Source organism: Affinirhizobium lemnae (assembly GCF_022968395.1).
In the GTDB taxonomy this organism is placed as follows: domain Bacteria; phylum Pseudomonadota; class Alphaproteobacteria; order Rhizobiales; family Rhizobiaceae; genus Neorhizobium; species Neorhizobium lemnae.
Genome location: NZ_JALJQZ010000017.1, coordinates 1 through 56288, shown reverse-complemented (window position 1 = coordinate 56288; position 56288 = coordinate 1). Strand labels below are relative to the sequence as shown.

Annotated in this window: 56 protein-coding genes and 1 pseudogene (1 of these 57 running past the window's edge); 32 read left to right on the top strand and 25 right to left on the bottom strand. The window is 57.4% G+C overall.

Features of this window, described 5'->3' with window-relative positions:
- The 3 genes from rpoD to MUU53_RS12530 form a co-directional block, all read right to left on the bottom strand.
- Positions 1-611, bottom strand: partial view of an RNA polymerase sigma factor RpoD gene (gene rpoD, locus MUU53_RS12540; RefSeq protein WP_062554043.1) — the beginning only. Its footprint begins 1441 nt before the window's first position; only the first 611 of its 2052 coding nucleotides appear in the window; it begins with the start codon at positions 609-611; its stop codon lies off the left edge, out of view.
- A 393-nt stretch (positions 612-1004) separates the two neighbouring features.
- Positions 1005-3041 (bottom strand): DNA primase, encoded by a 2037-nt coding sequence (dnaG, locus tag MUU53_RS12535; RefSeq protein ID WP_247261178.1) that lies wholly within the window; start codon positions 3039-3041, stop codon positions 1005-1007.
- A 447-nt stretch (positions 3042-3488) separates the two neighbouring features.
- Positions 3489-3938 (bottom strand): GatB/YqeY domain-containing protein, encoded by a 450-nt coding sequence (locus tag MUU53_RS12530; protein WP_156379170.1) that lies wholly within the window; start codon positions 3936-3938, stop codon positions 3489-3491.
- 322 nt (positions 3939-4260) lie between these two features.
- Here MUU53_RS12530 and carA point away from each other — a divergent pair, with 322 nt between their 5' ends.
- Positions 4261-5466 carry a glutamine-hydrolyzing carbamoyl-phosphate synthase small subunit gene (carA, locus tag MUU53_RS12525; RefSeq protein WP_247261177.1) on the top strand — a complete coding sequence of 402 codons (1206 nt, stop codon included), beginning with the start codon at positions 4261-4263 and terminating at the stop codon, positions 5464-5466.
- 70 nt (positions 5467-5536) lie between these two features.
- Here the strand turns inward: carA and MUU53_RS12520 are convergent, their stop codons facing one another.
- Together MUU53_RS12520 and MUU53_RS12515 are read right to left on the bottom strand one after the other, a co-directional pair.
- A complete protein-coding gene (locus MUU53_RS12520) occupies positions 5537-6925 on the bottom strand; it encodes an MATE family efflux transporter (protein ID WP_377307272.1) in 1389 nt (462 codons plus the stop codon).
- Positions 6926-7054: 129 nt separating this feature from the next.
- The gene (locus MUU53_RS12515) at positions 7055-7588 is read right to left on the bottom strand and encodes a DUF2306 domain-containing protein (RefSeq protein WP_247261175.1); all 534 of its coding nucleotides are present in this window, start codon (positions 7586-7588) and stop codon (positions 7055-7057) included.
- 90 nt (positions 7589-7678) lie between these two features.
- Between MUU53_RS12515 and MUU53_RS12510 the strand changes: the two genes are divergently transcribed.
- Positions 7679-8542 carry a LytTR family DNA-binding domain-containing protein gene (locus MUU53_RS12510; protein WP_247261174.1) on the top strand — a complete coding sequence of 288 codons (864 nt, stop codon included), beginning with the start codon at positions 7679-7681 and terminating at the stop codon, positions 8540-8542.
- Here MUU53_RS12510 and ypfJ read toward each other — a convergent pair.
- Positions 8537-9445, bottom strand: coding sequence for a KPN_02809 family neutral zinc metallopeptidase (gene ypfJ, locus MUU53_RS12505; protein ID WP_247261173.1), 909 nt, complete (start codon positions 9443-9445; stop codon positions 8537-8539). The two genes, MUU53_RS12510 and ypfJ, sit on opposite strands and share 6 nt — an antisense overlap.
- Positions 9446-9929: 484 nt before the next feature.
- Here ypfJ and carB point away from each other — a divergent pair, with 484 nt between their 5' ends.
- Positions 9930-13412, top strand: a complete 3483-nt coding sequence (gene carB / locus MUU53_RS12500; RefSeq protein ID WP_247261172.1) for a carbamoyl-phosphate synthase large subunit — start codon at positions 9930-9932, stop codon at positions 13410-13412.
- A 60-nt stretch (positions 13413-13472) separates the two neighbouring features.
- Here carB and MUU53_RS12495 read toward each other — a convergent pair whose 3' ends face one another.
- From MUU53_RS12495 to MUU53_RS12485, 3 genes are all read right to left on the bottom strand, one after another.
- Positions 13473-13895 carry a DUF1842 domain-containing protein gene (locus MUU53_RS12495; RefSeq protein ID WP_247261171.1) on the bottom strand — a complete coding sequence of 141 codons (423 nt, stop codon included), beginning with the start codon at positions 13893-13895 and terminating at the stop codon, positions 13473-13475.
- 620 nt (positions 13896-14515) lie between these two features.
- Positions 14516-15988, bottom strand: a complete 1473-nt coding sequence (locus tag MUU53_RS12490; protein WP_247261170.1) for a UdgX family uracil-DNA binding protein — start codon at positions 15986-15988, stop codon at positions 14516-14518.
- On the bottom strand, positions 15988-17220 hold the full coding sequence (locus tag MUU53_RS12485) for a putative DNA modification/repair radical SAM protein (protein WP_247261169.1): 1233 nt from the start codon (positions 17218-17220) through the stop codon (positions 15988-15990). Before MUU53_RS12485 ends, MUU53_RS12490 begins: the two co-directional genes overlap by 1 nt.
- Before the next feature lie 278 nt (positions 17221-17498).
- On the opposite strand from MUU53_RS12485, the gene greA reads away from it, so the two are divergent.
- The 3 genes from greA to MUU53_RS12470 are packed head-to-tail and all read left to right on the top strand — an operon-like array spanning position 17499 to position 19868.
- Positions 17499-17975: a transcription elongation factor GreA gene (gene greA, locus MUU53_RS12480; RefSeq protein WP_247261168.1), complete on the top strand. Its 477-nt coding sequence runs from the start codon at positions 17499-17501 to the stop codon at positions 17973-17975.
- 19 nt (positions 17976-17994) lie between these two features.
- On the top strand, positions 17995-19053 hold the full coding sequence (locus MUU53_RS12475; protein WP_247261167.1) for a glycosyltransferase family 4 protein: 1059 nt from the start codon (positions 17995-17997) through the stop codon (positions 19051-19053).
- Between the two features lie 5 nt (positions 19054-19058).
- Complete coding sequence (locus tag MUU53_RS12470; protein ID WP_247261166.1) at positions 19059-19868, top strand: glycosyltransferase family 25 protein; 810 nt, start codon at positions 19059-19061, stop codon at positions 19866-19868.
- Between the two features lie 2 nt (positions 19869-19870).
- Here the strand turns inward: MUU53_RS12470 and MUU53_RS12465 are convergent, their stop codons facing one another.
- Positions 19871-20338 carry an Lrp/AsnC family transcriptional regulator gene (locus MUU53_RS12465; RefSeq protein ID WP_062554025.1) on the bottom strand — a complete coding sequence of 156 codons (468 nt, stop codon included), beginning with the start codon at positions 20336-20338 and terminating at the stop codon, positions 19871-19873.
- 250 nt (positions 20339-20588) lie between these two features.
- On the opposite strand from MUU53_RS12465, the gene trxB reads away from it, so the two are divergent.
- From trxB to MUU53_RS12445, 4 genes are all read left to right on the top strand, one after another.
- The gene (trxB, locus tag MUU53_RS12460; protein ID WP_247261165.1) at positions 20589-21563 is read left to right on the top strand and encodes a thioredoxin-disulfide reductase; all 975 of its coding nucleotides are present in this window, start codon (positions 20589-20591) and stop codon (positions 21561-21563) included.
- Between the two features lie 8 nt (positions 21564-21571).
- Positions 21572-22468 carry a LysR family transcriptional regulator VtlR gene (locus MUU53_RS12455; protein WP_343229111.1) on the top strand — a complete coding sequence of 299 codons (897 nt, stop codon included), beginning with the start codon at positions 21572-21574 and terminating at the stop codon, positions 22466-22468.
- Positions 22469-22989: 521 nt separating this feature from the next.
- Positions 22990-23286, top strand: coding sequence for an ArsR/SmtB family transcription factor (locus MUU53_RS12450; RefSeq protein WP_062554022.1), 297 nt, complete (start codon positions 22990-22992; stop codon positions 23284-23286).
- Between the two features lie 34 nt (positions 23287-23320).
- Positions 23321-24442: an alkene reductase gene (locus MUU53_RS12445; protein WP_247261163.1), complete on the top strand. Its 1122-nt coding sequence runs from the start codon at positions 23321-23323 to the stop codon at positions 24440-24442.
- A gap of 49 nt (positions 24443-24491) precedes the next feature.
- Here MUU53_RS12445 and MUU53_RS12440 read toward each other — a convergent pair whose 3' ends face one another.
- Positions 24492-24755, bottom strand: coding sequence for a DUF2188 domain-containing protein (locus MUU53_RS12440; protein ID WP_062554020.1), 264 nt, complete (start codon positions 24753-24755; stop codon positions 24492-24494).
- A gap of 229 nt (positions 24756-24984) precedes the next feature.
- On the opposite strand from MUU53_RS12440, the gene MUU53_RS12435 reads away from it, so the two are divergent.
- Together MUU53_RS12435 and MUU53_RS12430 are read left to right on the top strand one after the other, a co-directional pair.
- Entirely contained in the window at positions 24985-26058 is a 1074-nt protein-coding gene (locus tag MUU53_RS12435; RefSeq protein ID WP_377307275.1) for a calcium:cation antiporter, read from the top strand.
- A 228-nt stretch (positions 26059-26286) separates the two neighbouring features.
- Positions 26287-27477, top strand: coding sequence for a PQQ-dependent sugar dehydrogenase (locus MUU53_RS12430; RefSeq protein ID WP_247261206.1), 1191 nt, complete (start codon positions 26287-26289; stop codon positions 27475-27477).
- Positions 27478-27536: 59 nt separating this feature from the next.
- Here MUU53_RS12430 and MUU53_RS12425 read toward each other — a convergent pair whose 3' ends face one another.
- Positions 27537-28739 (bottom strand): pyridoxal phosphate-dependent aminotransferase, encoded by a 1203-nt coding sequence (locus MUU53_RS12425; RefSeq protein WP_247261161.1) that lies wholly within the window; start codon positions 28737-28739, stop codon positions 27537-27539.
- A 417-nt stretch (positions 28740-29156) separates the two neighbouring features.
- Here MUU53_RS12425 and MUU53_RS12420 point away from each other — a divergent pair, with 417 nt between their 5' ends.
- The 3 genes from MUU53_RS12420 to MUU53_RS12410 all read left to right on the top strand — a co-directional run bounded on the left by MUU53_RS12420 (position 29157) and on the right by MUU53_RS12410 (position 31186).
- Positions 29157-29492 carry a hypothetical protein gene (locus MUU53_RS12420; RefSeq protein ID WP_247261160.1) on the top strand — a complete coding sequence of 112 codons (336 nt, stop codon included), beginning with the start codon at positions 29157-29159 and terminating at the stop codon, positions 29490-29492.
- 151 nt (positions 29493-29643) lie between these two features.
- Positions 29644-30555 carry a DMT family transporter gene (locus MUU53_RS12415; RefSeq protein ID WP_247261159.1) on the top strand — a complete coding sequence of 304 codons (912 nt, stop codon included), beginning with the start codon at positions 29644-29646 and terminating at the stop codon, positions 30553-30555.
- Positions 30556-30970: 415 nt separating this feature from the next.
- A complete protein-coding gene (locus MUU53_RS12410) occupies positions 30971-31186 on the top strand; it encodes a cold-shock protein (RefSeq protein ID WP_006725577.1) in 216 nt (71 codons plus the stop codon).
- Between the two features lie 102 nt (positions 31187-31288).
- Here the strand turns inward: MUU53_RS12410 and MUU53_RS12405 are convergent, their stop codons facing one another.
- A complete protein-coding gene (locus tag MUU53_RS12405; RefSeq protein WP_247261158.1) occupies positions 31289-31936 on the bottom strand; it encodes an MBL fold metallo-hydrolase in 648 nt (215 codons plus the stop codon).
- A gap of 70 nt (positions 31937-32006) precedes the next feature.
- Positions 32007-32198 (bottom strand): hypothetical protein, encoded by a 192-nt coding sequence (locus MUU53_RS12400; RefSeq protein ID WP_247261157.1) that lies wholly within the window; start codon positions 32196-32198, stop codon positions 32007-32009.
- 328 nt (positions 32199-32526) lie between these two features.
- Between MUU53_RS12400 and MUU53_RS12395 the strand changes: the two genes are divergently transcribed.
- The 3 genes from MUU53_RS12395 to MUU53_RS12385 all read left to right on the top strand — a co-directional run bounded on the left by MUU53_RS12395 (position 32527) and on the right by MUU53_RS12385 (position 35154).
- Positions 32527-32994 carry a MarR family winged helix-turn-helix transcriptional regulator gene (locus MUU53_RS12395; protein WP_247261205.1) on the top strand — a complete coding sequence of 156 codons (468 nt, stop codon included), beginning with the start codon at positions 32527-32529 and terminating at the stop codon, positions 32992-32994.
- 2 nt (positions 32995-32996) lie between these two features.
- Complete coding sequence (locus MUU53_RS12390; protein ID WP_247261156.1) at positions 32997-33701, top strand: response regulator; 705 nt, start codon at positions 32997-32999, stop codon at positions 33699-33701.
- Between the two features lie 100 nt (positions 33702-33801).
- Complete coding sequence (locus MUU53_RS12385) at positions 33802-35154, top strand: ATP-binding protein (RefSeq protein ID WP_247261204.1); 1353 nt, start codon at positions 33802-33804, stop codon at positions 35152-35154.
- A gap of 13 nt (positions 35155-35167) precedes the next feature.
- Here the strand turns inward: MUU53_RS12385 and MUU53_RS12380 are convergent, their stop codons facing one another.
- From MUU53_RS12380 to MUU53_RS12365, 4 genes are all read right to left on the bottom strand, one after another.
- The gene (locus MUU53_RS12380; RefSeq protein WP_247261155.1) at positions 35168-35506 is read right to left on the bottom strand and encodes a tRNA-binding protein; all 339 of its coding nucleotides are present in this window, start codon (positions 35504-35506) and stop codon (positions 35168-35170) included.
- A gap of 3 nt (positions 35507-35509) precedes the next feature.
- A complete protein-coding gene (gene proC, locus MUU53_RS12375) occupies positions 35510-36328 on the bottom strand; it encodes a pyrroline-5-carboxylate reductase (protein WP_247261154.1) in 819 nt (272 codons plus the stop codon).
- The gene (locus MUU53_RS12370; RefSeq protein ID WP_247261153.1) at positions 36328-36828 is read right to left on the bottom strand and encodes a type III secretion system chaperone family protein; all 501 of its coding nucleotides are present in this window, start codon (positions 36826-36828) and stop codon (positions 36328-36330) included. The genes proC and MUU53_RS12370 overlap by 1 nt, the downstream gene beginning before the upstream one ends.
- Before the next feature lie 417 nt (positions 36829-37245).
- The gene (locus MUU53_RS12365; RefSeq protein WP_247261152.1) at positions 37246-37503 is read right to left on the bottom strand and encodes an accessory factor UbiK family protein; all 258 of its coding nucleotides are present in this window, start codon (positions 37501-37503) and stop codon (positions 37246-37248) included.
- A gap of 223 nt (positions 37504-37726) precedes the next feature.
- Here MUU53_RS12365 and lgt point away from each other — a divergent pair, with 223 nt between their 5' ends.
- From lgt to MUU53_RS12335, 6 genes are all read left to right on the top strand, one after another.
- Positions 37727-38569, top strand: coding sequence for a prolipoprotein diacylglyceryl transferase (gene lgt, locus MUU53_RS12360; RefSeq protein ID WP_247261151.1), 843 nt, complete (start codon positions 37727-37729; stop codon positions 38567-38569).
- Positions 38570-38587: 18 nt separating this feature from the next.
- Positions 38588-39691 (top strand): class I SAM-dependent methyltransferase, encoded by a 1104-nt coding sequence (locus tag MUU53_RS12355; RefSeq protein WP_247261150.1) that lies wholly within the window; start codon positions 38588-38590, stop codon positions 39689-39691.
- 225 nt (positions 39692-39916) lie between these two features.
- The gene (gene pgeF, locus MUU53_RS12350; RefSeq protein WP_247261203.1) at positions 39917-40708 is read left to right on the top strand and encodes a peptidoglycan editing factor PgeF; all 792 of its coding nucleotides are present in this window, start codon (positions 39917-39919) and stop codon (positions 40706-40708) included.
- 1 nt (position 40709) lies between these two features.
- Positions 40710-41864 carry a M24 family metallopeptidase gene (locus tag MUU53_RS12345; protein WP_247261149.1) on the top strand — a complete coding sequence of 385 codons (1155 nt, stop codon included), beginning with the start codon at positions 40710-40712 and terminating at the stop codon, positions 41862-41864.
- Positions 41865-41934: 70 nt separating this feature from the next.
- Entirely contained in the window at positions 41935-42672 is a 738-nt protein-coding gene (locus MUU53_RS12340; protein ID WP_247261148.1) for a hypothetical protein, read from the top strand.
- Positions 42673-42808: 136 nt separating this feature from the next.
- A complete protein-coding gene (locus MUU53_RS12335) occupies positions 42809-43741 on the top strand; it encodes a ribose-phosphate pyrophosphokinase (RefSeq protein WP_247261147.1) in 933 nt (310 codons plus the stop codon).
- Between the two features lie 76 nt (positions 43742-43817).
- Here the strand turns inward: MUU53_RS12335 and MUU53_RS23235 are convergent, their stop codons facing one another.
- Positions 43818-43946, bottom strand: coding sequence for a hypothetical protein (locus MUU53_RS23235; RefSeq protein ID WP_281435115.1), 129 nt, complete (start codon positions 43944-43946; stop codon positions 43818-43820).
- Between the two features lie 259 nt (positions 43947-44205).
- Between MUU53_RS23235 and MUU53_RS12330 the strand changes: the two genes are divergently transcribed.
- From MUU53_RS12330 to pth, 4 genes are all read left to right on the top strand, one after another.
- Positions 44206-44808, top strand: a complete 603-nt coding sequence (locus MUU53_RS12330; RefSeq protein WP_247261146.1) for a 50S ribosomal protein L25/general stress protein Ctc — start codon at positions 44206-44208, stop codon at positions 44806-44808.
- A gap of 253 nt (positions 44809-45061) precedes the next feature.
- Entirely contained in the window at positions 45062-47437 is a 2376-nt protein-coding gene (locus tag MUU53_RS12325; RefSeq protein ID WP_247261145.1) for a putative bifunctional diguanylate cyclase/phosphodiesterase, read from the top strand.
- Between the two features lie 36 nt (positions 47438-47473).
- The gene (locus tag MUU53_RS12320; protein ID WP_247261144.1) at positions 47474-48202 is read left to right on the top strand and encodes a substrate-binding periplasmic protein; all 729 of its coding nucleotides are present in this window, start codon (positions 47474-47476) and stop codon (positions 48200-48202) included.
- 109 nt (positions 48203-48311) lie between these two features.
- Entirely contained in the window at positions 48312-49043 is a 732-nt protein-coding gene (pth, locus tag MUU53_RS12315) for an aminoacyl-tRNA hydrolase (RefSeq protein ID WP_247261143.1), read from the top strand.
- A 4-nt stretch (positions 49044-49047) separates the two neighbouring features.
- Here the strand turns inward: pth and clpS are convergent, their stop codons facing one another.
- Complete coding sequence (gene clpS / locus MUU53_RS12310) at positions 49048-49356, bottom strand: ATP-dependent Clp protease adapter ClpS (RefSeq protein ID WP_247261142.1); 309 nt, start codon at positions 49354-49356, stop codon at positions 49048-49050.
- A 247-nt stretch (positions 49357-49603) separates the two neighbouring features.
- Here clpS and ychF point away from each other — a divergent pair, with 247 nt between their 5' ends.
- Entirely contained in the window at positions 49604-50707 is a 1104-nt protein-coding gene (gene ychF / locus MUU53_RS12305; RefSeq protein WP_137136088.1) for a redox-regulated ATPase YchF, read from the top strand.
- 71 nt (positions 50708-50778) lie between these two features.
- Here ychF and MUU53_RS12300 read toward each other — a convergent pair whose 3' ends face one another.
- Positions 50779-51387 (bottom strand): LysE/ArgO family amino acid transporter, encoded by a 609-nt coding sequence (locus MUU53_RS12300; RefSeq protein ID WP_247261141.1) that lies wholly within the window; start codon positions 51385-51387, stop codon positions 50779-50781.
- A 93-nt stretch (positions 51388-51480) separates the two neighbouring features.
- Between MUU53_RS12300 and MUU53_RS12295 the strand changes: the two genes are divergently transcribed.
- Positions 51481-52386 (top strand): LysR family transcriptional regulator ArgP, encoded by a 906-nt coding sequence (locus tag MUU53_RS12295; RefSeq protein WP_247261140.1) that lies wholly within the window; start codon positions 51481-51483, stop codon positions 52384-52386.
- Between the two features lie 2 nt (positions 52387-52388).
- Here the strand turns inward: MUU53_RS12295 and MUU53_RS12290 are convergent, their stop codons facing one another.
- Positions 52389-53468, bottom strand: coding sequence for a hypothetical protein (locus MUU53_RS12290; protein WP_247261139.1), 1080 nt, complete (start codon positions 53466-53468; stop codon positions 52389-52391).
- A 326-nt stretch (positions 53469-53794) separates the two neighbouring features.
- Here MUU53_RS12290 and MUU53_RS12285 point away from each other — a divergent pair, with 326 nt between their 5' ends.
- The gene (locus MUU53_RS12285; RefSeq protein WP_247261138.1) at positions 53795-54265 is read left to right on the top strand and encodes a MaoC family dehydratase; all 471 of its coding nucleotides are present in this window, start codon (positions 53795-53797) and stop codon (positions 54263-54265) included.
- Positions 54262-54729, top strand: coding sequence for a MaoC family dehydratase (locus MUU53_RS12280; protein ID WP_247261137.1), 468 nt, complete (start codon positions 54262-54264; stop codon positions 54727-54729). The genes MUU53_RS12285 and MUU53_RS12280 overlap by 4 nt, the downstream gene beginning before the upstream one ends.
- An 11-nt stretch (positions 54730-54740) precedes the next feature.
- Here MUU53_RS12280 and MUU53_RS12275 read toward each other — a convergent pair whose 3' ends face one another.
- From MUU53_RS12275 to MUU53_RS12265, 3 genes and pseudogenes are all read right to left on the bottom strand, one after another.
- Positions 54741-55355: a LysE family translocator gene (locus MUU53_RS12275; protein WP_247261136.1), complete on the bottom strand. Its 615-nt coding sequence runs from the start codon at positions 55353-55355 to the stop codon at positions 54741-54743.
- A 56-nt stretch (positions 55356-55411) separates the two neighbouring features.
- Positions 55412-55954 carry an adenine phosphoribosyltransferase gene (locus tag MUU53_RS12270; protein WP_247261135.1) on the bottom strand — a complete coding sequence of 181 codons (543 nt, stop codon included), beginning with the start codon at positions 55952-55954 and terminating at the stop codon, positions 55412-55414.
- 115 nt (positions 55955-56069) lie between these two features.
- Positions 56070-56207: pseudogene (locus MUU53_RS12265) on the bottom strand (transposase); the annotation flags it as partial.
- Positions 56208-56288 lie beyond the last annotated feature (81 nt).

The following is a 56288-nucleotide window of genomic DNA, read 5'->3' as shown; positions in this document are numbered from 1 at the left end:
TTGGCTTCCGGACCGGAATAGGTGGTTTCCAGATCGATGATTTCGCGAAGCAGCGTCGTGCCTTCGTTCAGCTCGTCACGCCAGATGATGAGCGCCTGGAAGGTCAGCGGGCTTTCGCACAGACCCGCGATCATGGTTTCGCGGCCGGCCTCGATGCGCTTGGCGATGGCAATTTCGCCCTCGCGCGACAGAAGCTCGACAGACCCCATTTCACGCAGATACATGCGCACCGGATCGTCGGTACGGTCTGTCGGCTCGCGCTTCTTGGTCGCAGCAACAGCCGTGCCGGTCGTGGTGGTCAGTTCGCCACCTTCGCTTTCGGCCTCATCGTCGCTGCTGTCTTCCTCGGCTTCCTTTTCCTCGGCGTCATCGTCTTCCACAACGTTGATGCCCATGTCGGACAGCATTGCCATCGTGTCTTCGATCTGCTCGGAGGTCACTTCTTCCGAAGGAAGCACCGCGTTCAGCTCGTCCATGGTCACATAGCCGCGCTTCTTCGCGAGCTTGATCATTTTCTTGACCGCGTCATCCGAAAGGTCGAGAAGCGGACCGTCGCTTGCGCCGTCGCGTTCGTTTTCAGCTTCTTCGTTTTCTTTGACTTTTGTTGCCATGTATTTCGTCTTTCCTTGGACGTCATTCGCAGCGCTTCGGCTTCGCCGCCACGACCCTGTAAAACAGCGTCGCGAATCGCACCAGAACACGTACCGGGTGGACAATTAATTCCCGATTAACCAAGGCGGAAGTCAGCCACAAAACAAAACCTGGTTATCGCTAAGGCGAAGGACCATGATCGTATGTCGGTGTGCTTCACTCCGCCTATGAATGTCTAGGACGGTGATTCCCACAAATTTCCCTCCCGTCAAGCCTTTATGCGGCCAACACAGCGATTAAAGTGGAAAAACGCAAACCACCGTGCTTCCTCACACCACATCACGGTTGTCGCTTAAGTGGTGATGATTTTCCGTTTGGCAAGATACCCAAACGTACCAAGAACCGATCAGACCTCAATTTCCATGACTAACCGCTGCGCCTTTCACGCGGCCTGACATGACACCGAAACCGTCGATGATGGCCTCCTGGTTTTCCATGCGCGTGATTTCGAGCTGAACTTCCGAAAGCGCCCGCAACAAAGGCTCGATATTGTTTTCATCACCGGCTTCGGTCGCGATCGCAATTTCGCGCTCGAGTCCCATTTTTTCGAAACGTAGGGCCTTAGTCCTCTTATGTAGCGAAAGCGCCTGCCGATACCCTTCTCGCGCATCTTCAATGGCGGCCTGTTCGGTTGCAATCCAGAGACGCGCATTGCGCACCTGCTGATCCAGCGCCGCCACCAGTTGCTCTAGACCCTGTGCGCTCAGTTTTTCCAAAAGATAGTCCCGCGATAGATGCGGACCAGCCGTAGCTGCAACCGGGAGCATGGCCGACCAGAAACGCTGGAGATCGCGATTATCGAAGTCGATGGCGGCGATCTCGTCATATTCCTCCAGCAGCAATTGCGGGTGGTTGACGATGGTGATCGCCAGAACGACCTCGCGCAGTGCCGGAAGCTCTTGATACCCACGAACGACACCCGTCCGCGCCAAACGATCCGACACGCTCATGCTACGGCTCGAACCTGCCGCCGGCCCCTTGCTGCCGAAGCCTCCGGCAGCACCACCACCTGGTCGTCGGCCCTGCCCCCGCTGCGCCTGCCCACCATAGGCCTGTCCTCCAAACCCTTGTCCAGCACCGTATTGTGGGCGAAAAAACGAGTTTAGCCGCTCGCGAACATCCTGCTGGTAGAGGCGGCGCACGCTTTCGTCCGCAATCACCGAGACGATCTGCTTCAAGCGCGCCTCGAGCTCGGCCTTCTTTTCCGGAGTCTCGAAACCGCCACCCGCCGTCTCGCGCGACCAGATCATCTCGGAGAGCGGCTTGGCCTGCGCCATGACACGGTCGAACGGCTCCCGACCCTCATGCCGCACGAGATCATCGGGATCCTTGCCATCGGGCAGAAGCGCAAAACGCACCGAGCGGCCGGGTTTCAAGTGCGGAAGCGCCAGATCGGCGGCACGATGGGCAGCGCGAACACCGGCACCGTCGCCATCGAAGCAGAGAACAGGCTCCGATGTCATGCGCCAAAGCAGCTCAAGCTGGTTTTCCGTCAGCGCGGTGCCGAGCGGTGCCACCGCATTTTCAACGCCCGCCTGATGCAGCGCGATGACATCCATATAGCCTTCGACAGCGATGATGGTGCCCTGCTCCGCCTGTCCGCGGGCACCGATCTGCGACGCCCTGCGGGCCCGCGTGAAATTGTAGAGCACATTGCCCTTGTGGAAGAGTTCTGTCTCATTGGAGTTCAGATATTTCGCAGGCGCATCCGGCGACATGGCCCGCCCGCCAAAGGCGATCACCTTCTCGCGGGACGAGAGAATGGGAAACATGACGCGGTCACGAAACCGGTCGTAGGAAACGGCAATACCCTCGCCATGCACCACCAGGCCGCAAGCCTCGATCTGCTCCTTCGGAATGCCTTTGCTCGCCAAATGCTCCTTCAGCGCGTTGCGGCTGTCGGGAGCATAGCCGAGGCGGAACGTATCAATAGTCTTCGCACTCAAGCCACGGTCACGCAGATAGGCCCGTGCCTTGGCTCCCACCGCACTCTGAAGCTGATCCTGGAAAAAACGGGTCGCCATTTCCATAACATCGATCAGGGTCGCGCGCTCTTTCTCGCGCTTTTCCGCCTGTACATCCGGCTGCGGCATGGCAATGCCCGCCAGATCGGCGATGGTCTGTACCGATTCGACGAAACTCATGCCCTCGATTTCCTGCAGAAACCGAAAATGGTCACCAGAAACACCGCAGCCGAAACAATGGTAGCGCCCCTTGCGATCCTCGCAGTGGAAGCTCGGGCTCTTTTCACCATGAAATGGGCAGCACGCCCAGAAGTCACCGCGAGAGACATTCGTCTTCTTGCGGTCCCATGTGACGCGGCGCGCAATCACCGTCGAGATCGGCACCCGGTCGCGTATCTCGTCTAGGAAAGTGTTGGAAAAGCGCATTGGACCCTCAAGCTTATTCAACCATGTAGTACGTGCCCGGCCAATGCGCCATCATCATCGACAGCAGCCCCCACTATCCACAGCTCCAAACAAGATAACCTCTTACTTCTCGCCCGGCTTGTGACCAAACTAAGGCGCATGTTGCGGAGCAAAAATTATAATTTTGTAATTTGATTGTTTGCAGCTGGGGGCGTTTTCTACCAATGCCTTCTCGACGTCCCACTCTCCATCGGGAAGGTTGACAGAAAAGGCGCAGATGCAGCCCCCCGCTCGCGCCTTCAGCAACAGCTCTTCCCTGGAGCGCGTTGCAAATGTCCAGGCATAGAGAGGCAGGACCATCCCTAAGTCCTGCCTCGCTTGCCTCTGATACAAAATGACCTCCAAACGAAAGGGCTGGATCCTCTTCCCCGGATCCAGCCCTTTCGTATAGGTTAAATCGAGATCGGCTTACTTCAAAAGTTCTTTGACCAGCCCGGATGCCTTTGCAAAATCCATCTGTCCGGCATAGCGCTCTTTCAGAACGCCAATGACCTTGCCCATGTCGCGCAGACCCTGAGCCCCAATCTCTGCAATCACCGCCTCGCAGGCAGCACGCACGGCCTCGTCTGACATCTGTTCGGGCATGAAGGAACGAATGATTTCGATTTCCTCCCGCTCCTGCGCAGCAAGTTCGGCGCGACCGCCCTCGTCATAGATCTTGGCCGATTCTTCGCGCTGCTTGATCATCTTCTGCAGGATCTGCAGGATCTCATCGTCAGTTACCGGGTCCTTGCCTACGCCGCGATGGGCGATGTCGCGATCCTTGACCGCGGTCTGGATCAGGCGGACGGTGGAAAGGCGACGACTATCCTTGGCCTTCAAGGCTTCCTTCATCGCATTGGAAAGTGTGTCGCGCATCATCTTCTTCTTATCTCCTTGTAAAGGCGTCCGCGCATTTCGTTTTGCTGAAGCACGACGCCTTTGGTGGGCGCTCTCTTAAACCACCCGGCGATGCGGATCAATTCGGAGGTTGGAATACTTGCATCTACCCTGTTCAAATGACAGATTACCTTGAGAACTCGGATTGACCATCGCAAACACTTTCACTATTTTCCCGCACCTGCACGAGAATTGTATCCAAAGCCAGGCGCGACCTTCCGTGCGCCATTTTTCGCGACCATAGATGGCCCTATGGCTCTGCCGCGCTGAGTGGCCGGGCAACGGGCGGAGACAAACTGTTATGACCAACACTGCACCCTGGACCTCTCGCAAGCCAACGGCTGTCCTTGTCCTCGCGGATGGTACGGTAATCGAAGGCGTCGGTATTGGCGCCACGGGCAAGGTGACGGCAGAAGTCTGCTTCAACACTGCGCTCACCGGCTATCAGGAAATCCTGACAGACCCGTCCTATCTCGGACAGATCGTCACCTTCACCTTCCCGCACATCGGCAATATCGGCACCAACGACGAAGACGTGGAAGACCTGACGCCAGCAGCACGCCGCGGCGCAGTGGGTACCATCTTCAAGGCAGACATCACTGAGCCATCGAACTACCGTGCGGCGAAGCACCTGAACGACTGGCTGGCAAGTCGCGGCATCATCGGCCTTTCGGGTATCGACACCCGTGCGCTGACTGCCTGGATCCGCGAGCATGGCGCACCGAACGCGGTTATCGCCCATGACCCGAACGGCGTGTTCGACATCGAAGCGCTAAAGGCGGAAGCCCGCGCGTGGAGCGGTCTGGTGGATCTCGACCTCGCCAAGGAAGCCACATCAGGTCAGTCTTCGCAGTGGACCGAAAAGCCATGGGTCTGGAATGAAGGCTATGACAACCTCAAGGCAGACGACGCGAAGTATCACATCGTCTGCGTCGACTATGGTGTGAAGCGCAACATTCTGCGCCTCTTCACCGGCTTGGATTGCAAGGTAACCGTCGTTCCTGCCAACACGTCTGCCGAAGACATCATGGCGCTGAACCCCGATGGCGTGTTCCTGTCAAACGGTCCGGGAGATCCGGCGGCAACTGGCAAGTATGCGGTACCGGTCATCCAGCATATCATCAAGACGGAAACACCGACATTCGGCATTTGCCTTGGCCACCAGATGCTGGGTCTGGCGCTTGGCGCAAAGACCGAGAAAATGCACCAGGGTCACCATGGCGCCAACCATCCGGTCAAGGATCACACCACCGGCAAGGTTGAGATCGTTTCCATGAACCACGGCTTTGCAATCGACTCGAAGTCGCTGCCGGAAGGTGTGGAGGAGACTCATATTTCCCTGTTCGATGGCAGCAATTGCGGCCTGCGCCTGGCAGGTAAGCCCGTCTTTTCGGTCCAGCATCACCCGGAAGCCTCACCCGGACCGCAGGACAGCCACTACCTGTTCCGCCGCTTCATCAACCTGGTGCGTGAGCGCAAGGGTGAGGCTGCACTGGCCGAGCGCTGATCCACATCAGACGCGTTGGAATAAAAAAATGGCCCGCTTCGTGCGGGCCATTTGCGTAAGACCAGGCCTTTCAGCCCCGTTCCCTGACAAGAAGCCAGAAACGCACGCACAGCATGACGGCTGCTGCCGTTAGGCCCATCACAAACCCGATCCAGACGCCCGGCCCGCGCCATTCCAGAGGGAAAGCAAAGACCCAGGCAAATACGAAACCGATGGGCCAATAGGCGATCAGGGCGAGCACCATTGGCACCTGCGTATCCTTCAAGCCGCGCAGAAGCCCCGCAGCAACTGCCTGAAGTCCGTCGAACAACTGAAATGCGCCGGCCAGCATGATGAGCGGCACCGCAAGCTCCAGAACGCGCTGGGCGTCCGGCAGGCTCGTATCCAGGAACAACCGGCCCAGCGAAGCCGGAGCTACTGCAAACAGTGTGCTTCCAACGATCGAAAAGCCCAGGCCCACCACCAGCACCGTTACCGCCGCGCGATTGACGCCGATAGGGTCGCCGCGGCCATAGGCAAGGCCCACACGCACAGTGGCAACCTGCGCCAGACCCAGCGGCACCATGAAGGCGATAGACGCCAGTTGCAGGGCAATGCCGTGCGCCGCCAGTTCCAGCTTTCCAAGCATACCCATCAGCAGCGACGCAGCCGTAAACAGGCCCGCTTCGGCAAGAATGGTGAAGCCAATGGGCAAACCTACCGCAAAGATCTCTCGAAAGGCGCTCCAGTCTGGACGCCAGAACCGCACGAAAATCTCATAGGCGCGCATTTCCTTGCGGCTCTGAATATAGGCCACCAGCAACGCAAACCCCAAAAGGTTGGCGCTCAGCGAGGCGATCGCAGCACCGTTGAGCCCAAGTTTCGGCATGCCGAGATTACCGAAGATGAGGCCGTAGTCGACCACCGCATTGAAGGCGAACATGCCGAGCGTGACGTAAAGCACGATACCCGCGCGCTGCAAGGCACTGGCAAAGGAGCGCAGCACCATCACCAGCAGCGCCGGAAACATGCCCCACTGGAGAATGCGAAGATAGGATTGCGCCAGTTCAGCAACGTCAGGCGCCTGCCCCAGAGTCAGCAAAATCGCCTTGGAGAAGAACAGGATTGGTGCGGTAACGATGCCATAGGCTATCACCACCCACATTCCCATCCGCACCGAACGGCGTGCCTGCTTCTGGTCCCCTCGCCCGACAGCCTGCGCTACAAGCGGAATTACAGCGTTTGAAAAACCGCTGCCGAAAATGAAGACAACGAAGAACATCTGGCTGGCAAGCACCACGGCCGCCAGTTCGGTCGTCCCCAGCCAGCCGACCATCACCACATCCGTCGTATTGATCGCCATCTGCGCCAATTGTGCGCCGACAAACGGAACGCCAAGCCCGATTGTCGACTTCACATGGGAGCCCCACGAGTTATCAGACATCGATGAGGACTGCGCTGGCGCAAGAACGGTGGACATGACCATGCTCCGGAAACGAAAAAAGGCCGCTGCACGGAAAATGGGCAGTCGGCCATGAACGGACTTAGATCACACCCTCCAGAGTAGCAACCCTTTTGCCTAATAAAGTAGAAGAATTGAATGAAGCCATCAACCGGATTGATGGGTCGCCTGGATCGGATCGACAGCCGCAGCAGCTCGAATTCTTCGGTTCTGTTGTAGGTAGAAAACCAGCAACGGGAGAGCGACCACGAAGATCAGCAGGACCAACTGCAGGGACGATCTATCCTTGATGACAACTGCATGCATCAATCGATGAGGAATAAGCGTGAACCCGCCTGCCACGACGATGCCCCAGAAATAGAGCTGACGAACGGTCGCGGCATGCGCGCGGATGTTTCCCGCACGCGCAGTCCGGTAAACGCGCCAGCTGCTGACAATCACCATGACTGACAGTAGATGAATTGGAGAAAAGCCCCAGATCATATCAAGGCTATGGATAAAGAAACTGGAGCCCGCCGTAACGAGCATCAGAAACAGCCAGATCTTGCCGAACAGCCTGTGAAGCGGAGTTCCTCGTCCCTTCCAGATGAGAAGGAAAGCACCAAGCACCGCGGCGGGTAAAACAGCGGCCACATGGATTTGGACGGCAAGTGGTGCTTCAAGAAGAGGGGCAAGCATCATGACGGCGGTTCTCCGGTTGAATTCGTCCCCGAGATTGGCGAAAACCTGGGTGCAGCCAACTGGATTGGCGTTAATGTGAGGGTAAAGTTCGTGAGAAGCGTCTATTTGCAATCCACGCTTCGCGAATTGCAGAGGTTTTTCGGCTCGTCGCGCTTCTGGGCGACAATGGTGATTGTCAGTATTGTGTTCACGGTTGTCGGGCCGTTCGGCACCGGCGCATCGATGCCCTTCCTTCGCCGCCTGGCGTTCTGGCTTTTCCTGCAGGCGACAGCCTTTTCGCTCGCGAGCTTCGTCATCGTGCTGGCACTGACGATCTTGGGGCGCAGCGGCAGACACCGGCTCCCCATCATGATGATCGGCGCGATCATCGCAGCCTTGCCCATTGGCCTTGCGGTGGAAGTTTTGCAGGCGGGGTTTACGGGGCAGTCCATTTCTGTCGGGAGCACGATCGAGCAGATCAAGATTTCGCTCTTGCTAAGCCCCCTGCTCTGCGCCCTGACCTATCTGACGATGAGCCCGCCCGCTTCTGAGAGGCACCCCGATGAGCAGATAGATTTGCAGCACAAGAGCAAACCTCCCGCTGTCTCTCAGCCGGAGCCGTCGTCGCAATCCAGTGCAGAGCATCCTGCCGATCCGGCAATCCTGTCGCGGCTGAAACCCCAAAACCGTGGCAGGTTGCTGAGGCTCGCTGTGCAGGACCACTACACTGAAGTGGTAACATCACGCGGCAAGGAACTGGTCCTGTTGCGCTTCAGCGACGCGCTGAACGAAACCGCGCCGGTGGCGGGCCAGCGCATTCACCGCTCGCATTGGATGGCAGACGAACATGTCTCACATCTGAAACGCGCAAACGGCAGACTTCTGGTCGTAACGAAAGCTGGCGAAGAGCTCCCCGTCAGCAGACCCAATGAGGCAGAGATCCGCCTGAAGTTTTCTGACCGGCAACCATCATAGCTGCTGGTAGCTCGGCGTGAACGTATCGCAAGCCTGCATGTTGCCGCTCGTAAAGCCCTTGCGGAACCATTTGACGCGCTGCGCCGAAGTTCCGTGATTGAAGCTATCCGGAATCACATAACCCTGCGAGCGGCGCTGCAATGTGTCGTCACCGATCTTCTGCGCGGCGTTGAGCGCCTCCTCAAGATCGCCCGTTTCCAGAATACCCTTCTGGTCGGTGTACTTACCCCATACGCCTGCAAAACAATCTGCCTGAAGTTCCACGCGCACAGACATGCGGTTGGCATCCAACTCGCTCATGGACTTGCGCATCTGGTTGAATTTGGGAAGGACACCGATCAGGTTCTGGACGTGGTGACCAACTTCATGAGCGATGACATAGGCTTCGGCAAAGTCGCCAGGAGCCCCGAACTGGTGCGACAACTGGTTGAAAAACGACGTATCGAGGTAGATCTTACGGTCGCCCGGACAATAGAACGGGCCGGTTGCTGCCGACGCAAGTCCACAGGCAGATTCGACCCGTCCCGGAAAGAGCACAAGCTTCGGCTCCTCATACTGGCCACCACGCTGCTGGAAAACCCGCGTCCAGGTATCTTCGGTTTCCGCCAAAACAGTCGAAACGAACGCTTTCATTTCGTCATTCTGCGGCGTGCGCTGAGCCTGCTGCTGACTGGATGCACCACCGCCAAGATCGATATCGCCACCGGATAGAAGCGTGAGCGGATTGATGCCGAGAATGAAGCAGACGATCACGATGAAGATCAGCCCGCCAATCCCGATGCCACCGCCGCGAGTGCCGCCACCGATTGGAATTCGAAAGCCCGGACCGGAACGGAAACCGCCGCCGCCATCCGCGCGGCGATCTTCGATATTGTCCGATTGCCGTCTGCCACGCCATTCCATCGCTGCACCCTCTGCCGTTGCTGCACGCCGCGTGCACGATAATGGGGAATCTCAACCATCGTTCCATGGGATGCAAGCGGGAATACGCGCGGACCTCTTCCAAGAATCACCGGCAGCGGCGGAATGCCCAGCAATTGCAAGCTGAAGCTAAACTAGACTGCAGCAAGGCTTATCGCCAGAAATCTGAGTCATCTATGACCCGGATGAAGACAGAGAGCGCAGATTGTTCATTCTCGTGGCGGCTTGATATAGGTTGTCCTCATGCGACGACATACGTTTATTCCAGTAAAGAACTGACAACGAGATAGAGACCCCCAGTCCTTATTGGCAGAGACAAGTGCGGAAACTAAATTTTGGGGGTTCCTTCCGCGCGAACATTTCCCTATAAGCCGCTTCTAGCCTGAAAAGACCCATCCATTGCGCCCGGCCGGTGAAGCCTCACCCTGGCCGGTTTTTCGCGCAACATGTTTATGGAATTGAGCCCATGCCGAAGCGCCAAGATATTAAGTCAATCCTCATCATCGGAGCAGGACCGATTGTCATCGGTCAGGCCTGCGAGTTCGACTATTCAGGCACTCAGGCCTGCAAGGCGCTGAAGGAAGAAGGCTACCGGGTCATTCTGGTCAACTCCAACCCGGCAACGATCATGACCGATCCGGGCTTGGCAGACGCGACTTATGTTGAGCCCATCACGCCGGAAGTTGTAGCCAAGATCATCGCCAAGGAACGTCCGGACGCGCTGCTGCCGACAATGGGCGGACAAACCGCGCTCAACACCGCGCTTTCTTTGAAGCGAATGGGTGTTCTGGACCGCTATAATGTCGAAATGATCGGCGCGAAGCCGGAGGCCATCGACAAGGCCGAAGACCGTGCTCTCTTCCGTGAGGCGATGGCGAAGATCGGGCTGGAAACGCCTCGCTCCATGCTGGCGAACGCAACAGAAATCAAGGATGCCGACCGCAAGAAGCACGAGGCTGAGCGCGCAAAGCTGCGCGAAACACTGTCCGGTGATGCTCTGGACAAGGCGCTGGACGAGCTGGAAAACAAGTGGAACCTTGGCGAGACAGACCGCAAGCAGCGTTACATGAGCCATGCCATGGCCATCGCTGCGCAGGCGCTGGATGTCGTGGGCCTGCCTGCCATCATCCGTCCTTCCTTCACCATGGGCGGCACCGGCGGTGGCATTGCCTACAACCGCTCCGAATTCTTCGAGATCATCAATTCCGGTCTGGACGCCTCTCCGACCACGGAAGTGCTGATTGAAGAATCGGTTCTAGGCTGGAAGGAATATGAGATGGAAGTCATCCGCGACCGCGCGGATAACTGCATCATCATCTGCTCTATCGAAAACATTGATCCGATGGGCGTTCACACGGGTGACTCCATCACTGTCGCTCCGGCGCTGACACTGACGGACAAGGAATACCAGATCATGCGTAACGCATCGATCGCGGTACTGCGCGAAATAGGCGTGGAAACTGGCGGCTCGAACGTTCAGTTTGCCGTGAACCCTAAGGATGGCCGCCTGGTCGTCATCGAAATGAACCCGCGCGTGTCTCGCTCCTCCGCGCTCGCTTCCAAGGCAACCGGCTTCCCGATTGCCAAGGTCGCGGCCAAGCTCGCCATCGGCTACACCCTGGATGAGTTGGAGAACGATATCACCGGTGGCGCCACACCCGCCTCCTTCGAACCATCCATCGACTACGTCGTCACCAAGATCCCGCGCTTTGCCTTCGAGAAGTTCCCGGGTGCAGAGCCGACGCTCACCACCGCCATGAAGTCGGTCGGTGAAGTCATGGCCATTGGCCGCACCTTTGCCGAATCTCTGCAGAAAGCCCTGCGCGGCCTGGAAACCGGCCTGACGGGTCTCGATGAAATCGAAATTCCGGGCCTGGGCCAGGGTGATGACAAGAACGCCATCCGCGCCGCCATCGGTACCCCGACGCCGGACCGCCTGCGCATGGTGGTTCAGGCGCTTCGTCTCGGCATGTCGGAAGCTGAAGTTCACGAAGGCTGCAAGATCGACCCGTGGTTCATCGCCCAGTTCAAGGCTATTGTGGATATGGAAGCGCGCGTGCGCGAACACGGCCTGCCGCAGGACGCTGACAACCTGCGCATGCTGAAGGCCATGGGCTTCTCCGATGCCCGCCTCGCCTCGCTCACATCGACCAAGCCGAAGGATGTCGCGGTCCTGCGCAACAGCCTGAATGTGCGCCCGGCCTTCAAGCGCATCGATACCTGCGCTGCCGAATTCGCCTCACCGACCGCCTATATGTATTCGACCTATGAGACACCGTTCGTCGGCGTCGCCCGCTCGGAAGCAGAAATATCCGACGCCAAGAAGGTCGTAATCCTCGGCGGCGGTCCAAACCGTATCGGCCAGGGCATCGAGTTCGATTACTGCTGCTGCCATGCGGCCTTCGCGCTGAAGGATGCAGGCTTCGAAGCCATCATGATCAACTGCAACCCGGAAACCGTTTCCACCGACTACGATACCTCCGACCGCCTCTATTTCGAGCCGCTGACAGCCGAAGACGTGATCGAGATTCTTCGTGCAGAACAGGAAAAGGGTGAAGTCGTCGGCGTCATCGTCCAGTTTGGCGGCCAGACACCTCTGAAGCTGGCCGAAGCCCTCGAAAAGAACGGTATCCCGATTCTTGGCACAGCGCCGGACATGATCGACCTTGCGGAAGATCGCGACCGCTTCCAGAAACTCCTGATGAAGCTGGATCTCGCCCAGCCGAACAACGGCATTGCCTACTCGGTGGAACAGGCGCGTCTCGTCGCGTCCGAAATCGGCTTCCCGCTGGTTGTCCGGCCGTCCTACGTTCTGGGTGGCCGCGCCATGCAGATCATCCACAACGAGACCATGCTCCAGGCCTATCTTCTGGACACGGTGCCGGAACTGGTGCCGGAAGACATCAAGCAGCGCTATCCGAACGACAAGACGGGCCAGATCAACACGCTTCTCGGCAAGAACCCTCTGCTGTTCGATAGCTATCTGACCAACGCCATCGAAGTCGACGTGGATGCGCTGTGCGACGGTGAAAACGTGTTTGTCTCCGGCATCATGGAGCATATCGAGGAAGCCGGCATCCACTCCGGCGACAGCGCCTGCTCGTTGCCATCCCGATCCTTCTCGCCAGAATTACTGGACGAACTGGAGCGCCAGACGACCGCTCTTGCAAAGGCTCTGAATGTCGGCGGTCTTATGAACGTTCAGTACGCGATCAAGGACGGCACGATCTACGTTCTGGAAGTCAATCCACGCGCCTCGCGCACCGTGCCCTTCGTCGCCAAGACCATCGGCGCGCCGATCGCCAAGATCGCCGCCCGCATCATGGCCGGTGAAAAGCTGGATGCGGCCATTGGCGCCTACGGTTCAAAGCCGGATCCGCGCAACCTGAAGCACATTGCCGTCAAGGAAGCAGTGTTCCCGTTTGCCCGCTTCCCGGGTGTCGATACGCTGCTCGGCCCGGAAATGCGCTCCACTGGAGAGGTCATCGGCCTCGATCGCAGCTTTCCGCTCGCCTTCGCCAAGAGCCAGTTGGGTGCTGGCGTAGAACTCCCGCGTGAAGGCTCTGTCTTCGTCTCGGTCCGCGATGACGACAAGACTCGCGTCCTGCCAGCTATCAAACTGCTGGTCGAAATCGGCTTCAAGGTTCTGGCAACCGGCGGCACGCAGCGCTTCCTCGCTGAGAACGGCATTGAAGCTGTGAAGGTGAACAAGGTTCTGGAAGGTCGTCCGCATATCGAGGATGCGATCCGCAACCGTCAGGTTCAACTGGTCATCAACACGACCGATAGCAACAAGGCGATCTCCGACTCCAAGTCGCTTCGTCGTGCTGCTCTGATGCAGAAGGTGCCTTATTACACCACAATGGCTGGTGCCCTGGCTGCGGCAGAAGCAATCGAGGCTCTGAAGAAGGGCCAGTTGGAAGTGGCTCCGTTGCAAAGCTACTTCTGATCAAAGATCAGAGCCCAACCGGATAAGGACTGGCGGCCCCGATGGGCCGCCAGATCTATTTCAGGCAAGCTTGTGGATCGGCTCGCGCACAACGTGCCATTTGCCGGTCAAGTCCTTGCGGTACTGATACTCTATCGTACCCTTGGAGAAATCCGGCTCGAGCAGGATGATCGCCTTGAAGTTCAAGGGAATGGCAGGTCCAACGCCCCCGTCCTTCGGCCAAACGATTTCCGGATAACCTGTCAGGTCGATGCGGACCTTGGAGCCGGGACCAATGACCGTCTCATAGATCAAGTCGCCTAGGACATGCGAACGTACATCCAGAGGCGGATTCGTGGCTTGTTTGACTTCGGCAAAGCCAGTCACCTTGCCGGTTGGAGTATAGACGCCAAGCGTAAGCGCCACCGTAGGAGCGCCGGGCGCACCTGTGCTCTGCAATTTAAGTTGGAAAAGGCCCGCTTCTATTGGATGAATTTCAGTCATAATATAGCTCCTTCAAAAATACGCTGACAGCAAATCTCAGATCTCCGCCATCGCACTACCATTGGTAGAAAAACAAAAAATAAAAGCAACTATAAATATTCATGGGTCAAATCTTGCTAGGTAGAATTTGTTTAATCAGTAATACATCTTTAAATTGTAAAAAATCGAGCAGGTGATCGATTACCGAGCACCGCAGGGTTTCCACTAATTCTGAGCGGAGATCTTGTAAGGATTGGCTAAAGTGTTTCCCATGATCCACCTTGTAGTGGAGCGCAGATTTCAAGGCTCTCCTCGTCACATACAACTAGAGCGCTTCAGGGCTAAATGGACAGAGTTCTGTTTGGGAGGGCGGGAGCAGATGCGAGGAGAAGGGCGCGTGTCGTAGCCTCAGCATAGGGCCAAGCCCTGCGACAAAGCAGATGACCCGCCATCTCAAACCCGGAGGGCCGGATCATTTTCAGCCATTATCTGCGGCTTTTGTCTCAATCGTACCTTGCGGGTATGCCCTTCGCCAAAGCCTTGATCCTGACTGAAACCGATCACGGCAGAACGATTCCATTGAGCCCTGAAACGCTCTAAGGAGCACAGACGTTTCCACGTGGCCCATACCATCAATCATTTCACCGTATCGCTGGAGATTCTTGCGCCAGCCGCCGGACAGCCGCCATATCCAACCGGAACTTCTCGAATTCCGCTGACTTCCTAGCTTCGTCGGGAATGCGTAGCAAATAGGATGGATGAACAGTCACAAACAACGTGCAACCGCTACTCATCGCGATGGACATGCCGCGCACATCCTGAAGCTTTTCCTTGTGATCGGTCAAAGCGTAATAGGCCGTCGCACCCATAGCCACCACCAGAGACGGCTTGATCAGTTCCACCTCTTTGGTCAACCACCACCGGCAAGCCTGTATCTCACCCTGGTTCGGCTTCTGGTGAATACGGCGCTTTCCCTGCGGTTCGTATTTGAAATGCTTCACCGCGTTGGTGACGTAAAACTCACGCCTATCCAACCCGACCTCATTGACCACCGTGTCGAAAACCTTGCCAGCCGGACCAACGAAGGGACGGCCAGCCAGATCCTCCTGATCCCCCGGCTGTTCACCGACGAACATGACCCTGGCCGATTGCGAGCCTTCGCCAAACACAGTCTGGGTTGCCCGACAATGCAGTTCGCAACGGGTACAGTGACGGGCATCCTGACGCAGAGCTTCCAGTGTCCCCTCTGGAAATGATGGCTCATTCAGTTCGCCGGCAGCCATGCGGTCCTGAAGCCGCTGGTGAAACGCAGGCGGCTGGGAGGCAGCACGTTCGGCCATCTCCCGCACCTTGGCTTCGGCATTGGCAATGAGGTCGGGAATAAGGTCCGCCTCCGGCAGGTTCTTCCAGTATTTCTTCGGCATCTCCGCCGTCATTGCCTTCACCTTCAGCCGCGCGGGATTGAAGATATTGGCATAGTAGATACGCCAGAGATCATCGGCGTCGTCGCGGATTTCCGGCTTCTCGGCGGGTTCGTCGGAGACGGTCAGCTCCTCGCCGTCCCAGGCGGCAGAGCCCTTCGGTGTTGCAATGACCCAGTCCATATCGAAGAAGCGGCGTTTGAAGAACGGTGCCATCCGCGCCACGATGTAATGATCCGGCTCGAACCAGGCAAAAAACGCCCGCCGCCGCTCCATCGGATCGCGAGAGGGAACCTCCTTGAAGCGCACGAAGGCTTTCATCTTGTGGCTGTCGCGGCGGACAGATTTCTCCAGCTTGCGCGCAGCAATGACATCCGGGTCTGAAACGATACCGATCAGATGACGCTCTGATCGAATGCGCCAGAGCAACCGATACAGCAGGGCAAAGCGGTCCGGATTCGAATGACAGATGACCGTCTGCGCCAGATCGAGAAACGCCGGCGGTACACTGGGTGCAGCCGCTGTTGGCGACGGAACCGGCAATTCGCTCTCGCCGAAACCCAGACCGCTCTCGACCGATGAGCCGCTTTCCCACACCACATCGGCCGGGGTCACATCACACATTAGAAGAACACGCGCCGCGTAGCGCCATTCCGTAAAGTCGCCACATCCATTGAGACAGATCTTCAGCATCAGAATAGCGTCAATTGCTCAGGCTGCGGCGAGAACATCTGTCGCAAATCACTGCGATCGATCATCCGGTGCGGCGTCCAGCCATCAGCCACAATGAAGGGCTGCACCTTGCGCAAGGACACACCGAGACGACCGAGATCTTCGATCCTGAGCCGACGGAAACGCCGCGACGACAGGATGGATCTGACCGTCTTGGTACCGAAGCCCGGCACCCGGAGAAGCATCTCCTTCGGGGCCTTGTTGATATCTACGGGGAAGCAATCCCGATGCGCAAGCGCCCATGCCAGCTTGGGATCCAGTTCCAGATCGAGGTTTCCGTCTGCGGTTGCAGATGTGATTTCGCCGATATCAAAGCCGTAGAAACGATAAAGCCAGTCCGCTTGGTAAAGACGATGCTCTCGCACGAGCGGCGGCTTGATGAGCGGCAACTTGGAGGATGCATCCGGTATCGGACTAAACGCCGAATAATAAACCCGCTTCAGACCGTAACTTCCGTACAGCCGTGCGCTCGTCCCGAGAATGGTCGCGTCATTGGCTCCATCAGCGCCAACAATCATCTGCGTACTCTGCCCGGCCGGTACGAACTTCTTCCGACGCTTGGTCTTTAATGTCGGCTCGGATGCATCCTCGATCTTCAACCGAAGATCACCCATGGCGCGACGGATACCCTCGGGCTTCTTTTCCGGTGCGAACTGGCTGATGCCTTTGTCCGTGGGCAATTCGATATTGATCGACAAACGGTCGGCATAAAGCCCAGCCTCCTCGATCAATGCCGCAGACGCTTCCGGGATCGTCTTCAGGTGAATATAGCCGCGAAAATTGTGAACCGTGCGCAAATCCCGCGCGATTTTGACCATTTCCTCCATCGTGTGGTCAGACGAGCGGATAATGCCGGAGGAAAGAAACAAGCCCTCGATGTAATTCCGGCGATAGAACTCCATGGTCAGCCAAACCACCTCTTCCGGCGTAAAGCGCGCACGCTCTACATTTGAGGACGACCGATTGATGCAGTAGGCGCAATCATAAATGCAGAAGTTCGTCAGCAGTATTTTCAGAAGCGAAATACAGCGGCCATCGGGCGCATAGGCGTGGCAAATGCCAGACCCTTCTGTCGACCCCAATCCTCCAGACGAGATTGAATCGCGCCGCGTAGTACCGCTAGACGCGCAGGACGCATCATACTTCGCTGCATCGGAAAGGATAGCCAAACGTTCTTTCAGCGACTTTTTCATCACGGATGTTCACTAAAAGTTCTTGTCGATGGAGTCAACGATCCTTTTCGGAGTTGGTTACAAAATAGGCGCTTTCGCTTTCGATCGGATTATCGGGCGAGCCGACCATCCCCTGTTCGGCAGCAGAAAAAACCCTGTCTCGAATTTGCTGGCTTTCCGCTTCGCGATTCTGCTATGATGACGCTAGAAGAGTTTTCACATGGTTCCGAAGCACCGCTCCGGAACCTGTTTCTTTTTGTGTCTGCCAGTTGTGGGCATAAGACTGAGGAAAATGAGAAATGGTTGAAAAGGTACCGATGACGCCGTCTGGCTTCACCAAGCTGCAGGAAGAGCTGCGCTGGCGCCAGCAGGAGGAACGTCCCCGCATTATCGAAGCCATTGCGGAGGCACGCGCCCACGGCGATCTTTCGGAAAACGCTGAATATCATGCCGCCAAGGAAGCCCAAAGCCTTAACGAGGGCCGCATTACGGAACTCGAAGACCTGACGGCGCGCGCGGAAGTCATTGACCTGACCAAGATGTCGGGTTCAAAGATCAAGTTCGGTGCCAAGGTCAAACTCGTTGATGAAGACTCTGACGAAGAGAAGACCTACCAGATCGTTGGCGATCAGGAAGCTGACGTCAAGGAAGGTCGCATCTCCATTTCTTCGCCCATCGCCCGCGCCCTGATCGGCAAAGAGGTCGGCGATTCGATCGAGGTCAACGCGCCGGGTGGCTCGAAGGCTTACGAGATCCTCTCCGTCTCCTGGGGTTGATAGAAGGCGCAAAGCACTCGTGCCCTCACCTCTTTCTCAGGTTGAGATCATTGCCCCGCACTTCAAGCGAAGATTGTCGGGCGTCACCTCGACCGTCATCCAGCTTGTCCCGGTCCAGAATGCACTCGGCCAGAAGGTCATCACCTTCGGGCCGGGACTTCCTTCTTCTTTGCCTTCCATGAAGGCATGGCAAGCACCTCAGCTTTGGAAGCCGCCTTCAGGCCAGACCTGCCGCGTGTGGCACGCTCGTCGGAACATCGAAATGCTGCCCGGCATCATCCTGCGGGATGTGTTTCGAATGCCGCTCAGACTTCTGTTCACTTCGGCCTCGCAACGGCATCATAGCGGCTGGACGAAGTGGTTGATCTCGCGCATGGATGGCGTCATCGCCGTCTGCCAGAAAACAGCCTCATACCTTGAGCGCGAGAGCACGGTGATCCTTCACGGCATTGATCTCGAGCGGTTTTCTCCGGCTGCGGACAAGGCTGCCGCAAAGTCTGCTGTCGGCCTTGATCCCGGTTTTCGCTACATCGGCTGCTTCGGTCGCGTCCGACATCAGAAGGGGACCGATCTTTTTGTAGATGCCTTGCTCCGCCTTCTGCCGTCTCACCCGGATTGGAAAGGCGTGATTGCCGGTCGCGCCACTGCCAAGCACATGGCTTTCGAGGAAGAACTGAAGCAAAAGGTCAAGGCTGCCGGGCTTTCAGACCGTATCCTGTTCGTCGGTGAACATACGAATATTCCCGACTGGTATCGCGCTCTAGACCTGTTCGTTGCACCGCAACGCTGGGAGGGTTTCGGCCTGACCCCGCTGGAAGCGATGGCAAGCGCTGTGCCTGTGATTGCATCCGATGTCGGCGCATTTCCGGAACTTGTCGTGGAGGGCCAGACCGGCCATATCGTTGGCCGCGGCTCCGTCGAAAATTTCGTGACGGCTCTTGGTCCTTACCTCGAAGACGATGAACGGCTGGCGCAGGCGAGCAGCAATTCTCTTGCCCATGCACGCCAGAATTTCTCCATAGAAGGAGAAGCGCGGGCAATCGGCGAAGTCTATGCTCGCCTCTTGGCGCGCGGTTGACCGTGATGCAGGTCTTCGTCATCAATCTGGATCGCGCCACAGACCGCATGCAGCGCATGCGGACGCTGCTGGACGGCCTTGGTCTCGCCTGGGCCCGAATTCCCGCCGTGGACGGCAAGGCGCTGGAACCCGAAGCCTTGCGCACGTGGTCGGCGGCAAGAGACGACGGAAGCCTGATCCTGACACCCGGCGAAGTGGGCATTCTGCTAAGCCAGAGACAGGCCTGGCAAAATACGGTTGAGCAAGACAAGCCGTGTGTCGTGCTGGAAGATGATGTCCATATCGCTGCCAGCGCGCGTCACTGGCTGGCGCATACGGATTGGCTGCCAGCGGATGCGGATATCGTCAAGTTCGAAACCACCCTGCGCCCTGTCTCGGTTGATCGGCAGGACATCAACGCGGGTTCCGGGCTACAGCTGGCGCGATTGAGATCAGGCCATCTTGGTCTGGCGGGTTACATCATCACGCCAAAAGCCGCACTCCGACTGCTGAAAGCCATCGGACAAAGCGCGCATGCGGTTGATCATCTGGTCTTCGATCCGGTCTCGCCTCTGTTTGACGAACTTGTGATCTATCAGACGCTTCCTGCCCTCTGCATCCAGGATCAGTTCCTGCCGAGCCATCAGGTGGGCCTTGGCGGAGAAATCGAGCGGGCCTGGGCAGTGGAGAAAAAGAAGCAGAAGCGAACGCTTCTTCAGAAACTCGACCGCGAAGTTCGACGTCTCGCATCCCAGGCGACGTTTGCGTGGCGCGGCAATCGGTTCAATCCGTCGAGCCGGGTACGTAATCTGCGGGTTCCGTTTGATCGGCCCTGAGATCAGATCTCGACCAGCCCCAGTTTCTTGACCTGCCGGATCGTCAGCATCGTGCGAACCGTGTCCACATGCTCGTTGGCGGCTAGAACCTCGATGACGAAATCCTGAAACTTCGTCAGATTTTCAGCTGTGCAACGCAGCAGAAAATCGCTGTCGCCGGACACCATCCATGCTTCGCGCACGATCGGCCAGCTTTCGGCCAGAGCAGCAAAGGCCTTCAGATTGGCTTCCGATTGATGCTTCAGGCCGATGAGGCAAAAGGCCACCAGATCGTATCCGAGCTTCGGCCCGTTCAGGATGGCGGCATAACCTTCAATGATCCCCATCTCCTCCAGCTTGCGAACGCGTCGCAGGCAAGGAGGCGCGGAAATGCCAACGCGCTCTGCCAATTCCACATTGGTCATGCGGCCATCACGCTGCAATTCACGCAAGATCTTGATGTCAGTGGTGTCGAGTTCGACTCGCAGCACGCGGAATTCCTCTGATATGTTTTCCAGTGGTATTAGCCATTGCTGCCCTGAACGCAAGAAATTCACGCCAATGTGCACTGAAAGACGCACCTAATATTGTGCAGAACGCAAGGCTGGCCTGCCTCTGATGCAAAGCTGCCCTTGAACTGGAACATGGTTCAATCATAAATGGGAGCGAGTTAACATAATCGATGGATTGCTTCTGCGCGAACAGCGCTCGTTCCCCTGCAATCCCTGAAGGATAGAAATCATGTCTGCCCGTCATACGCAGGTCCTGATCATCGGCTCCGGCCCCGCAGGATACACTGCAGCCATCTACGCCGCCCGCGCCATGCTGAAGCCCGTTCTCATCGCCGGCATGGAACAGGGTGGCCAGTTGATGATCACCACCGATGTGGAAAATTATCCAGGCTTTGCTGACCCCATCCAGGGTCCGTGGCTGATGGAACAGATGCTTAAGCAGGCGCACCATGTCGGCACGGAAATCGTGAACGATCTGGTGACGAAGGTTGAGCTGTCGCAGCAACCGTTCGTTATCAGCACCGATTCCGGCCAGACCTGGACGGCCGACACGCTGGTGATCGCAACCGGTGCCAAGGCGAAGTGGCTGGGCATCGAGAGCGAACAGCATTTCCAGGGCTTTGGCGTCTCGGCCTGCGCAACCTGCGACGGCTTCTTCTATCGCAACCGGGATGTCATCGTGGTCGGAGGCGGAAATTCCGCCGTCGAAGAGGCACTGTACCTGTCCAACATCGCGAAGTCTGTCACCGTCGTTCACCGCCGGGATAGCTTCCGCTCAGAAAAGATATTACAGGAGCGCCTGTTCCAGCGCCCCAATGTCAATGTTCTCTGGAATTCGGAGATTGCGGAAATCATTGGCGAGCCCGCCAAGCCGCCGATGCCGCCATCGGTCACCGGTGCCCGGATCCGCGACACCAGAACCGGAGCGATAACCGAGATGCCGATCCATGGTGTTTTCGTCGCCATCGGCCACGCTCCGGCAACGGAACTGTTCAAGGATCAGTTGAAGCTGAAATCTAACGGCTATCTCTGGACGGCGCCGGACTCGACAGCGACCAGCATTCCCGGCGTCTTCGCCGCGGGCGACGTGACAGACGACACATTCCGCCAAGCCATTACCGCCGCCGGCATGGGCTGCATGGCAGCTCTTGAAGCAGAGCGGTTCCTTGCCGGCATCCAACCTATGGCTCAGGCTGCGGAGTAAATATGGGCGTGCCACTCGATTGGGATAAATTGCGCATCTTCCACGCGGCAGCGGAGGCCGGTTCTTTCACGCATGCGGCGGATAAGTTGCACCTATCCCAGTCGGCCATCAGCCGTCAGGTCAGCGCGCTGGAACAGGATGTGGGCGTCAAGCTCTTCCACCGCCATGCGCGCGGCCTGATCCTGACGGAACAGGGCGAACTCCTCTACAGAACGGCACACGATGTCTTGCTCAAGCTGGAATCCGTCAAGGTTCAGCTGACCGAGACAACGGAAAAGCCAAGTGGCAAATTACGTGTCACCACAACCGTCGGCCTTGGCCAGGGCTGGCTGACCGACAAGGTGCAGGAGTTCCTGCAGCTTTACCCAGAAATGTCTATACAGCTCATCCTCGATAACGAGGAGCTGGATGTGAACATGCGCCACGCCGATTGCGCCATCCGTCTGCGTCAGCCGCAGCAATCGGACCTCATTCAGCGCAAGCTCTTTACCGTGCACATGCATGTCTATGCGGCACCCTCCTACATCAATCGTTTTGGAGAGCCCCAGACTATCGAGGATCTGGATACGCACCGCATCATCACATTTGGTGAACCGGCGCCCAACTACCTGCTGGACGTGAACTGGCTCGAATATGCCGGGCGCTCGTCTGACAATCCTCGACTGCCGCATCTGCAGATCAACAGCCAGACATCGATCAAGCGCGCGTGCCTGCTCGGCATCGGCATCGCGGTGCTGCCAGATTACATCGTCGGTCGCGACCCGGGCCTCATCCAGCTTGCCATCAACGCGGATATCCCGTCATTCGATACCTATTTCTGCTACCCGGACGAGATGAAGAACGCTGCCAAGCTGAAGGTCTTTCGTGACTTCATTGTTGCCAAGGCCCGCAACTGGAGCTTCTGATACGAGCAGGGTAAAAATGCTCGCCGAGCGAACGATCTGGAAAAGCTGATACAGCATTGCAGTTCAAGCATGGCTGCCCTGCACAAAAAAGCATTGTTCTCTGCTCATGAAAGCACCATATCGCCCTCAGCTGATGCACATGGCGGCTTTTCCTCCCAGTTCCGCCGCAGCAGCTGTTCCCCTCTGGAGGTTTATATACCTTCACACTTACAAGGGCCCTGGAGCGATCCGGCGGCCCTCTTTTTTTAAGCTTCCATTGCCCTTGTTGAACAAAATTCTTGCCCCGGACGATCCCAGCCCCTTGTTGAAGCTGGTGACAGCTTCCATATCTAGTTTAGCTGTCCCGGCGGCAATCCTGTCGCCCTCAGCTGTTCCCCTCTGGAGGTTTGGTAAACCTTCATCCTCACGGGCCCGAAGAAATTCGAGGCCCTTTTTTTTGCCAACCTCCTTTAAATCGTAAAATAACGATCTACATATCGGTCAGAAACGATTTATCCGGTCAGAAAACAGGAGGGCTGAGAATGGACAAGACAGAAATTCTGAAAGCGCTCTCCCACCCTGCCCGTGTCGAGTTTCTGGAATGGATGCGCGAACCGGAGGCACATTTCTCCTCCCAGGCTCATCCCTTGGATATGGGCATCTGCGCCAAACAGTTTGAAATGCGCTGCGGCCTGTCCCAATCCACCGTATCCGCCCATCTGGCCATGCTCGAGAAAGCCGGCCTCGTGAAAACGAACAAGGTGGGCCAGTGGACCTTTTATCATCGTGATGAGGACAGAATTCGGTCCTTCATCGATCACCTGAAGACCTCGCTCTGAGGCAACCTCACCTTTTCAATCTATGAGGATTATCATGCCTACACTGTTCGACAGCGTGAAGTTTGGCGATATCGAGCTTCGCAATCGCATCGTCATGGCGCCCCTGACCCGCAATCGCTCCCCGAAGGCGGTCCCGAACGACCTGAATGTTGTCTATTACGAACAACGCGCGACCGCTGGCCTGATCGTATCGGAAGGAACTGCCATTACGCATCAGGGTCAGGGTTACGCCGATGTCCCGGGGCTCTACAAGCCGGAAGCCCTGGCTGGCTGGAAGAAGGTTACTGATGCCGTCCACTCGCGTGGTGGCAAGATCGTTGTGCAGCTTTGGCATGTCGGCCGCATTTCCCACGTCTCGCTGCAGCCAAACGGTGCGGCACCTGTCGCACCCTCTGCAATCACTGCGAAGTCGAAGACCTACATTCTGAACGAGGACGGCAGCGGCGGTTTTGCGGAAACCTCGCAACCCCGTGCGCTGGAACTCTCCGAACTGCCGGGTATCGTGGATGATTTCCGCAAGGCAGCACGCAATGCGGTCGATACCGGTTTCGACGGCGTCGAAATTCACGCAGCCAATGGCTACCTGCTTGATCAGTTCATAAAGGATGGCGCCAACCAGCGTACCGATGCCTATGGCGGCTCCATCGAGAACCGTATCCGGCTGGCCCTTGAAGTGGTCGATGCCGTGGCATCAGAGATTGGCGCGGGCAAGACGGGCATTCGCTTGTCGCCAACGACACCGGCAAACGATGTCAGTGATAGCGATCCGCAAGCTGTGTTCAATGCCGTTGTCAAGGAACTGGCCAAGCGCGATCTGTCATTCGTCCATGTGATTGAAGGCGCAACGGGCGGCCCGCGTGACCACCAATACGCAGGCACATCCTTCGACTACGCCGCCTTCAAGGCAGCGTATGTAGAAGCTGGCGGCAAAGGTGCCTGGATGGTCAACAACGGCTATGACGCCGAGACTGCCGCCAAGGCGATCGAGACCGGCCATGCGGATCTCGTCTCCTTCGGCAAGCCGTTCATCGCCAATCCGGACCTCGTTCGCCGCATCAAGGACGGCGCTGCCTGGAACGATGTGAACCCGCAGACGCTGTATGGCGGCGGCGCCGAGGGCTACACCGATTACCCAACGCTGGAAGCAGCTGAATAAGACGCTTTAGGGAGGCCCGCTCCGGCGGGCCTCACCGTCCCTCAAAGCATCAATGCGTTGGGCGAGCTTCGACAGAATCTTCAACTTCCGCCTCCGGCCTGTCTCCGCCATCGCTATGCTCCACGTGCCAGATGCCCTTGGCATCCTGCCAGCTGATCTCCTCCGAATCCCCGCCGACCTGCTGCTCGGCCGCAACAATCTTGGCAGCCTGCAAGGCATCGGAATGCGTGGCAAAGGTCTCGGAATAGACGTCACCCTGGCGATAGGCCCAGCCACCGTCATGCTGCACCACCTGATAGACGACTTTGGTCATGATTTTCTCCTGATCGAGTTCGTTTTGGGTTGCACATGCCGGAAATCGAAAAGTGGCACTTCCGGTTCCGGAAGAATGCGATAGGCAGAAAATTTATGCCATTTGAGCAGGCTGAATAAACGCTAGTCTGCTCGCTTGATGGTTCTGCGCACTGCCATAGATAATGCTCCCATCACGCCGGAGCATTGTCAGCATGCCATCTCTTCTCAGCCGCGAAAAGTTTCTTGTTCTGGCAGCGCTGGTCGTAGTGTCAGGCTTTTTCGTGGAGCATTCAATTCAGGAGATGGGCAAACTGGCGGCCATGATCGCCGCAGTCGCGCTGATCGGCGTCATCGTGCTTGCCTCCACCCGCGTGGCGCATTCGGCAGAAATTTTGGCGCACAAGGTGGGCGACCCCTATGGCACAATGATCCTGACGCTCTCGGCGGTCGCCGTCGAGGTCATCATCCTGGCAATCCTGATGAACAATTCCGCATCGCCGACCCTGGTGCGAGATACGATCTACGCAGCAGTGATGCTGGACATCAACGGAATTCTGGGCCTCGCCGCACTGCTTGGTGGGCTGCGCCATGGCGAACAACCCTATAATGACAATTCCGGCAAGACCTATGGCGTGATGATCCTGACCGCCATGGGCATTTCGATGATCGTGCCCGAATTCATCCCGGCAGATCGCTGGCACTATTATTCCGCCTTCACCATCTGCGCCATGATTGCGCTCTATGCCCTCTTTCTGCGTATGCAGGTGGGTCCGCACAGCTATTTCTTCAGCTACAGCTATCCACGACAAACGAAGCCGAAACCAGCGACAGGCAACGCATCACACTCTGAGCCGGAAGAGCCCTCTCAATCTTCCGCCTCCGCCATCGGCGTCATCCTTGCAGGGGTCGTTATCATCGGCGTCCTTGCCGAATTCATGTCCGCGTTCCTGGATCTGGGCCTGAAAGGCAGTGGCGCGCCGCCTGCCTTGATGGCGGTCATCGTGGCTTCGATATCGGCAGCACCCGAGATTCTCACCGCCTTGCGCGCAGCGCTCAGAAACCGCATGCAGGCCACCGTCAACATCGCCATGGGTGCGTCACTCTCAACGGTGATCCTGACGGTGCCGGTCATGGAGGGCATTGCCCTCTACAGTGGTCAGCCCTTCGTCATGGCAATGACGCCCGTGCAAACGGTCATGGTCACCATCACGCTGATTGCCGCAGCGATCAACCTCAATGACGGCGAAACAAACGCCATCGAAGGCATGACGCATTTCGTCCTTTTCGCCACCTTCGTCATGCTGACGGTTCTGGGACTTTGAGAGTGATTTGAAGATGTTACGGGCAAGTCCGGAATCCGATCCGGAGCGACCTGAATCAGAACATGAAGAAATGTTTCCGATAAAACAAACTTGAACGCTTCGTGTAGAGCAAAAGGCGAGACCCGACCCTAGATCAGATCAAACGTCGCGGAAGCGGCAGTCCATTGAATGATTTGGGAGAACATGATGAACCGCTTCAACGTCCTGGCCGCAGCCACCTTCCTCGGCATGGCGGCACTCGCGCCGATGTCCGCGCAGGCGCAGACCGCAACGACGAAACCTGCCGAGACCAAACCGGCCAATGCGCCGGACCAGAAGCCGGCCTTCGCCGGTCAGACGCGCGCACCGCAGCCCGCACAGATGGTGACGGTCAAAAAGGAAGTGGTGGCGCAGGGTCTGCCACATCTCTGGGCCATGGAGTTTCTGCCCGACGGCCGGATGCTGGTAACCGCAAAGCAGGGCAAGATGCACATCATCTCGAAGGACGGGAAGCCCGGTCCGGCCATTGATGGCGTCCCGAAAGTTCTGGCAAGCGGCCAGGGCGGCTTGCTGGATGTCGCGCTTGCGCCAGATTTCGCCTCATCCGGCATGATCTTCTTCTCGTTCTCCGAAGAGCGGGAAGATGGCAATGGCACATCCGTCGCCTCCGCCAAACTCGTACCCGACGCGAATGGCGGCGCGAAACTGGAAAACGTCAACGTCATTTTCCGCCAGACGCCAAGCTATGACGGCAACAAGCATTTTGGCTCTCGCCTCGCCTTCGGGGCCAAAAACGAACTCTATGTGACGGTCGGTGAGCGCTCGGACCCGGAACCTCGCGTTCAGGCGCAGGAACTGTCCAGCGGTCTCGGCAAGATCTTCCGTATCACGATGGATGGCAAACCATTTGATGGCAATCCGTTCGTGAACCAAAAGGACGCGCTGCCGGAAATCTGGTCGCTTGGTCACCGTAATCTTCAGTCCGCCACTGTCGATGACAAGGGCCGCCTCTGGACTGTCGAGCACGGCCCTCGTGGCGGAGATGAATTGAACCTGCCGGAAGCAGGCAAGAACTACGGATGGCCGGAAGTGACCTACGGCGTGGAATACAGCGGGAGCCCGGTCGGTAAAGGGGTGACGCAAATGGCGAAGACCGAGCAGCCGGTCTATTATTGGGATCCGGTCATCGCGCCCTCCGGCATGGCTTTCTACAATGGCAATGCCATTCCTGAATGGAAAGGCGCCTTCCTCGTCGGCGGACTTGTGAGCCAAGGCGTCGTCGTCCTTCACATGGACGGTGACAAGGTGAAATCCGAGGAGCGCGTCCCGCTGGACGCGCGCATTCGTGACGTCAAGGTTGGCCCCGATGGCGCCGTCTACGCCGTTACCGAACGGCGCGGTGGTGGTGCATCAACCATCATCAAGCTGACGAAGGCTTGACCCAGACAAGAAAGGGCCCGCCGACAAGGCGAGCCCTTTCTGTCTTGAGACAACAAGGCTTACTTGCAGTTATTGCAGAAGCGCTGGATGCGGCGGCAGGCTTCTTCCAGCAGATCCTCAGACGTTGCGTAGGAGATACGGAAGTTTGGGCCAAGACCGAAGGCAGAGCCGTGGACAACTGCTACGCCTTCTGTTTCCAGAAGTTCGGTTACGAAATCTTCATCCGTTTCCAGAACCTTGCCCGAAGGCGCGGTCTTGCCGATAAGGCCCGCGCAGGACGGATAGACGTAGAAGGCGCCCTCCGGCGTCGGGCAGGAAATGCCCTGGGCCTGGTTCAACATCGATACGACGAGATCGCGGCGCGCTTCGAAGATCTTCTTATTCTGAGCGACGAAATCCTGCGGACCGTTCAGCGCCTCGACAGCCGCCCACTGGGCGATGGACGCCGCACCGGAGGTCTGCTGGCCCTGGATCATATCCATGGCCTTGATCAGCTCCAGCGGACCAGCTGCGTAACCGATACGCCAGCCGGTCATCGCGTAGGCCTTGGAAACACCGTTCATGGTGAGCGTGCGGTCATAGAGTTTCGGCTCCACTTCCACCGGCGTCACGAACTTGAAATCGCCAAAGGTCAAATGTTCGTACATGTCGTCCGTCAGGATCCAGACATGCGGATGCTTGACCAGAACGTCGGTCAAGGCCTTGAGCTCGTCGTGACTGTAGGCAGCGCCCGATGGGTTGGATGGCGAATTGAAGACGAACCACTTGGTCTTCAGCGTGATCGCCTTTTCCAGGTCTTCCGCCTTCAGCTTGAAATTATCTTCCTGCTTCGTCTTCACGAAGACCGGAGTACCGCCGCAGATCGACACCATTTCCGGGTAGGAAACCCAGTAGGGAGCCGGGATGATGACTTCATCGCCTGCGTTCAACGTTGCCATGAAGGCGTTGAAAAGAATCTGCTTTCCACCCGTTCCGACTATCGTTTGGGCAGCGGTGTAATCGAGACCATTCTCGCGCTTGAACTTGGCAGCAATCGCCTCGCGCAGCTGCGGAATACCAGAGACCGGCGTATATTTGGTTTCGCCGCGATTAATGGCGTCGATGGCGGCTTTCTTGATATTATCCGGTGTGTCGAAATCCGGCTCGCCTGCCCCGAGACCGATGACATCGCGGCCTTTTGCTTTCAGCTCGCGCGCCTTCTGGGAAACGGCGATGGTGGCGGACGGCTTCACGCGGGAAAGTGCATCGGCAAGAAAGGCCATGATGGATAGATCCTAAGACTGTTGAAACGGCAAACCAGCTCAGTTTTGCCGGATGTTTCTATGAATAATGTTCGTGCCCGTTTCAAGCGGAAACGGTAATTTTTAAAATCTGATCGAATACTGAAAAGAACGGTACGACACGCCTAAACGGGCCGCGCCGAAGGCAGATCTTCGCCCGTCAGTTCAACCGCGTTAACCAATGTCTTGATTTCGCCACAATAAATGCCTGCGTCTGCCTCAATCCAGTCTTCGTGGCGTCTCTTTCACACGGCTTTTTCTCAAACGAAAGCATGTCGCGCAAAAGTGTGTAGCGGTTTTGCGATAACGACATGCGATAACACAAAGAGCTAAAGCGTCAGGAGCGAATCTGAAAGATCGCGAGACGCTTTAGGTCAAGCGCAGTGAAGGGAAGAGAAAATGTTTCTGGATGATGAGGAAGCGACAGTACGCATTCGTATCCGGCAAAGCTTCTCGACGCTTTGGGTTGCCGCAACGGCGCTTCTGGCTTGCGTTGTGATGATGCTGGCCATGATCGGCAATGCCCGCGCCGCGGACATGCGCAGCATAAGCGAGATCTTTACCCCACAACTGCTTCTCGGCGACACCGTTGACGTCGATACGCGTACGATTTTTTCGGCCATGATTATGGTTTTCTCTATCGCTGCGGCGGGACTGTGGCTCCGGATCTTCCGGATGCCCGTCTCCAATACATCTCTGGATCGGCTCGACGAGCAGACCAGCAAGTCACGATAGCCCGCTCTCTCTCGCTTGAACCTTATCCGCACTCCTGCTAAAGCCCGATATAACACAGGGCGCGCCGCAGACCGACAAAGCGGCATCCATATTCCTGGTCTATCTGATTGGTGAATATTCCGGCGCCTGACCTCCAGGTATCAGGCCCACAATGACCCGCATACAGGCAAATCTCGTTCTTCTACTCGCTGCAGCCATTTGGGGCGGCGGTTTCGTGGCCCAGGCGACGGCCATGGATGCGATAGGCCCGTTTTGGTTCGTGGGTCTGCGCTTCGCCATCGCCGCCCTCGCCTGCCTTCCCTTTGCGCTTCTTGAGCACCGCAAGCTTGGCAAACCTGCGCAAGGCCGCGACTTCGGCGCCTTCGCACTGGTCGGCTTCGCGCTGTTTGGCGGCGCGATAACCCAGCAGATCGGATTGCAGACGACAACGGTCACAAACTCCAGCTTCCTGACCGGACTTTATGTCGTCTTCGTACCGGTCATCTCGATCATTCTGTTTCGCAAAGCCCCTCACTGGATCATCTGGCCGGTCGCGCTGATGGCACTCGCCGGAATATTCCTTCTCAGCGGCGGGACACTGGCGCATATGACCGTTGGCGATCTATGGAGCATCGTCTGCGCTGCCTTCTGGGCCATGCAGATTGTTCTTGCCGGCCACTTCATCGCACGCTCACCGCGTCCGCTTGGGCTGTCAGCAATGCAATTTGCAACCTGCTCCGTTCTGGCGCTGTCAATGGCAATCGCACTCGAGCCGATTTCGCTTGCCGCCATCGAAGGCGCCTTGATCGAAATCCTGTATGTCGGACTGATATCCTCAGGCCTCGCCTTCGTGCTCCAGGTCATCGGGCAGCGCTATACGACTGCACCCCAGGCGGCCATTTTCCTATCCTCTGAAGCCTTGTTCGGCTCCTTTTTCGGCGCCCTTTTCCTCGGGGAAAAACTGCCTGCTATCGGTTATGTCGGCTGTGCCCTCATTTTTGCGGCCATGCTGATCGTGGAAGTTGTGCCAGAACTGCTAAAACGGCGACGGAACGGCAAAAGCATCGGCGCAGACTTCACTTAAGCCGAATCGCGTTGCACCTTTTTGAGACAAAACCAACTACTCAAGCCAGTTTTGACACAGGATCTCATCTTTTGGTTGCGGTAATTTCGCTGATTTTTCAGCATGAAGCGCAATAGTTCATGTGTTGCTAATTAGTTGCACAAAAGTTTTTCTTGCCAAGTAGCAAATTACACAGCACTCTGTGCATGTTCGGGCAATTTACGAGCATGGGAAGAGCTATAATAAGCGCTCCGGAAGCGCCAAAACTTCCGGGTAGGAGATAAGAAGAGTATCAGAAATGATATTTGATCGGATTTCCTGCGGTAACACAGGCCCCTTTCCTCCATTTTCGAAATGCCTGCCGCCAAGCCCCTCGTGGGCAATATCATGATGCTGTCCGCCGCTGAACACGGACAGAGGAAAAAGGACCTGATGCATGGCCGAGACTGGCACTGTAAAATTCTTTAATACGGACAAGGGCTTTGGTTTTATCAAGCCAGATAACGGCGGCGCCGATATCTTCGTCCACATCTCAGCTGTACAGGCTTCTGGCCTGTCCGGACTTACCGAAAACCAAAAAGTAAGCTTCGACACGGAACCGGATCGTCGCGGCAAGGGCCCGAAGGCAGTTAACCTGCAGATTTCTGGCTGATATCCGCTACGGATCTCTCTAGTTGAAGCCCGGCAGGAATGCCGGGTTTTTTTATGCCCGGTTGGTAGAATTCGGCGTCATTGAAGGCATCGGAGGATGGAGTCAAATCCCCTGAAGGAATGGATTGCTGCGGCGTTCGTCGCCAATTCGGCTACCCGGTCCGTGGCCACAGATGAAGCCGAAATCATCGCCCAGAGGCAGAACCTTGTCGCGGATCGATGCCAGCAGCTGATCATGGTTGCCGCCCGGGAGATCGGTACGCCCAATCGAACCGTTGAACAGTACATCTCCCATGACAATGAAGCGCATATCCTTGTTGACGAAAATGACATGGCCTGGCGCATGTCCCGGGCAGTGCAGCACATTGAAGGTGTGCGTGCCGAGCGTCACAATATCACCGTCCTCAAGGTAGCGGTCGGAAACCAGATTGCGGGCTGGCGCCTTGTAACCGAATTCCTGACCTCGAGCAGCAAGCCCGTCCAGGAGATACTGGTCGTCCTTGTGCGGACCAACAACCGGAGCCCCGGTCATTTCTCTCAACTCGTCAGCACCGCCCGCATGGTCGATATGGCCATGCGTGATCCAGATTTCCTTGATGGTGATGCCTTCCCGGCGAGCAGTTTCAGCAATGCGGTCCGCATTGCCACCCGGATCGACGACGACCCCTTCCTTCGTTTCCGTGTCGAAGATGATCGTACAATTCTGCTGGAAGGGTGTGACGGGAATAATGCCTGCCTGGAGCTGACCCATGATGCCTCACTGAAGGATGCTGACGAAAGGTTCCCTATAGCGCCCTTCGTCCTGGCCTGCAGCGAAAAAATCACTCCGAAACGAAGTAGCTGCCTTCGGCGGAGACGGAGGGGGCAAAGGCAGCCGCGCCAATCAGAAGAGAAGCAACGGCGATCTTCAACGCGAGTACGGCCACGAATACAGGGCGAAGCGGGTGATGTGTTGTTTCGGTCATGCTGCGGTCTTCCAATTGTTCCGCCATATCGCTTGTGATCAAGGCCATGGTCTTTCTCCTTATTCCGGCCAAAAAACGGCGCAGCACAAAGAAAGGTTCCACCGATCATGCAACGCAGAATATGATGTTGCATGAATTCAACACGTGACTTGAGCGGAGCTGGCGTGCACATTGTTTTTTGCGCTAGCGAGACGCTGACATTCCGGCGAGGAGCGCACAACACTGTTGATTCCGGAGGCACTTCGCGCTTTATCAGGCGCAACGAAGCGATAAGAACAACCGTGACACGGCGACGCCGCGAACGGTTTGCCGAAGAGGAAACACTACAGTGCCATCGGGTTCGACAGGGAAAGCCGCTGCAAAGGTTCACCCGCCAATGCCTGCCGTCGATGAGGCGCAGATCGATTTCGAAACGATAGAGCTGTTCTTCTTCGCCTATCGGGATTTCGTGTCCGATCCCGATGCTATTCTTTCCAAGATCGGCATGGGGCGAGCTCACCACCGCGTGGTCTACTTCGTCTGCCGCCAGCCGGGCATGATGGTGACCGATCTTCTTGATACCTTGCAGATCACCAAGCAGAGCCTCGCCCGTGTTCTCAAGCAGTTGATCGATAACGGCTATATCCGCCAGATGGCAGGCGCCAAGGATCGGCGCCAGCGGCGGCTTTATCCCACATTGGCGGGGCGCGAACTGGCGCTGGCGCTTTCGGAACCGCAATCCCGCCGCATAGCGCGCGCACTGGAAGAGTTGACGCCGGAGCAACGCGGTGGTGTGCTGGCGTTTCTGAAGGCGATGCGCGGTCGCGAAGACGGCGTAGAGCCGGTTGAAACCGAGGTCGAGTGAATATGGCGAATCCAGCAGTGTCACCATCCGATGACGCCGCCCACCTGTTGGTGGTCGATGATGACCGGCGTATTCGCGATCTCCTCCATCGCTACCTGATGGAACAGGGCTTTCGCGTCACGGTGGCAGGCGATGCTGCCGAAGCCAGACGCCGGCTCGAAGGAATAGAATTCGACCTCATCATTCTCGATGTCATGATGCCGGGCGAGACAGGCATCTCGCTCACCCAGTCCATGCGCGAAAAGCGGGCAATCCCCATCATTCTGCTGACCGCGCGGGCCGAAGCGGAATCGCGCATCGCAGGACTGGAGGCGGGAGCCGACGACTATCTGCCGAAGCCGTTTGATCCACGCGAACTCGTCCTGCGCATCAACAATATCCTGCGGCGCAATTCCAATCCGGAGGTTCCGAAGATCGATCAGATCATGTTCGGCCCCTTCACCTTCTCGATTGCCCGCAAGGAACTTCGCCGCGCCGCCGAGACAATTCGTCTGACGGATCGCGAACAGGAAATTATGCTTCTGTTTGCGCTGCGCGCGGGAGATACAATTCCGCGCCATGAACTGATCGGCGACGATGCCGAAGTAGGAGAGCGAACGATAGACGTGCAGATCAACCGACTGCGCCGGAAGATCGAGGATGATCCGGCCAACCCGGTCTACCTTCAGACCGTTCGCGGCATAGGCTACCGCCTGAGCATTGACTGATCTTCGTCCACCACTCAACCGCTCTCTCGATCAGCTGAAGCGGCTCTCCGCCACCCTCTCCAACGCGACCGGCAGCCTGAAGCAGCGGGTGGAGCCTGTGATGGACCGGCTCAAGCCTCCTGGCTGGACGAAAGCAACGCGGTGGCTGAAGCGCCGCATGCCGACCGGCCTCTACACCCGATCCGTGCTGATCGTCATCATTCCGATGCTTCTCTTACAGACCGTCGTATCAGCCGTCTTCATGGAACGGCACTGGCGAAACGTGACCGAGCGGCTGTCGCAGGCCGTAACGCGTGACATCGCGGCGATCATCGAGATCATCAAGACCTATCCGCCCGCCAATGGCGATTATACGGAGATAACCCGTATCGCCCGTGACCAGCTATCGCTGAACATATCGGTTCTGCCCGATACCCAGCTGCCGCCGCCGCGCCCGAAGCCGTTCTTTTCGATCCTGGATGATATTCTCGCGGACCAGATCAATCAGCAGATCCGCCTGCCCTACTGGATCGATACGGTCGGCGACAGCCGTCTGGTGGAAATTCGCATCCAGCTGGATGACAAGGTGCTGCGCGTCTTTACAATTCGCAACCAGACCTACGCTTCCAACACGCATATCTTCCTGGTCTGGATGTTCGGTACATCACTTCTCCTCATCGGTATTTCAATCCTGTTCCTGCGCGGTCAGATCCGCCCTATCCTCATGCTGGCGGATGCCGCCGAAAGCTTTGGCAAGGGCCAGCGCAATGATGGCTTTGTGCCTCGCGGAGCCGATGAAATTCGCCGCGCAGGCATCGCCTTCAACCAGATGCGCGAGCGCATCGAGCGGCAGATCGAGCAGCGCACCGCCATGCTGACGGGCATCAGCCACGACCTTCGAACGATCCTCACCCGCTTCAAGCTGCAATTAGCACTGGCGGGAAACAATCCGGACCTGCAAGGCATGGAAGCGGATGTCGAGGACATGCAGAGCATGCTGGAGGGCTATCTCGCCTTCGCGCGCGGCGAAGCGGAAGAGGATTTTGGTGAACTTCGCCTCAGCGAATTGTTGGAAAAGATCAAGGTCGACTTCGATCTGCACGGCAAGCAGATGGACTATACCATCGATGGCGAGGATCTGCTGTCTGTGCGTCCCAATGCTTTCATGCGTCTTGTCGGCAATCTCGCTTCCAACAGCCAGCGCTATGCGAACCGCCTGACGATCGAAGCCCGGCACAGCGCCAAATGGCTAACTCTCATATTTGACGATGACGGCCCCGGCATTCCGGAAGCCTCACGTGAGGATGTGTTCAAACCGTTCTACAGATTGGATGAGGCACGCAATCTGAACGCTTCCGGCACGGGCCTCGGGCTTGCCATTGCCAGAGACATTGCCCGTGGCCATGGCGGTAACGTCACCTTGTACGATAGCCCTCTCGGCGGCCTGCGCGCTGTGGTGCGAGTGCCAGCCTGAAGACTGGACAAGATCACACCATCTTCTTGCCGTTCGGAACACCACGCTCGACGCTGGCCAGAACAATTGCGCCATTCTCATCGGCAAAACCCAGCGTCAGCACTTCGGAACGCACCGGCCCGATCTGACGCGGAGGGAAGTTGACGACGCCCAGAACCTGCCGCCCCAGAAGGGTCTCCGGCGTATAATGTACGGTGATTTGCGCGGATGAGCGCTTCACGCCGATCTCCGGGCCAAAGTCGATCCGAAGCTTGTAGGCGGGCTTGCGCGCTTCCGGAAAATCCTCGACCTCGACAATGGTGCCGACACGGATGTCGATTTTTTCGAAGTCGTCAAAGGTGATCTCGGCCAAGGCTCAGCTTCCCAGTTCCTGCGCACGCGTGCGTGCCGCTTCAATTGCCCTGTCGAACAGCGGCTGCATGGCATCGTCCGCCATCAGCACGGAAAGTGCCGCAGCCGTTGTTCCGCCGGGAGACGTCACATTCTTGCGAAGCTGCGCAGCCTCCTCCGTCGATTGATGCAGCAGTTCCCCTGCGCCCGCCACGGTTTCGCGAGCAAGACGCATGGCAAGATCTGCGGGAAGACCCAGCTTGCGGCCAGCTTCCGCCATGCATTCCACGAGGTAGAACACGTAAGCCGGACCGCTGCCCGAGACCGCCGTGACGGAATCGATATCTGCTTCAGTCGCGACCCACTCGACAGGACCGCTGACCTTCAGAAGGTCATGCACGGATTGCTTCTGCTCGGCGGAAACCCTGGCATTGGCGAAAGCACCTGTCACGCCACGACCGACCATCGCAGGCGTGTTGGGCATGGCGCGAACCATGCCAGCCTCTCCAAGAGCATTTTCGATCGATCTAAGCGTCTTGCCCGCCGCAACGGACACCACCACGGTTCCAGACCCGACCAGACCTTGCAGCGGCGGCAGCACCGCATCCATGACCTGCGGCTTAACCGCTATGAACAGAATGGATGCGACAATACCCGCAGGCGCTTGCGTTGCATGGCGCACGCCGGCCTCAGCCAGTCTGCCCTTCGTCGCCTCGGAGGGCGCCGGATCGATCACCAGAACATTCTCCGGTGAAACGCCGTTCTTCAGCCAGCCAAACAGCATGGCGCCACCCATGTTGCCGGCGCCAACCAGCACGATCGGATTTTGGGCAGAAACAGGCATCAGCATTCACCAACAGTCTCGAACAGCACGGCCTCCATGGCAGATTTTGCATCGAGCCCAGACCACACGACGAACTGGAACGCCTGATAATAGGTTTCGCAGGTCTCCAGGGCGTTGGAAAGCAGAACTTCAACCTGCTGGTTCGTCGGCTCCGCGCCGCCTGCCAGAAGCAGGGACTGGCGGAAAATGACCACGTCTTCCTGCCGCCAGAGATCGAAGTGACCCATCAGCACCTGACCGTTGACCTGCGACAACAGCCGGATGATCTCGTTCACGCGAATTTCAGGCACCTTCAGATCGAAGGCACAGGCCAGATGAAGCGCTTCGAACTCCTCCATCCAGGAAAAGGAAACGTGGTAATCCGTCCAGTGACCCTCTACGGTCATGGCGATTTCGTCTTCGCCGGAACGCTCGAACGTCCAGTCGTTCGAGGCGGCGACGAACTCGATCATGTCGACCGGGTTCGAGTGACGTTCCGTCTGGATCTCAATTAGGCTCATGCGGCACCTTCTAAACCGGAATGGAAGCGGCATTCGTGCAAGGACTACGCACCAACAGACGCACACACAATGACCGGAAACTGATAGTCTCGATGCTCCCTACAACAGCCACACTAGAGCATCAGCCCTGTCTGGAGCTTGTGACCGCTGTTTCGAATCATCATTTAAAATCAGTGTATAGGCAGAGAATCCGAGTACCAGTCCCTCTTGCCACATTTTGCGGGGACGACTCAAAAAACACCCTCTCACGAGGGTTAAGATTTTATGATTAAGCGACTCTGCGACTTGCGTTTTTCCAACCTGTCCACAGGCCCGAATTTTGTTTGTACAGGCTGACGGCTGAAACCGGTCAACACAAAAAAAGACGCATCCCCCGTTAACAGGAATGCGCCTCGAAACCCTGTTGGAAGAGACGTTTCAGCCGTTATTGGCAAGCTTGGCTTCCAATACCTCGATCCGCGCTTTCAACGCATCGTTCTCATCGCGAGCCTTGATGGCCATCTCACGCACGGCCTCGAATTCCTCGCGCTTCACCACGTCCAGCGAATTGATGAAACGCTCCATTTGCGCATGGATTGCCGTTTCGGCCTCCTTGCGCACACTCTGCGCCGCTCCCGCCGCATCCGTCATCAGGCGGGCGAATTCATCGAGAATGCGATTGCTGCCGGTAGACATGGATCTCTACTCCTTATCCGGGCCGCCGCGGCGGCAAGCCGTTGATCTTCCCAACTGAGGTAGGCGCAGACGAACCTGCTTGCAAGATTTTTGGCACTCCCTGGATCGGATTCCTGCAATTGTCTGAGGATGACCAGAGCTTTGGCGAGATAAGCCTTGACCCGTTCAGGGACGAAAGTCATCTTCCGCGAAAGAATTGGCTTTCCGGCCGAGGTATTTTCATTTGTACTCAGCACCTGGTCTTCTCGCCATACTACCCTATCCGAACATAGACCCGATCGCGTTTTCGATCGGTCCTCTTGCCGTGCATTGGTATGGCATCGCCTATGTCGTCGGTATCATGCTAGGCTGGCACTATGCCAAGCGCATGGTCACCAGACCGGAGCTCTGGCCGAACGGCACATCGCCCATGACGGCGGAAAAACTGGACGATTTCCTTGTTTGGGTCGCCGCTGGTATCGTTCTTGGCGGACGTATCGGCTACATCCTCTTCTACGATATGGGAGCGGTGATCGAGAACCCGATCAGGGCGATCCAGATCTGGAATGGCGGCATGTCGTTCCACGGAGGATTGATCGGCACCACTCTGGCAATGATCTTCTTCGCCAGACGCAACGCCATCCCGGTCTGGAGCCTGTTCGATACGGTAGCGACCGTTGCGCCGTTCGGGTTATTCTTTGGCCGCCTCGCAAATTTCGTCAATGGCGAACTCTGGGGTCGCATCAGCGATGTTCCCTGGGCCATGGTTTTCCCGACGGGCGGGCCTTTTGCACGCCACCCCAGCCAGTTGTACGAGGCCGTGCTCGAAGGCATCGTCCTGCTGCTCGTTCTTCGTGTCCTGACTCATCACGTCAAAGCACTGCGGAAGCCCGGCACGGTGGCAGGCGCCTTCGTCTGTGGTTACGCGCTGTCGCGTATCTTCGTGGAATTCTTCCGGGAGCCGGATCCGCAGCTCGGTTATCTCGCGTTCGGCTGGCTGACCATGGGAATGGTGCTTTCCCTGCCCATGCTGGTGATCGGCATGTGGGCAATCCTCCGCGCACGCGCCGCGGCTCCCACTCCTTGAGGCGAAGACGAGGCAAGCATGACCACGCCGCTCGCAGACAAAATCAAGAACCTGATCAAGCTCAACGGTCCCATCAGCGTTACGGACTATTTCGCCCTGTGCCTTGCCGATCCGGAACACGGCTACTACCGGACGCGCGAGCCTTTCGGCCAGTCGGGCGATTTCATCACGGCTCCGGAGATCAGCCAGCTTTTCGGCGAAATGATCGGCGTCTTCCTGGTTCACGCCTGGCAGCAGCACGGCAGCCCGATACCGGTCAATCTGGTGGAGATCGGGCCGGGACGCGGCACAATGATGCTGGACATCATGCGCGTCGTGCGGCGGCTTGCGCCGACATTGTTTGACGAACTCCAGATCCATCTCGTGGAAACGAGCGATCGTTTGCGTGGCGTGCAGAGGGTGACGCTGGAAGCCTTTTCCGCCAAGGTTCACTGGCATCGCGGATTTGACGATGTCCCGCCCGGTTTCACGCTGATTGCCGCCAACGAACTGTTTGACGCAATCCCCATCCGCCAGTTCGTCAAGACAGGCACCGGCTTCCGGGAACGCCTTGTGGGCCTCGATGCCGATGACGAATTGGCCTTCGGCGTTGGAATGGCCACCATCGATCCCACGCTTCTCCCACAGGGAAGTGGGGGCGAACCGGAGGGCACGGTCTATGAGGTTGCCCCGGCACGGCAGGCGGTGATGCAGGCCTTGTGCGACCGGCTGACACAAAATGGTGGCACCGCAGTCATCATCGATTATGGCCACATGGCGACCTCCTTCGGCGATACGCTGCAGGCGGTCCTTCGCCATGATTATGATCATCCCCTCGCGCATCCCGGCGAAGCGGATCTGACCAGCCATGTCGATTTTGAAGATCTTGCACGGGTGGCGCGCGCCTCCAACCTGCAGATCAACGGCTGCCTTCATCAGGGCGATTTCCTCTACGGCCTTGGCCTTGCCCAGCGCGCGCAGGCGCTGGCTTCGGGCAAGGCAGAGCAGGAGCAAAGAGCAATCGCGCTGGCGGCAGACCGTCTGGCCGGTGCCGGTGAAGGCAAGATGGGCGAGTTGTTCAAGGTCATGGCAGTCTCCTCCCCCAAGGTAGCCCTGGCCCCGTTCAAGCCTGTCACGCGCTGAACCTGATCTTCTGAGCTGAGCGGTTGACAGGTTTGCAGCCGCCGGGCCACAGTCCGCACCGAACGAAGCAGTGGGCATGGCGCCTGCCGCACAGATGGCATGCCGGAAACGTCGGCACGGACGAGCATGCCTATGACCAACAGACTGGCGGCGCAGATCAAATCCGCCCGGAACCGGAACCGTAAAACGACACGTCAGCACCAACGTCTCACGCAGCGGGAACTTATGCAGCAACAAGCCCTATCGCCGGTCCATAGCCCAAGCCTATCCGAACTGGAGCCTTTTGGCATTCGCCACGGCTTTTTCACGAAGGAAGGCGGCGTGTCAGATGGCATCTATGCCAGTTTGAATGTGGGCCTTGGCTCACATGACGATGCTGAGAAGGTGCTGGAAAACAGACGCCGTGTCGCCGCCTGGTTCGGGCAACCACCGGAACGGCTGGCGACCGTGCATCAGATCCATTCAACCGATGTCATCATCATGGATGACCGATATAACGGAACACGACTGCAGGCGGACGCCATGGTGACAGCGACACCCGGCCTGATCTTGGGCGTCCTGGCTGCCGATTGCGGCCCAATCCTGTTTGCGGATGCCAAGGCGGGGGTTATCGGTGCGGCCCATGCCGGTTGGAAAGGTGCTCTCGGCGGGATTGCGGAAAACGTCATCAGCGCGATGATTTCCTTGGGCGCAAGCCTTGAGAATATCACCGCAGCGCTTGGGCCCTCCATCGGGCCGGCCAGTTACGAAGTCGGCCCGGAATTTGTGGAGCGCTTCGTCACGCAGGACCCGCGGTTCGAGCGGTACTTTACGCCATCGACCAAGGCTGGGCACGCCATGTTCGATCTTCCATCGCTCACGACGCAGCGGCTGCTCAATGCGGGCGTCCGGGCTGAAAATCTCGCTATCGATACCTATCCCGATCAGGATCGCTTCTTTTCCTACCGTCGCACGACACATGCCAGGGAACCAGATTACGGCAGACAGATTTCAGCCATTGCAATAATGGAGACGTGACATGGCGTTGCATTTCGACAGAAGCGAATATACCGAGCGCCTTCGGCGCCTGACGGATGTCATGGAAGCACAGAAGCTCGACGCGCTTTTGCTGTTTGCGCAAGAGAGCATGTACTGGCTGACCGGGTACGACACCTTTGGCTACTGCTTTTTCCAATGCATGGTCGTGAAGGCAGACGGCTCCATTTCGCTCCTCACCCGTTCTGCGGACATGCGGCAGGCACGTCATACGTCTACAGTCGAAAACATCTTCATTTGGGTGGACCGGGTGAATGCGGATCCAACGCTGGACTTGAAGAACCTGCTGAGCGATCTGGACCTTTTGGGCGCGAAGATTGGCGTCGAATACGATACGCATGGCATGACGGGCCGCGTTGCGCGGCTTCTCGATAACCAGCTTTCCACGTTTGCATCCTTAAGCGATGCGTCAAATCTCGTCGGCGAACTGCGTCTCATCAAGAGCCCCGCGGAGATCGCGCATATTGTTCGCGCTGCCGAACTGGCGGATGATGCGCTGGATGCCGCGCTCGGTCTGATTGCTCCCGGCGCTGATGAGGCAGAGATTCTGGCTGCCATGCAGGGCGCGGTTCTGAAGGGTGGCGGAGACTATTCCGCCAACGAATTCATTATCGGCTCTGGACCAGACGCACTTCTCTGCCGCTACAAGGCAGGTCGCCGCAGACTGGATGCCATCGACCAGTTGACGCTGGAATGGGCGGGCGTTTCTGCCCACTACCACGCTGCGATGATGCGCACCGTGCTGGTCGGCGAGGTAAGTAGCCGCCATCGCGAACTTTATAATGCATGCCGAGAAGCCCTGCTCGCAATCGAGGACGTTCTGAAACCCGGCAACACCTTTGGGAACGTATTCGACGTGCACGCCCGCATCATCGATGAGCGGGGCCTGACACGACATCGCCTGAACAGCTGCGGCTATTCGCTCGGAGCCCGCTTTTCGCCGTCCTGGATGGAGCAGCAGATGTTCCATGCCGGAAACGAACAGGAGATCCTGGCCGGTATGTCGCTGTTCGTGCACATGATCATCATGGACTCCGACAGTGGTGCTGCAATGTCGCTGGGTCAGACCTACCTCACCACGCATGATACACCCCGTAGCCTTTCGCGATACAGTCTGGATCTCATTGTGCGTGGATGAGTCACTGGCGTTGACTTGAACCTTTCCTCGCCCCTACTCTCTTTCTCGGGAAGACGGCAGGAGAAACGGGATGCGAAAGCACCAACTGCAGGTTTGGGCACCGCTGGCGGCCACCCTTCTCTGCGGCTGCAACACATCCGATGCGCTGACACCGAAGGTGGATGTTGGCGGTGGACTGCATCCGACAAGCCCGGTAACGCAAGCCGAAGCCCAGCGCATGGCCGGAAGCCCTGAACCACAGGCAAGATCCATCCCGCCCGCACCTTCCTATCCGGCTGGACCGCAAAACTCCAAGCAAGCGCAGTCGCGTGCCATGATTGAAGGCGCTTCTGCCTCAAGCCAGAGCACGGTCCAGAGCGCCCCGCTCTCATCGCCACCTCCACACGCTTCCTCGCAAAGCGCTGCAGCGGTTGCATCTGCCCCCACCGCCTCCGCTACCGAGGCAGAAAGCATCCGTTTTCTTCCGATTATCGGTGCGCCCGTTCAGGCGGTGACACCTCTGTCCAAGGAGCTCGGCTCCTCGGCGCGTGCCGCTGGCCTGACCATCAAGGCTGCGGCGGACTCCTCCGCCGGGCATATCCTTAAGGGCTATCTCTCCGCTTTCGAGGATGACGGCAAGGTAACGGTCGTGTACGTCTGGGATGTGCTGGACGCCACAGGTGCCCGCCTCAACCGGATTCAGGGACAGTTATCCACACCCTCGCGCGGCGGCGCGGATCCCTGGGCCTCAGTACCGGCGGAACTCATGCAATCGGTCGGCCAAACCACGATAAAAAGCTATCTTGAGTGGCGCAACAATCGCGCCTGATTATTCTGAGTTGAGGCAAATTTGCCACCTCTAACACTGGTTACATAAAAATCCGACCTCTGAGGCGGAACAGTCTTGCATTCGAGGCCCGCCTCGGTAAAAGGCCCGCATCCAGCGTCAAAATGGGCGGACCCAAATGAAGGTTTTCGCAGGCAATTCGAACCGGCATCTGGCCGACGCGATCTGTTCTTACCTCAATGTACCACTTGGAAGAGCGAGCGTACGGCGCTTTGCCGACCAGGAAATCTTCGTGGAGATTCAGGAGAACGTCCGTGGCGAGGACGTTTTCGTCGTTCAGTCCACATCGTTCCCTGCAAACGACCACCTGATGGAATTGCTCATCATGATCGATGCGTTCCGTCGCTCTTCCGCACGGCGCATCACCGCAGTTTTGCCCTATTTCGGCTATGCCCGGCAGGACCGCAAAGCGGGTCCGCGCACGCCCATCTCTGCCAAGCTGGTTGCAAACCTGATCACGGAAGCCGGCGCGGATCGCGTTCTGACGCTCGATCTTCATGCGGGCCAGATCCAGGGCTTCTTCGATATCCCGACCGACAATCTTTACGCCGTGCCAATCTTGGCCCGTGACGTGAAGGAACACTATGACCTGAAGAACGTCATGGTCGTTTCGCCGGATGTCGGCGGCGTAGTTCGTGCTCGCTCTCTTGCGAAACGTCTGGATTGCCAGCTGGCGATTGTCGACAAGCGTCGTGAGCGCGCCGGTGAATCCGAAGTCATGAATGTCATCGGTGATGTGACCGGCAAGGACTGTTTGCTGATCGACGATATCGTCGATTCCGGCGGCACCCTATGCAACGCCGCAGAGGCGCTGCTGAAAAATGGCGCAACCAGCGTTACAGCCTACATCACGCACGGTGTTCTGTCTGGCGGCGCTGTCGCTCGCGTCAGTTCATCAAAACTCAAGGAACTTGTGATCACCGATTCCATACAGCCGACAACGGCGGTTCAGTCTGCTCCCAATATCCGCGTCGTCTCGACTGCCGGTCTACTGGGCGAGGCGATCAACCGGACGGCACTCGAAGAGTCCGTATCCAGCCTGTTCGACTGACACAATCCCGCGCAATACGAATAGCATTGGCCGCACTGCGCTCAAAGCACGTGCGGCCAATGTCTTTATGGGCTGATCAATAGCCGGTGTCATAATCATCCATGGCGATTTTTACGCTGAGATCCTTCAAATGCCGAATGATGATCAGCACCCTTTGCTGTTCATAGAAATACTGAGGAACACAGGCACCAATCTCGACACTCAAGCCTCAGAGCACTCTGCAATCAGAATGAATTCTGCGGCGGTGGCATGACGAAGGTTGTGATCCTGGATCAGGCGGGATCGCGAAGAGAACGTTGAAAGGTCTCCAGCTTGCACTTCAGACAGAGATCGTCTATAGCGCGGGCGTCCGCGTAGACACCCTTGGAGGCAACGCGGATGAAGCGCGTCGGATGATGCCCTTCAAATCCGGCGGGGACAGGTTCCCGGCCCGGATTCTCCAATAACCTCGAAAAGGATATGCCATGAGCAACGCTACTTATGAGCTCAAGGCCGAGGCGCGCGATCGGGTTGGTAAGGGGTCCTCCCGCGAACTTCGCCGCAACGGTTTGATTCCTGCCGTCATCTATGGTGACAAGCAGGCTCCGATTTCCATCGCCCTGTCCACGAACGAAGTAACGAAGCGTATTCACGCTGGCGGTTTCATGACTACCGTTGCTACGATCGACGTCAATGGCCAGAAGATCTCGGTTCTCCCGAAGGACTACCAGCTGGACCCGGTTCGCGATTTCACGATGCACGTCGACTTCCTGCGCGTTTCCGCAGACAGCCGCGTTACAGTTGAAGTCCCGGTTCGTTTCATCAACGAAGAAAAGTCCGCCATCAAGACGGGTGGTGTGCTGAACGTCGTTCGTCACGAAGTCGAACTCGTATGCCCGGCAAACGACATTCCGGAATTCCTGACGGCTGACCTCGAAGGTCTTCAGTTTGGAGATTCCATCCACATCTCCAACATCAAGCTTCCAAAGGGCGTAGAGACGACGATCGATCGCGACTTCACGATCGCATCCATCGTTGCTCCAGTTGCAGAAGAAGCTGAAGAAGGCGCAGCTGAAGCTTCAGAATAAGCTTCATTCTAACCTTCAGTTAGTTTTAGCCCGTCCGGCGACAGCTGGGCGGGTTTTTGATTTTTACCGACGCTTAAGGCTTTTGTCTCGAAACGTTTCCAATATCGCAATATTGCAAGTTAAGGTCACACCTGCTCGTGCCATGATTGAACGAACACGTTCTGTTTCGTAAAATTTAAAGAATACGTGCCACGATCAAAGCAGCTTACGTCGATATCCGGCGACACTGCTGGAACGCGCAAGGGAGAAACCCATGACACGATCTGTCGAAAGCCGCTTTATCGCGATCATTTCTGCAGCTCTAGTCATCGTCGTCGCTCCTCTTTTCTCTCTCTTCCTCGCTCTGTCCTCCAGGCAGGCCAGTGAAAGCCAGCACGACCACATCCAGGTATTGATCGGCGCTAATGCGCAGGCCCTCTCGAAGCCGCTCTGGGATCTCGATATCGAAAGTATCCGGCAGGTCACCGAGCAGCTTGTGGGCGAAGGTGCAATCCGTGTCGTTCAGGTCATCGATACGCTTGGCAAGTTCGATGTAACCGAAAGCAACCTTCGCGACAGCAGCGAAGATCTGGAAAAGATGTCGCGCCCGATCATGTACCGTGCGCCTGACAGCGTCCAGCGAATCGGCACAATCACCGTCCACTACGACAGGGTCGGGCTGTTTTCGGCATTGAACAGAATGGAGATCACATTGATCTCCATCTTTGCGGTCACGATCTTTGTGGTGTTCGCAGCGGCAATCGTCGGCAACCGACTGATGGTCATCCGCCCGCTCCTGCGCCTCACCGCTGCAGTCGAAGCGACGCGTCGACTTGGCTCGCGCCACCACGTGGACTGGCGCTCTAAGGATGAGATGGGCCGCCTTGCGAAAAGCTTTAATGAAATGCAGATCCAGCTGGATCGTGAAGAACGGGAGCTGAAGCGCGCCCATCAGCAAACAACCGAAATCTATAACCTTACGCCTGCAATGCTCTTCTCGCTGGATGCCGACGGCATGATCTGGGCGGTGAGCGATTATTGGCTTCTCGCCACGGGTTACAGCCGCCGACATGTCCTGGGCCGGCCCTTCGTTGATCTCATCATTCCGGAGGATCGCCGGGCCTATCTCGACCGTGGGACGGAATCCGACGGGGGCAACGCCAGCCATGGTGTCACAGTCCGTTTTCAATGTGCAGATAATCGCATAATCGACGTGCTTATCATGGAGACGCTTCTCAAGTCGGCATCCGCCGAGCTGCCGACCTCGCTTAGCGTCATGACGGATGTCACAGAGCTGAAGCAGTCTGAGATTCGCAACCACCATCAGGCCATCACCGATCACCTGACCGGTTTACTGAACCGTCAGGGATTCGAGATCGCGCTTGACGAGAAGATTGAAGAGGCAGACGAGAGCAAGACCGAAGTCGCTTGTCTGTTCATCGATCTGGATCGCTTCAAATCGATCAACGATACGCTTGGTCACGCTGCCGGCGATTGCGTCCTTTGTGAGTTCGTCGAGCGTATTGCACCAATGATTGCAGCGCAGGATTGTGCCTCCCGTTTGGGAGGCGACGAATTTGCCCTCCTTATTACCGGCAAGGATGCAAATGCGAGGGCATCGCAAATTTGTGCGCAGGTCGTCGCCGCTTTCAATAATCCCTTCGAGCTCGATAGTGCTTCAGTGCGCCTCAGCGCCAGCATCGGCCTTGCCGTCTATCCGCAGCATGCGCAAAGCGCCGCAGAGCTTCTTCAGCGGTCCGACATGGCGATGTATGCGCGCAAGCGCGAGGGCAAGAATGGCGCCAGCGTCTATGATGATGCCATCCTGGATCGGACACGCCAGAGGGCCGAAATCGAGTCCGATATCGAGGCCGCTCTCGCCAACAACTGGTTCGAGGCGCACTTCCAACCCATCGTCGATACGCGTACCCGCTCTACAATGGGCTTCGAGGCATTGATGCGCCTGCGTCATCCACGCAAGGGCCTTCAGTCTCCTGCGGCCATTGTCAGCGTTGCCGAGGACACAGGCTCGATCGACAGGATTGGCAATGAGATCCTGGAGGACGCGCTCGAAAGTCTCGCAAATGTATGCCGCATACCGGGCATGGAGCGCTGCTACGTGGCCGTGAACTTCTCACCGCTGCAATTCGAACACAGCTTGCCGACACGTATCGCAGCCCATGCGTCCCGTTTCGGCCTCAGCCCCGGCCAAGTTGTGATAGAGATCACCGAAGCGGTTCTGATGCACGACAACCCGGAAATACGTACAATCCTGGATCAGTTGCACAGTTTCGGCTGCCGCATCGCACTGGACGATTTCGGAACAGGCTATTCTTCACTGAGTTATTTGAGCCGCTTCCCGGTCGACATCGTAAAGATCGATCAGTCCTTCGTGAAATCGCTGGGGACCGATGCAGTCGAGATCAAGCAGAAAAACCGGATGCTGATGGAAGGTATCACTGCTATCTCGCATAAGATGAACTGCATCGTGGTCGCCGAGGGCGTGGAAACGGAGGAGCAGTTCACGCAGTTGCGCGCCATCGGCGTCGATTGTGCACAGGGCTATCTCTTCTCCAAGCCCATGGCCGTGCCGGATCTCATCACAAATCTGAACACGACCGCGAATTTACTGGAGTCGCGCATTGCATAAGCGCAAACTGAACTAGCGATTCAACTGGGGGTGAGCGTGAACCGACTTCTCCTGACAGGTATAATGGTACTTATGGCGGCGTCGGTACGATCCGAGCAGTTAACCTTCACAACCGAATCCTACCCCCCCTACAGCTTTGTTTCATCGACTGGAAAACCATCCGGCGTCGGAGTCGACCTGGTGGATGCCATCATGCGCGCCAATAGCGTCAAGGCCAGCTACACAATCGAGGTCATGCCTTGGGCCAGAGCTCTGGCGCTTGCGGAAACCTCGAAGGATCATTGCGTCTTTGCCGCAGCCCGTACCAAGGAACGCGAAAAGAGCTTTCAGTGGGTCACCCCCTTTTTCTCGGATATCAATCTGCTCGTCGCACTCAAATCATCTCCGGTCGATGCCCGCACGATCGAGCAAGCGCGGCGGTATACCGTCAGCACCCAGCGGGGTGATTACACACACAGCTTGTTGAAGGAACAAGGGTTCGAAAAAATCGATGTCAGCGCAAATTTCGAGACCTCGCTGGCAAAACTCATGGCGGGACGCATCGACCTCATTCCGATGTCGGAATCGGTCTACAACAAGCTGATCCGGGACGGAGCCGAATTGCGCCGTCTGATGATCTTCTCGGAACAAAAACTGGGTATTGCCTGCAATCGCGCGATCTCGCCCGACCTGATCGCCAGAATGCAGGCCGCTTTGGATACACTGCGCTCTACCGGGGAACAGGATCGCATCTTGCGCAAGTATGGCCTGCTGCCTCCTCGTTGACTCGCACAGTCATGTCTTGGTCCTGCAAAGGCCCGCCTGACGACATAGCTCTTGACTTTACTGCCCTTTCGGAGTGGGAAAGCGATCGAGAGCAAAGGTCCAAACCATCATGATCATCATCGCAGGCTTGGGAAATCCGGGCAGTCAATACCGCGGCAATCGCCACAACATCGGCTTCATGGCCGTTGATGCAATCCAGCGGTTGCCTGGCTTTGGCTCCTGGTCGAAAAAGTTCAAGGCCGAGATTTCCGAAGGCGAAATCAACGGGGAGAAGGTCCTGTTGATGAAGCCGCAGACCTTCATGAATCTCTCCGGAGAAGCGGTTGGTGAAGCCATGCGCTTCTACAAGCTCGGCCCCCAGAACATCGTTGCGATCTATGATGAACTCGACCTTCCTCCCGGCAAGGCGCGCATCAAGACAGGTGGCGGACACGGCGGACATAACGGCGTGAAATCGCTGGATGCCCATTGCGGCAAGGACTACCGGCGCCTGCGGCTGGGCATCGGCCATCCCGGCTCCAAGGAACTGGTTCATAACCATGTTCTGGGCGACTTTGCGAAATCTGATCAGCCCTGGCTTGAGACACTGCTCGATGCGATTGCTGCCAATATCGGCCATCTTGTGAAGGGTGAAGATTCGCAACTGATGAACAAGATCGCGCTGGCCACCGGTGACCAGAGTACAGACCCGACGGCAAAACCTGCAAAAGCGCCAAAGCCATCCAAGCCCGCCAACCAGTCCCACATCCATCAGGCGCGAAGCAATCGCGGCCCTGCCCTTCCAGCGTCCGGCCCCATGGCAGATATGCTGAAAAAGATGTTCGGCCCGAAGGGGGAGTGAAGGCTCACTCTTCCGGTTCAGTGATGAACATCAGCGGGAACCCGGCCTCCTTGGCGAGCTCCACCGCTTCCTTCGCCTTCGTCTCGGCAATATCCTTGGCACAGACGACAACGACAGCAAGCCCCATGCGGTGCGCCGTCATCATCACGCGGTGTCCAGCCTCCGCGCTCATGCGGAACACCGACTTCAGCACGATCGTCACGAATTCGCGCGGCGTGTAGTCGTCGTTCAAGAGAATGACCTTGTAGAGCTTGGGTCTTTCGAGCTTTGGCTTCGCCTTTGTCGTCGGCTTGACAGTCGTATTCTCACTCATGGCCGCGTTCCCAACAGGCTCAATTGTCGCTCACAAGCGATCAGCACGGATATTGATAGATGGCAAGATGCGCGACGGGCATCAGCCCCGCGTCATAGCAAGCTTACTGCCTGAAAAGGTCGCGGACAAGTCGCGCAGCCCTCCACGGACGGGATTTAAGCCTCTGCTCGCATCGCTTGCCCTTGACCCGATGACCTTCTTCCCCCATAGCCGAAGCCAAATCGAAAACAACGACGGGTCAACCCTTATGGGATTTAAATGCGGCATCGTCGGCCTGCCCAATGTCGGCAAGTCGACGCTCTTCAACGCGCTGACGAAAACGGCTGCTGCACAGGCCGCCAACTATCCCTTCTGCACCATTGAGCCCAATACGGGTGAAGTGGCCGTGCCAGATGCACGCATGCAGAAGCTGGCTTCCATCGCGGGCTCGAAGGAAATCATCCCGACCCGCATTTCCTTCGTGGATATTGCCGGCCTGGTGCGCGGCGCCTCGAAGGGTGAAGGTCTCGGCAACAAGTTTCTCGCCAACATTCGCGAAGTGGATGCTGTGGTCCACGTTCTGCGTTGCTTCGAAGATGACGACATCACCCACGTCGAAGGCCGCATCAACCCGGTCGGTGACGCCGAAACCATCGAAACCGAACTGATGCTGGCGGACCTCGAAAGCCTGGAGCGCCGCGTGGAACAGACCCGCAAGCGTGCGACCGGCAAGGACAAGGAATCGCTGGCACAGCTTCCGGTCATGGAAGCCGTGATCAAGCTTCTCAATGAGGGCAAGCCGGCTCGCTTGTTGCTGAAGACACTGGGAACCGATGAGATTGCCGTTCTCAAGGGTCTCAACCTGCTGACTTCCCATCCGGTTCTTTATGTCTGCAACGTCGCAGAGGCAGATGCCGCCACGGGTAACAAGCATACCGAAGCGGTTGCTGCCATGGCGAAGGAACAGGGCGCAGAATGCGTCATCATTTCCGCTGCCATCGAAGCCGAAGTCGCTCAATTGCCGGAAGAGGAAGCAACCGAATTCCTCTCTGCGCTCGGCCTTGACGAAGCAGGCCTTGATCGCTTGATCCGCGCTGGCTACCACCTGCTCGATCTGATCACCTACTTCACCGTTGGCCCAAAAGAAACGCGTGCCTGGACCATCGTTCGCGGCACCAAGGCGCCACAGGCGGCAGGCGTTATCCACTCCGATTTCGAACGTGGTTTCATCCGCGCCTTCACCATTTCCTATGACGACTACATTGCCTTCAAGGGCGAAGTCGGTGCCAAGGAAGCGGGCAAGGGCCGCGATGAAGGCAAGGAATATGTCGTGAATGACGGCGACGTCATCCATTTCCGCTTCAATACCTGATCAAAGCGACATTCGCTCCATACTGGCCGCCGCTGCACCCGCACCGGCGGCTTTGTTGTTCGCGAAGAGGCTCAAACCTCGAGGAGCAGCGTTGCGGCAATCGTCCACATGATGAGGGCAATGCAGGTATCGAGTAAGCGCCACGCCGAGGGCTTCGCAAACAGGGGCCTCAGATAAGTCGCGCCGTAAGCGAGCGAGAAAAAGAAGACCAGTGAAGCCGTTGATGCTCCTGCGGCGAAGATCAGTTCCTCGCCCGGGAAGCGGGTTGAAAGCGTCCCTACCAGCACGACCGTATCCAGATAGACATGCGGATTGAGCCAGGTGAAAGCGAGACAGGTGGAGATCACCGTCGAGAAAGGCAGTCCGGCGCCCTCCGTGATCACGAGGCTGGAAGCTTCCGTCACGGCGGAATGCAGGCTGCGCGCGCCATACCACAGCAGAAACGCCGCCCCCGCATAGCGCATGACAGGATCGATCCATGGCGCAGACGCAAGGATTTGCTGAAAACCACTGACGCCGAAGAAGATAAGCAATGCATCGGAAAGCGCGCAGGTCAGGGCGACGGCCAGAACATGCTCGTTTCGCAAACCCTGCCGCAGCACGAAGGCATTTTGAGCCCCAATCGCGACGATGAGGCTAAGCCCGATACTGAAACCCGTCGTGTAGGCCGTTGTGATCACGCCATTTCCTTTAACTGAATAGTCTGGAATTAACCGGCCAGGCGAGTTAAGTAAAATGAAGGCTCCTTACGCGAATTAAGGAAAACTAATCCGATGCTGGACTATGGCGGACTGCAGGCAGTGGCGATGGTGGTGCGCACGGGCAGCTTCGAAAAGGCTGCCCAGAAGCTGTCCGTTACACCTTCTGCGGTCTCGCAGCGGGTCAAGGCGCTGGAAGAACGCCTTGGCACGATCTTGATTGTACGTGGCCAGCCTTGCACCGCGACCAGCGAGGGCGAGTTGATCTGTCGCCATGTCGAGCAGGTCTTGATGCTGGAGCATGACCTTTCCGCCGCCCTCCCGGCCCTGCCTCCCAACCGTGACAGCGAGGACCGGGTTACGATCCCGTTGGCGGTCAATTCCGACAGTCTCGCCACCTGGTTTCTCAGCGCTGCCGCCGCCGCGAGTTCCAGTACGGGCTATCTGTTCGATGTGATTGTGGATGATCAGGATCATACGACCGACATCCTGAAAGCAGGTCGGGCTATCGGTGCAGTCACCGCACAGCCGGAACCTGTTGCGGGCTTCAAGACGTTCTCGCTCGGTGCCATGACCTATCTTGCGACCGCCTCACCCGCATTCCGCCAGAAATATTTCAGCAAGGGGCTCACGAGAGAAACGCTGCAGAAGGCGCCCGGCATTGTCTTCAACCGTAAGGATCGGCTGCAGGACAGCTGGGTTCGCAGGGTCACCGGCCAACAGGTCGCTTTTCCAAACCATTGGCTCCCCTCCAGCCATGCCTTTATCGATGCCTGTCTGCTGGGATTGGGATGGGGTATGAGCCCACTTTATCTCTTGCACCACCATCTCGCCAACGGCACACTCGTGGATCTGGCGCCTGCACATCCGATCGACGTTCCGCTGTACTGGCAGATAAAGTCCTCCGCCGTAACGCCTCTCAAGGCCCTCACAGAGACCATCGTCAGCTGTGCGCGGAGCAACATGAACCGACCGACCTAAACTCACGCAGCAGGCGGCAGCTTTTCGGCCATGGCAGGCGGAAAGAGTTCCAGCACCCGGTGGCGCAGATAACGCCATCCCACGCCCACCAGCAGCACGACGATGCCGACAACGGCAAGCGCCATGAACACGATCAGATCGCCGGTCAGTTGCTGTTCCTTCAGGATCCCGATCACGGCGACGACAAGCGCTACAAGTCCGGAGGTCGCAAACGCGCGCCGGTCTATCAGAATGCCCACCAGCATCAGGCAGGACACGACGGCTATGATCGGCAGCGCCAGATCGCCTTGCCAACTCTCCGGGGCGATTCTCAACGCTCCGGTCCGAAGGTAGATGACAAAGGAAAGAACGGCATACAGCAAGGCAGGCGCCGTCATCAGATGAAGCCAGAAGGCAATATCGGCGCTTCTCGAAATTCGATGGCGGTCAGCAAGATCAAAACGCATAGCAATGGCAAACAGCCCGCCCGCCGAGAGCAACAGAATGCAGACCAGCAGAAACGGATAGCTCGTGATGAAATGTTGCACCCCGAACACTCGCTCCAGCAGTGCGAAGACAAGCATCGTAGCCAGAGCCAGACAGAAGGCAATGAAGAGCGCAACGGCGAGCGGAACTCGGTAACGCAAGGCATAGAGCCCGAGCACCGCCGGAAACGGGGCCACATAAGCGGCAATACCCAGCGAAGTGTCAGCATCGACGTAATCGCCCAGGATCACCAACCCCGCAATCCAGGTCACCGCCGCAGCCGAAATGGTCAGCACGACCGCGGGCAAAGCCAGACGCTGGCGCGCGACCAGTATTTCAGACAGGAGAATGATGGCAGGCGTGATGACGAAGATATTGCCGAGCCCCCAAAGGCCGGCAAACAGGATCAGGATGCCGATGCTGATCAGCACATCGTGAAAACCACGTAGAAACCGGGGGGCTTCCGTATCCGGCGGTGACGACAGCATACCGTCCGCCACGGAGCCAGCAGGCAAGGCAAGCGCTTTCGACAAATGCCGCTCGAGATCCGCGACCTTGGCGGCATCAACAAGCCCTTTCTCGACAGCACCCTGTAGTGCAGCTCTCAGCGTGTTCATGTTTCTCCTCCCGATGCCTTGAGAGCAGAACTCCCACCATCCTGAATAATCTCCGCGGCCGGGCATTGTCCATGCCCATCGGCGACCTAGAACCTGTGCTTACAAGCCAAGTGTCTGCTGTCGCATTTCCGAGACGGACAAAGACAGAAAGACGCAACCAGGAATGGACGCGACCGTGAAATCATTGCATACTAACAACCCCCACAAGGCATTTCAGGAACGAGCGTACTGAGGCTTTATCTATTGAATTGCTAAAACAACTGCTGGAACAAGTTCGATGAAACGCTATTCATCGATGATAACCCAGTCTCATGAAGGAACCAGGCATGACGAATGGGAAGCTTCACTTTGAAGACTTCACCCCGGAGCGCGCATTTCCGCTCGGGCCGCTTACGGTCAGTGCTGAAGAGATCATCGAATTCGCTTCCGAATATGATCCGCAGCCAATGCATCTTTCCGAGGAAGCCGGTAAAGCGAGCATTCTAGGCGGCCTTGCGGCATCCGGTTGGCATACGTCTGCGCTGCACATGCGCATGACTATTGACAGTTTTCTGCTGAACTCCACCTGTGAGGGTGCGCCGGGCGTTGACTTCATGGACTGGAAAAAACCGGTTCTGGCAGGTGACACACTCTCCGGGCAGGCAGTGGTTCTGGAAGCTCGAACACTCCGCTCGAAGCCCGGCATCGGATTGATCCGTATGCGAAGCAAAGTTGACAACCAGCGCGGCGAAACCGTCTGCGTGCTGGAGCAGGCAATCATGTTCCGGATGCGGGCTGTTCAGGAGACTGCACCATGAGAATGGCTGAACTCAACACGGTCGGCACGCGCCTCGAAGTGGGCACCATGGAATTCACCGCAGACAGCATCATCGGCTTTGCACGCAAGTTCGATCCTCAGCCCTTCCATCTGGATGCCGAGGCTGCCAAGGATTTCGTGTTCGGCGGCCTGTGCGCTTCCGGATGGCAGAGTGCAGCAGGCTGGATGAAAACCTTTCTAGCCTACTGGACCAAGGAATGTATTCGATTGCACAAGCAAGGCATTGCCCCACCCAAGCTCGGCCCATCGCCCGGCTTTCGCAAGCTCCAGTGGCTGAAGCCGGTCTATGCCGGCGACCGGATCACCTATTACACGACGCTGCTCAACAGCCGCGAACTGGCCTCGCGCCCGGGTGTCTGGCTGAACTCGACCCTGAATGAAGGCGTCAACCAGAACGGCGAGACCGTTATTCGCTTCGAAAGCAGCGTGCTGGAATTCACCTGAGGAGCACGAGCTCAGCGGGCCACGATCACCGTGGCCCCGGCTCCCACCATCAAAGCGCCTGCGCCTTTGTTAAGACGGCGCAGGACCACCGGATTGCGCAGCAATCCGCGTGTGCGCAAGGCCAGCAGAATGTGCCCGCCAATCACGATGGCCTCGACGATCAGGATCGCCGCCGCCAGCAGACTGAAATCGCCGAGCGAGAGATGTGCATCAACGACGTTTGGCAGCAGAGCGATGTAGAACAGCGGCATCTTGGGGTTTCCGAGATTAAGAAACACCCCCGCCAGATAACCGCGCCATAATTCCCCATGACCGGCCACATGCCGCGCTTCCGGTAAGGCAGCGGGCGCAGTCCACAGCCGAAATCCCATCCAGATCAGGTAGATCGCTCCGAGATAGCGGAGCACCACCATCGCCCAACCCATCTCTGCCGCGAAGGCGGACAAGCCGAAGGCCGCAAGGGACAGGAAGATGAGGATACCTGTAACCGTACCGAGACCGTAAGCCAGACCGGATGCCGGACCGTGATGAAGCGTTCGCGCAAGGATAGTCATATTATCCGGGCCGGGGCTGGCCGCGAAAATGAAGAATGCAAGCGCAAACCCAATCAGCGATGTGAATTCCATGTGACTCTCCTGTGGACATCAATGGAACCGCAGCAGAACAGAGCGTTGCTCAGCCGTCAATGCCCGTCGAAGGACACCAGCGTGCGGACCTCGACGCCGAGCGCCTCCAGCTTCTTGCGCCCGCCCAGTTCCGGCAAATCAATGACGAAACAGGCGGACACCACCTCGGCACCCAACTGACGAAGCAGCTTCACAGCGCCTTCGGCCGTGCCACCCGTCGCGATCAGATCGTCGCAGAGAATGACCTTGTCGCCCGGCTTCACCGCATCCACATGCATTTCCATCTCGTCGACGCCATATTCGAGGCTATAGGCCACACGAACGGTGGTGTGCGGCAGCTTGCCCTTCTTGCGGATTGGAACGAAGCCTGCCGAAAGTTGATGCGCCATGGCGCCGCCGAGAATGAACCCGCGCGCCTCAATGCCCGCAATCTGGTCGATCGCCAGATCCGCATAGGGACGGACCAGTTCATCGACCGCGCTGCGAAACGCTGCAGCATCCCCTAGAAGCGTCGTGATATCGCGGAAGATGATCCCCGGCTTCGGATAATCGTGAATAGCGCGGATCGAGGCAGCAAGGGTCTGCGGAATATCAGCCATGGGATTCAAACGTCCAGAAGGGTGAACAGGGATACCACCAACAAGTCATAACCTCCACCAGAGGTGGAGGTTTGAAACGCTGCGCTTGAACCGCTAGAAGCGGTTTTGCTATAAGTTAGTAGCTGCGATTAAAGAGGTCGGCAAAGTCGGAAGCTTTGTCGGCCTTTTCTTGATTACGGATATACCGTCTGACGACCTGCTCATCGTGCCCAGCCGTGGACACGTAGTATCCCCGCGCCCAAAAGTGATAGCCTTTGTAGGTCGTGGTGATGATTTAAGGATTGGGATTCCCAAAAGAGCGCAAATCGGATTCAAAGCTGATTTTGGAGATCGG

What these genes read in the sequence shown, in the direction of transcription:
- dnaG (WP_247261178.1), bottom strand. Translation starts at nt 3,041, where the DNA reads ATGCGCTTTTCCAACACTTTCCTAGACGAGATACGCGACCGGGTGCCG.
- MUU53_RS12530 (WP_156379170.1), bottom strand. Translation starts at nt 3,938, where the DNA reads ATGCGCGACACACTTTCCAATGCGATGAAGGAAGCCTTGAAGGCCAAG.
- carA (WP_247261177.1), top strand. Translation starts at nt 4,261, where the DNA reads ATGACCAACACTGCACCCTGGACCTCTCGCAAGCCAACGGCTGTCCTT.
- MUU53_RS12520 (WP_377307272.1), bottom strand. Translation starts at nt 6,925, where the DNA reads ATGTCCACCGTTCTTGCGCCAGCGCAGTCCTCATCGATGTCTGATAAC.
- MUU53_RS12515 (WP_247261175.1), bottom strand. Translation starts at nt 7,588, where the DNA reads ATGATGCTTGCCCCTCTTCTTGAAGCACCACTTGCCGTCCAAATCCAT.
- ypfJ (WP_247261173.1), bottom strand. Translation starts at nt 9,445, where the DNA reads ATGGAATGGCGTGGCAGACGGCAATCGGACAATATCGAAGATCGCCGC.
- carB (WP_247261172.1), top strand. Translation starts at nt 9,930, where the DNA reads ATGCCGAAGCGCCAAGATATTAAGTCAATCCTCATCATCGGAGCAGGA.
- MUU53_RS12495 (WP_247261171.1), bottom strand. Translation starts at nt 13,895, where the DNA reads ATGACTGAAATTCATCCAATAGAAGCGGGCCTTTTCCAACTTAAATTG.
- MUU53_RS12490 (WP_247261170.1), bottom strand. Translation starts at nt 15,988, where the DNA reads ATGCTGAAGATCTGTCTCAATGGATGTGGCGACTTTACGGAATGGCGC.
- MUU53_RS12485 (WP_247261169.1), bottom strand. Translation starts at nt 17,220, where the DNA reads ATGAAAAAGTCGCTGAAAGAACGTTTGGCTATCCTTTCCGATGCAGCG.
- greA (WP_247261168.1), top strand. Translation starts at nt 17,499, where the DNA reads ATGGTTGAAAAGGTACCGATGACGCCGTCTGGCTTCACCAAGCTGCAG.
- MUU53_RS12470 (WP_247261166.1), top strand. Translation starts at nt 19,059, where the DNA reads ATGCAGGTCTTCGTCATCAATCTGGATCGCGCCACAGACCGCATGCAG.
- trxB (WP_247261165.1), top strand. Translation starts at nt 20,589, where the DNA reads ATGTCTGCCCGTCATACGCAGGTCCTGATCATCGGCTCCGGCCCCGCA.
- MUU53_RS12450 (WP_062554022.1), top strand. Translation starts at nt 22,990, where the DNA reads ATGGACAAGACAGAAATTCTGAAAGCGCTCTCCCACCCTGCCCGTGTC.
- MUU53_RS12445 (WP_247261163.1), top strand. Translation starts at nt 23,321, where the DNA reads ATGCCTACACTGTTCGACAGCGTGAAGTTTGGCGATATCGAGCTTCGC.
- MUU53_RS12440 (WP_062554020.1), bottom strand. Translation starts at nt 24,755, where the DNA reads ATGACCAAAGTCGTCTATCAGGTGGTGCAGCATGACGGTGGCTGGGCC.
- MUU53_RS12430 (WP_247261206.1), top strand. Translation starts at nt 26,287, where the DNA reads ATGGCGGCACTCGCGCCGATGTCCGCGCAGGCGCAGACCGCAACGACG.
- MUU53_RS12425 (WP_247261161.1), bottom strand. Translation starts at nt 28,739, where the DNA reads ATGGCCTTTCTTGCCGATGCACTTTCCCGCGTGAAGCCGTCCGCCACC.
- MUU53_RS12420 (WP_247261160.1), top strand. Translation starts at nt 29,157, where the DNA reads ATGTTTCTGGATGATGAGGAAGCGACAGTACGCATTCGTATCCGGCAA.
- MUU53_RS12415 (WP_247261159.1), top strand. Translation starts at nt 29,644, where the DNA reads ATGACCCGCATACAGGCAAATCTCGTTCTTCTACTCGCTGCAGCCATT.
- MUU53_RS12410 (WP_006725577.1), top strand. Translation starts at nt 30,971, where the DNA reads ATGGCCGAGACTGGCACTGTAAAATTCTTTAATACGGACAAGGGCTTT.
- MUU53_RS12405 (WP_247261158.1), bottom strand. Translation starts at nt 31,936, where the DNA reads ATGGGTCAGCTCCAGGCAGGCATTATTCCCGTCACACCCTTCCAGCAG.
- MUU53_RS12400 (WP_247261157.1), bottom strand. Translation starts at nt 32,198, where the DNA reads ATGGCCTTGATCACAAGCGATATGGCGGAACAATTGGAAGACCGCAGC.
- MUU53_RS12395 (WP_247261205.1), top strand. Translation starts at nt 32,527, where the DNA reads ATGCCTGCCGTCGATGAGGCGCAGATCGATTTCGAAACGATAGAGCTG.
- MUU53_RS12390 (WP_247261156.1), top strand. Translation starts at nt 32,997, where the DNA reads ATGGCGAATCCAGCAGTGTCACCATCCGATGACGCCGCCCACCTGTTG.
- MUU53_RS12385 (WP_247261204.1), top strand. Translation starts at nt 33,802, where the DNA reads ATGGACCGGCTCAAGCCTCCTGGCTGGACGAAAGCAACGCGGTGGCTG.
- proC (WP_247261154.1), bottom strand. Translation starts at nt 36,328, where the DNA reads ATGCCTGTTTCTGCCCAAAATCCGATCGTGCTGGTTGGCGCCGGCAAC.
- MUU53_RS12370 (WP_247261153.1), bottom strand. Translation starts at nt 36,828, where the DNA reads ATGAGCCTAATTGAGATCCAGACGGAACGTCACTCGAACCCGGTCGAC.
- MUU53_RS12365 (WP_247261152.1), bottom strand. Translation starts at nt 37,503, where the DNA reads ATGTCTACCGGCAGCAATCGCATTCTCGATGAATTCGCCCGCCTGATG.
- MUU53_RS12355 (WP_247261150.1), top strand. Translation starts at nt 38,588, where the DNA reads ATGACCACGCCGCTCGCAGACAAAATCAAGAACCTGATCAAGCTCAAC.
- pgeF (WP_247261203.1), top strand. Translation starts at nt 39,917, where the DNA reads ATGCAGCAACAAGCCCTATCGCCGGTCCATAGCCCAAGCCTATCCGAA.
- MUU53_RS12345 (WP_247261149.1), top strand. Translation starts at nt 40,710, where the DNA reads ATGGCGTTGCATTTCGACAGAAGCGAATATACCGAGCGCCTTCGGCGC.
- MUU53_RS12340 (WP_247261148.1), top strand. Translation starts at nt 41,935, where the DNA reads ATGCGAAAGCACCAACTGCAGGTTTGGGCACCGCTGGCGGCCACCCTT.
- MUU53_RS12335 (WP_247261147.1), top strand. Translation starts at nt 42,809, where the DNA reads ATGAAGGTTTTCGCAGGCAATTCGAACCGGCATCTGGCCGACGCGATC.
- MUU53_RS12330 (WP_247261146.1), top strand. Translation starts at nt 44,206, where the DNA reads ATGAGCAACGCTACTTATGAGCTCAAGGCCGAGGCGCGCGATCGGGTT.
- MUU53_RS12325 (WP_247261145.1), top strand. Translation starts at nt 45,062, where the DNA reads ATGACACGATCTGTCGAAAGCCGCTTTATCGCGATCATTTCTGCAGCT.
- pth (WP_247261143.1), top strand. Translation starts at nt 48,312, where the DNA reads ATGATCATCATCGCAGGCTTGGGAAATCCGGGCAGTCAATACCGCGGC.
- clpS (WP_247261142.1), bottom strand. Translation starts at nt 49,356, where the DNA reads ATGAGTGAGAATACGACTGTCAAGCCGACGACAAAGGCGAAGCCAAAG.
- ychF (WP_137136088.1), top strand. Translation starts at nt 49,604, where the DNA reads ATGGGATTTAAATGCGGCATCGTCGGCCTGCCCAATGTCGGCAAGTCG.
- MUU53_RS12295 (WP_247261140.1), top strand. Translation starts at nt 51,481, where the DNA reads ATGCTGGACTATGGCGGACTGCAGGCAGTGGCGATGGTGGTGCGCACG.
- MUU53_RS12290 (WP_247261139.1), bottom strand. Translation starts at nt 53,468, where the DNA reads ATGAACACGCTGAGAGCTGCACTACAGGGTGCTGTCGAGAAAGGGCTT.
- MUU53_RS12285 (WP_247261138.1), top strand. Translation starts at nt 53,795, where the DNA reads ATGACGAATGGGAAGCTTCACTTTGAAGACTTCACCCCGGAGCGCGCA.
- MUU53_RS12280 (WP_247261137.1), top strand. Translation starts at nt 54,262, where the DNA reads ATGAGAATGGCTGAACTCAACACGGTCGGCACGCGCCTCGAAGTGGGC.
- MUU53_RS12275 (WP_247261136.1), bottom strand. Translation starts at nt 55,355, where the DNA reads ATGGAATTCACATCGCTGATTGGGTTTGCGCTTGCATTCTTCATTTTC.
- MUU53_RS12270 (WP_247261135.1), bottom strand. Translation starts at nt 55,954, where the DNA reads ATGGCTGATATTCCGCAGACCCTTGCTGCCTCGATCCGCGCTATTCAC.